This is a genomic window from Rhodoferax sp. GW821-FHT02C08, assembly GCF_059421805.1.
Genome location: NZ_JBWKVR010000026.1, coordinates 1 through 56,879 on the forward strand (window position 1 = coordinate 1; position 56,879 = coordinate 56,879).

The following is a 56,879-nucleotide window of genomic DNA, read 5'->3' on the forward strand; positions in this document are numbered from 1 at the left end:
ACTGGATGAAACACCAGTATGGCGCATCTGAACCAAAATTCAAGTCTGTCTGAGGCAGGTAGCTAATCAGGAAAAACCGCTGCTGCCGCATATATTTCCTGCGGTAGCAGCTGCATTTTTCGTAGCAACTTTTCCCCTGATCAGGCCGCCAGCATCATGGCGAAGTAGCCAAACACCGTCAACAAGATGCCAGACACCGCGTAGGCCACCGGAAAGCCTATCCACGGCACGCTGCTGCCGATCTCCTTGGCGGCCTCGCGGGCCGGGCCGGAGTGGCTGCGCGCACCGGCCACGCCGCCCATCAGCACGGCAGGGTTGATCTTGAAGACGTGGAAACCAATCGCCCAGACGATGAACGGCGGAATGGTGCAGGCCACAAAGCCCAGGGCGAATATCTTCAGCGCAACCATGCCGTTGAGCTGTGACAGCAGATTGGCCCCAGCGTTCACGCCCACGATGGCTACAAAGAAAATCAGGCCCATGTCTTCCAGAATGTTGCGCGCAGCGTTCGGCGTGTTGCCGAAAAAACGCACCCGCGACACCAGCGACGACACGATGATGCCCGACACCAGCAGGCCACCCGCATTGCCCAGGCCGACCGACGCACCGAAGGCGGGCACCTGTATCTGGCCAATCAGCAGACCCAGAATCATGCCCAGCGACAGGGTCAGCAAATCGGTCGCGGTGCTGGGCCGCGCCACTTTGCCGATCAGCGCCGCCGCCTGGTCTATCGCGCTGCGCAAGCCCACCAGGTGCAGCACATCCATGCGCTGCAAACGCGTCTCCAGACCGATGGGCAGGGGCGCGCCGCCGCGCTCCAGGCCCACCAGCTGCACCTGCCCGGCAATCGGTGAACGGCTGAACTCCTTCAGCGCCTTGCCCACGACGTCGCGGTGCGTGACCAGAATCTCGGCCTGGTCCAGCGGGATGTTGAGCGCCCGGGCGTCGGGCACCTCGGGGCCGATCAGGCCCATGTGATCGGTCAGCGCGCCCAGGCTGCCGCCCAGCGCGATCACATCGCCCAGCTGCAACACCAGCGCCGGGTCGGCCCCCAGCAGGTCTTTGCCGCGTTCCACGTTCTCGATCTGGTACTGGGCATAGCGTGTACGGAACTGCGCGATGCTCTGGCCGTTCAGCGCGGGGTTGACCAGCCGGTAGGCACGCAGGTCGAACGGGCGGTAGCCGCTGAGGCCAGCGTCGTCCACGTTCGGCACGCCATGCTCCACCTCGTAGGTCTTGGCGGCGCTGTGCGCGTCCACACCCCACCAGCGCGGCAGGTATTTGCAAATCAGGATGATGCCCACCGTACCCCAGATGTAGGTGATGCCGTAAGACAGGGCAATCATCGCCGTCGCGGCCGCCGCCGTGGTACCCGGCGGCAGCGGCACCACGCCGGAGGTGATGGCTTGCTCGGCCGAGCCTATGGCGGCCGACATGGTTTGCGAGCCCGCCAGAATGCCGCCCGCCGCGCCCACCGGCAAAGACAGCCAGCGCGTGCCCAACACCACGATGCCCAGGCCCAGGAAGGAGGATAGAACGGCCAGCACGGTGAACTTCAGCCCGTCCCCCTTCAGGCTGTTGATGAACGACGGCCCCACACGCAGGCCCACGCCGTACATGAACAGGTAATAAAACAGGCTCTTGGTGAAGTTGTCCAGCTCAAAGCGCACGCCATACGCCGCGCCCCAGGTCGCCACACCGCAGCCGATCACAATGGCCGCCGCCACCGCGCCCAGGCCATAGCCCTTGATGGTGCCGCGCCCCACCCAGACAGACAGCCCCACCACCAGAAACAGCAGGATGTAGGGGTTCTTCTGCAGAAAGGTCAGAAATGCGACCATCACGCTGCGGCCAACACGCGCAGTTCCGGCTCAGCGAGCGCGCCGTGGCTGAAGCTGGGGCCCGCATCGGAACGCAGCACCGGGTTGTTCTGCAAAAAGTCGATGGCCTTGCGTAAGTCGTCCAGCAGCAGGGCGATCAGGTCGCGGCTCACGCCGTGGCGCACCAGCACGCGTTGCACCACCACGGTTTGCCGGTCCGACGGCAGCGGGTACGAGGCAATCTGCCAGCCACGCATGCGTACGCGCTCGGACAGGTCGTACAGCGTGAAGCCATGGTCCACGCCGTCCTTCAGCTTGTAGCAGACCGCAGGCAGGCCGTCCTTACCGTCGTACACCAGCTCCAGCGGGCTGAACTTGGCGATCTCTTGCGCCAGCCACTGCGCGGTGTCGGAGCAGGCCTGCTGGATGCGGGTGTAGCCGTCGCGCCCCAGGCGCAGAAAGTTGTAGTACTGGGCAATGATTTCGCCGCCAGGCCGGCTGAAGTTCAGCGCGAAGGTCGGCATATTGCCGCCCAGGTAGTCCACGTTGAAGATCAGCTCCTGCGGCAAGTCGGCCTTGGCGCGCCATACCACCCAGCCCACACCCAGCGGCGCCAGGCCGTATTTGTGGCCCGACGCGTTGATGGACTTGACCCGGCTAACGCAGAAGTCCCACTCCAGCTCGCGCTGGATGAAGGGCGCCACAAAGCCACCGCTGGCCGCATCCACGTGGATGGGAATGTCCAGCCCCAGGTCGCGCTGCAGTGCGTCCAGCTCGGCCGCCAGCGCCGCCACGGGTTCATAGACACCGGTGAAGGTCACGCCCAGCGTGGCCACCACGCCAATGGTGTTCTCGTCGCAGTATTCACGCAGGTCGGCCGGCTGCAGGCCCAGGGCGTCACCACGCAGCGGTACTTCGCGCATCTCCACGTCGAAGTAGCGGGCAAACTTCTTCCAGCAGATCTGCACCGGGCCGCAGACAAAGTTGGGTTTGTCCGTTGGGAGTCCGGCCGCTTCGCGGCGCTTCTTCCAGGCCCACTTCAAGGCCAGGCCGCCGAGCATGGCGGCTTCGCTGGAACCGGTGGTCGAGCAGCCTATGGTGTCCCAGGATTTGGGCGCATGCCAGAGGTCGGCAATGATGTGCACGCAGCGGTTTTCGATCTCGGCCGTCTGGGGGTATTCGTCCTTGTCGATCATGTTCTTGTCGAGCGCGTCGGCCATCAGCTTTTGCACCTCGGGCTCGACCCAGGTGGTGCAGAACGTGGCCAGGTTCTGCCGCGAATTGCCGTCCAGCAGCAGCTCGTCGCGCACCAGGTTGTAGGCCGCGGAGGGCGCAGTGGAGTGGTCGGGCAGGCGGTACTTGGGCAGGCGCCGCTCGGAGGCTCCGCTGGAATACACATCCTCGATGGAAAGGTCGTGGGACTCGGCAGTCTGGTACAGGGCCATGGGGGTTACTCGGTAAGGGAGATCAAGAAAAAGTTGCGCGCAAGGCAACAGGGCGCCTTGGCGTTCGGAGAAAGCGTGGGGAGGTGCGGAGCTTTAGGCAGGCCCGGCGCGCAAGGCGGGCATGCCGGCAGGTTGAAAAACCGATGGGCTAGTAGGGCACCGCCATGCAGGGCGTCGCCAGGCACCGGCTTAATGTGTTCCTCAACACCGGGCAATGCAAGGTTTGGGCGGGCCTGCGAGCCAATTTGGCGCTTGTCCGACAGCACGGCGGTGCGCAGTCCTACGTTCGAAGTGTGTCAGCTAGAAAGTGCCAACAGTGCAGGCAATACCTGCACTAGCAGCTATTACTTTAAGAGCAATCTGTCATCCTGCCGGCGCTGACGGCACGACCCCAGCCATGCAGGATTTGTTGGGCGGCCAGGTGGACTTCATATTCGACCCCTGCATCGGCCTAAACCAGATGCGCTCCGAAAAACTGAAACTGTTGGCCGTCGGCAGCCCACAGCGCTCGCTCCTTTTCCTCGATGTGCCAACGCTAAACGAAGTCGGCCTAAAAGGCATGGACGCCGACACCATGTTCGGCTTCTACGCCCCCGCCAGCCTACCCGTCGATATTCTGGCGCGGCGGAACACCGAGATCAACAAGTTCCTAAGCACGCAAGCGGTGAAGGACAGGATCGATGAACTGGACGGGCAAAGTGGCGCCGATGACGCCCGCAGCCTTTGGGGTGAAGGCGCATGAGGACACGACGCTGTTTAGGAAGCTGATGAAGGTGAAGGATCGGCGGATTGTGGAGAATTGATTGGGGTGGGAATCGCTGTCTAGAGTGGTGACGAAGTATTGAGAGCAATACCAGTTTTATTTTTATTTTTTTGAAGCAAATTATCGAAATGAAGTCTGCGTCAATGTTAGTTTTAACAGTTAAAGTCGTCAGAGTATGAGGCGACTCTTCGCTTTGCTGGAGCCATGATGACAGTAGAACAGAAGTCCTTATCCCCCGATTCAGAACCAACATATCATCTAGGCCGAGCTGCTCCGATAACTCAAACAACAGCTAAGTGCTCAGCAATGTGCTCGCTAATGTTTAAATCATTACTACACTAACATGAAGATATTCAAAGAATTCACCAGTTTTCCTATGGAATGCAATAAGGAGGGAGAATGAGTTGCTTGGCTATAACGGGCGCGAGTGGATTTATAGGACGCACCTTGGTTCGTAGATGTATTGAGCTTGGATATGACGTAATCGCACTAAGCCGTCGCCCAACAAATGAAGGGCATTGGGTAAATTGGCAACTAGGTGAACCATTACCTGCCGAATGCGCTTCTGTTGACGCTGTAATTCATTTAGCCAGCGCAACACTTGTAGCGCGAGATAAAACCAATGAGGCTGTTGATCTTGATGTTTTAGGTACCCGTTTGCTATCCGAGAACGCTTGGTCAATCCACTCAAAGGATCGGCCTGTTCGCTTCATTTTTTTGTCGAGCCAATCAGCCAGTGCTATGGCTAAAAATCAGTATGGTCAAAGTAAACACGCCATAGAACGCTCGTTAGTACATGAGAATGAAGTAATCGTCAGACCCGGTCTCGTATATGGCGATAAAGGACAAAGCGTTTTCGGCATGTTTCAGAAGCTTTCTCGAATGCCTTTGGTGCCAGTTATCTCCGGATTACCCAATATTCAACCTATACATGTCAATGAGTTAATAGAGTGTATTGTCCGAATAATTGAAACTCCACGACCTCAAAGGCTGTATTGCTTGGGCGCTAGCACTCCATTGACTTTTGCAGAGGCTATCGTCGCAACTTCGGTTCGTGATGGTCGGCGTGCCCCATTAAAGATTCAGCTTCCTTTGGCATTCGTTAAGGCGGTTGCTTGGGTGGTTGATAAGTGTTTGCATATGTCACCCTCAATAAGTGAGCGCATTGATGGTCTCTTAGCTTTGCAGCCGATGCAGACAGAAAACTCAATAAGAGAGTTGGGCGTTAGCATTTGCAGTTTTATTTCTACAAATGCTCAGCAAAAATAGCGAAGGGGATTATTTTGACGTACCGCGAGTTTGATTATGTCATCATTGGAGCAGGACCGAGTGCAATCGCTGCATTGTTGGCATTAGACGGAGCCGCTTCTATTGCAGTTATCTCTGGGGCAAGTAATGAACTGCTTTCTAGAGAAAAAGTACACCCTAAGATTCAGGCGGTTTCTGTTGCCAATAGGGAACGTCCAGGTGTGATTTATTCCTTTCAACACGAAGGCAGTCCTTCACACCCACTATTTTCATCGGCTCTAGCTGGTGGGCTTGCTAATTATTGGGGGCAACAATTCGTCCGTTATCAACCATCAGATCCGTGGCCGAGAGATATTTTCTCAAACTATGAGTCGTACCAGAGTCACTGTTCAGAATTAGAAAGTCTATTTGTACTATCAGATGTAAACGAAGTTCAACCACGAGCCAAACTCGATTCTAGCTATAAGTTATGCATACCTCGACTTCTTCTTGGATCTGCTGAAGATCCTGATTCAGGACTAATGGCAATGCGCTTTGAATTTTATCGTCAGGTCAAACGACGTCATGCAGAAGTATACGAAGAGCGAGTACGCTCTATCATCAAGGTAGCAGACAAATGTCATGTGTTGCTCCAAAACAAAGAAACCATAGTTGCAAAAACAGTATTGCTTGCCGCTGGCGTGATAGGAACAGCGCATTTGATTTCTAAATCTTTTCCAGAGATTGAGAGTATGCAATTCTCGGATCATGCTCCGTGGATGCTGTACACAATCGGTCTACAAGACGTATACAAACTTAGGCCAAATTCTGCAATGAATCACTTCAATGCTTTGACGCTTGAGAAAACCAATAAATGTGCAAGTGAAGTGTTTGTTTCCCTTTACGACATGGGTAAAGCAGACTTTAATCTTCTCTTGGCGTCCACAATTGGACGCACATTTGATGTTTTTCGTAATATTCAAGCACCAATCGGTGCATCATTAATTAAGCCAGTTCAGATATGGACTCCGAAATCGTTTGATGACGTGACGGTTGATGTGAAGTCGGGCTTGGTCAAGGCCAATTCCAAATCACAGGTCATGGCCGAAAATGACTCTCACCTTCTTAAGACGATGAATGTATTAAGAGCCCTTGGTGCCAGATGTCTTAAAGCGTCGAGAACACTTCCCGGATATGGATTCCACTACCACAACCTCATGATCAAAGGGGCAAACCAAAACCTGTTGCCAGTATCTAAATTCTTAGAAAATAAATTTGGTAAAAGTGTGAAATGTATCGATGCTTCAGTGTTGTCTCGCATAGGACTGCGTCCGCACACGCTCACGGCTATGGCAGCTAGCCACTGTATGGCAGGGACACTTCCGTAATCCGAGAGCACCGGTAGCCACGTGCCTCACTAATGTCGAAGACGCAACCCAACCACGCTAAGTTATAGGTCACATCGGCACCTTAAATCGACCCGGGTTTGCAGGAGCACCTGCTGGTAGCGGTTGCCGCAATCGTGGTCGCGGCAGAGTTCTTTAAGGCGCCGTGGGTTCAACTCACCACTAGCGTCAGGCGACCTTTACGCCGGCCAGACTCTGCACCGACAGCCTGTGCGCCAGCCCCTGCTCACGGAACGTCTGGGTAACGAAATCGACGAAGGCACGGGTCTTGGCAGGCAGCAGTTTCTGGCTGGCAAAGTACAGCGAGATAGGGCCGACATCGCAATACCAATCGGGTAGCAGCCGCACCAGCGCACCGCTCTGCAGATGCGGCAGCGCGTGCGGTACAGACACCAAGCCGACGCCCATGCCCAGCAGCGCTGCGGGGCAGATCGCGTCCGGCCCGTTGACCAGCAGCGCGGGCTTGTGGCCTATCACCATTTCAACGCCGGCGCCATTGCGCATCACATGGGTGCGCAAGCGGCCGCTGAGGGGCGAACGCATCACGATGCTGGCCATGTCCGCCAAGCCGGCCGGGTCGGTGGGCCGGGGTTTGCCCTGCAGGAACGCTGGCGACGCCACGGTAATGCAGTGCATGCGCACCAGTTCGCGCGCCACCATGCCGGGCGGCAGGTCGAAGCCCCCGCCGAAGGCCACATCGAAGCCGCCAGCAATCAGGTCCAGCGGGCGGTTGTCGAAAGACCAGTCGGGCGTGACCGCCGGGTAGCGGGCCAGGAAGGCCGGCATCAGCGGCAGCAGGTAGTCCATGCCGAAGCCGGGCGCGGAGTTCAGCTTCAGCACACCGGCCGGTTGGCCCGCGTTGACTGTGACGTCGGCAATTGCGCCCTGGATGCTGTCCAGCCCGCCCTGCACCGATTGCAGAAAGCGCTCGCCCGCTTCGCTCAGCGTCAGGCCGCGCGTGCTGCGCTGGAACAGGCGCACGCCCAGGTTGCGCTCCAGCTGGGCAACGTTGCGGCTCACGGCCGCTGGCGTCAGCGCCAGCCGGCGCGCGGCCGACGAGAAGCTGCCAGTCTCGGCGCTGCGCACAAAGGACTCCAGATTCGCCAGGGTTTCCATGCTTCACCTTCAACAAATACTTGAAACTGATTCTACCCGATTGCAACTAGCGCTAGAAGCCCGCCCTGCCTAAAGTGCGGTCCATCACCACAACGCAGTCTCTGCACCCAAAGGAAACACCATGACGATCTCCATCATCGGCGCCGGCGCCATCGGCTCGGCCATCGCCCGCCAACTGGCCCGCAACGGCATCTCTACCAGCATCGCCAACAGCCGCGGCCCGCAATCACTGAAGGCACTGACCGACGAACTGGGGCCGCACATCACAGCCGTGACGGTGCAAGAAGCCGCCCAGGCCGACCTGGTGTTTTTGGCGGTCAACTGGACCCGGGTCTCCGACGCGCTGAAGGACCTGGGGCCGTGGAACGGCCGCATCCTGGTGGATGCCAACAACGCGGTGCAAGTACCGTCGTACCAGCCGGTCGACCTGGGCGGCCTGGCCTCCAGCGAGGCCGTAGCGCAGTGGGCGCCAGGTGCCCGCGTGGTCAAGGCCTTTAACCACCTGATCGCCGCCGCGCTGGGTGCAGATCCGAAAGTCGATGGTGGCCGCCGCGTGCTGTTTCTGTCCGGCCCCGATGCCGATGCGAAGCAGACCGTCAGCGCTCTGATCGCGCGTCTGGGCTACGCGCCGGTGGACCTGGGCGGCACGGAACAAGGCCGGCTGGTGCAGTTCCCCGGCGGCCCGCTGGCGCTGCTGAACCTGGTGAAGTTGGACTGATCGCCTACCTAAGCCGCGTGCGCCAACCGCAAACAGTCCTGCAGCGTACGCGTGGCGCGTGAGGGCTCGGGCGTGCGCCGCACGATGCCCAGGAAGCGGCAGTCATAGCGGAACAGCGCGGGCTGCACGGCACGCATCTGGCCTTTTTGCACAAAGCCCTCGGCATAGTGGTCGGGCAAAAAGCCCAGGTAGTGGCCGCTCAGGATCAGCGTGGCGATGGACTCCTGGTCGAAGCCCGTGGCCTTGCGCGGCAGGCGCTCGCGCTGGCTGATTTCCATATTCGGCGAGTGCTGGCCCAGGCCGGCAAACGGGTAGCGGCGCAGGTCGTCCCAGCCCATGGCCTGCATGTCTTGCCCAAACAGCACATGCTGCGCGCCGCAGTACAGCAGCATGGTTTCGCCAAACAGCGCGTCGTAGGCCAGGCTGTCGGCGTTGCGGTGGCCGGGGATGATGCCCAGCTGGAACTGGCCGTCCAGCACGCCGCGCTCGATGGCGTGGATGGTGGCCACGTGCAGGCACAGGCGCACATCCGGGGCCTGCTGCGCAAACTGGGCTATGGCCGCATGGATGCGCGCTTGCGGGTTGCTGGCGGTCTTGTCGAACACCGCCAGGTGCAGCTCGCCGCCCATGCGCTGGTGCAGCGCGTCCACGCTGGCGCGGAAGGCCTCGGCGCCGGCCAGCAGGCGCAGCGTCTCGGTGTAGATCTGCTGGCCCTCGGGCGTCAAAGCAAAGCCGCTGCGGCCGCGCCGGCACAGCGTCAAGCCCAGCCGGGTTTCCAGGTCTTTGACATGGCGGCTGACGGTGGAGGTGCCGATGTTCAGCTCCAGCTCGGCCGCCGCCATGCCGCCGCATTCGACCACGCTCTTGAACACCCGCAGCAGGCGGATGTCCATATCGGTCAGCTGGCCCAGCACGGCGCGATTTTTTACTTGCATATATTGCTAACTGAATATGGATATTTAATTCTTTATAAGAGTAACAGACACCGCAAGAATGCGTGATCCACCTTTTACTGGAGCATCCATGGACATGACCGACAGCCAGCAACTCAGCCCCCGCCCCCGTACCGACGCCGCCTGGCTGGACGCGCACTGGATGCCTTACTCGGGCAACCGCAACTTCAAGGCCGACCCGCGCATCATCACCGGCGCCAAGGGCAGCTACTACACCGATATCGACGGCCGCCAGATCCTCGACGGCCTCTCCGGCCTGTGGTGCTGTGGCCTGGGCCATGGCCGCACTGAGATCACGGCAGCCGCCACCCGCCAGCTGGCCACGCTGGACTATTCGCCGGCCTTCCAGTTCGCCCACCCGCTGTCGTTCGAACTGGCCAACAAGCTCAAAGAACTGACGCCCGACGGCCTGGACCACGTGTTCTTCACCGGCTCCGGCTCGGAAGCCGCCGACACCTCGCTGAAGATGGCGCGCGCCTACTGGCGCACCAAGGGCCAAGCCAGCAAGACCCGTCTGATCGGCCGCGAAAAGGGCTACCACGGCGTGAATTTCGGCGGCATCTCGGTGGGCGGCATCGGCGCCAACCGCAAGATGTTTGGTGAAGCCCTGCAGGCCGACCACCTGCCGCACACCCAGCTCAAAAGCAACGCCTTCTCGCGCGGCATGCCGAAGACCGGCGCCGAGCTGGCCGACGGGCTGCTGGACCTGATTGCGCTGCACGACGCGAGCAACATCGCCGCCGTGATCGTCGAGCCCATGTCCGGCTCGGCCGGCGTGGTGGTGCCACCGGTGGGCTACTTGCAGCGCCTGCGCGAGATCTGCACCGCGCACAACATCCTGCTGATTTTTGACGAAGTGATCACCGGCTTTGGCCGCATGGGCGCAATGACCGGCGCTGAAGCCTTTGGCGTCACGCCCGACATCATGAACGTAGCCAAGCAGATCACCAACGGCGCCCAGCCCATGGGTGCGGTGCTGGTCAAGAAAGACATTTACGACACCTTCATGGCGGCTGGCGGCCCCGACTACATGCTGGAGTTTGCCCACGGCTACACCTACTCGGCCCACCCCGTGGCCTGCGCAGTCGGCCTGGCTACGCTGGACATCCTGGTGCAGGAAAACATGGTGCAGCGCGTGCAAGCCATTGCCCCGCATTTCGAGAACGCGGTGCACAGCCTGAAGGGCGCCAAGCATGTCACCGACATCCGCAACTACGGCCTGGCCGCCGGCATCACCATCGCCGCCGTACCTGGCGAGCCGGCCCGCCGCCCGTACGAGATCGCCATGGCGATGTGGAAGAAGGGCTTTTACGTGCGCTACGGCGGCGACACCATCCAGATGGCGCCGCCCTTTGTCATCACGCCCGCCGAGATCGACAGCATGGTGAACGCCCTGGGCGAAACGTTGAACGCCCAGGCCTGAGTGGGATGAGCGGAACAAGCGCCGCGCAGCGCCCTTCGGCGGTACCCACGGTGCAGATCGACAACGATCGCGTCAAGGTCACCGAATGGCGCTTTCCACCCGGCGCCCATACCGGCTGGCACCGCCACGGCATGGACTATGTGGTGGTGCCCATGACCAGCGGCACCCTGCTGCTCGAGACCCCGGACGGCGAGGTGCACAGCAGCTTGACCGCCGGCCAGTCCTACACCCGGCTGACCGGCGTGGAGCACAACGTGGTGAATGCCAACACGCACGAATTCGTGTTTGTCGAAATCGAACTCAAATAGCCTGAAAATTTAAAGATTTCAGGCCGCCAGCGCAGATATTGCTTGCGCTGGCAGCTATAAATAATGCAGCAGGCAGAACCGCTGGCAAGTCCTGTTTACAGGGGCTTACGGCTGCAGTAAGGTGGGGGAACAACCCACAAGGGCCGTTCCGGGAGCGGCGCGCTGAGGGCGCAGCCCCCTTGCAAGAAATGGCATGCCCACATCCACGCACCGAGGCCCTGACACCACAGGCCCACCCACCGCCAACAGCGCGCAAGCCTTGCAGCAGCAGCTGCGCCAGCTGAGCCGTGGCATAGGTGTTGCAGCCTGCCTGTGGCTGGTACTTGTAGCCGGCCTGACGCTAATGGTGTCGGACAGCATCGTCGCCGCGCGCATCAGCGCCGAGGCCACCACTGCCGGCCGCGAGACCAGCACCACGGCCCACATCATCGACCGCACCTTCGTGGAAGTGGCCAGCGTGGCCCGCCTGCTGGGGCGCCAGACCGAAGTGCACACGGTGCTCGCCCAGTACAACCCGCAGGCAGTCACCCTGCTCTACTTTCCCGATGGTGAGCGGCGCCGGCGCCTGCTGCACAACCTGGATGTGCGCGAGCTGGGCGACGGCCTGGCCGGGCTGGCCAAAAATCTGGGCTACGAGCGCATCTTCATCGTCAACGTAGCCGGCCTGGTGGTGGCGTCCAGCGACTGGCAGCTGGCCGACGGCATGGTCGGCAAGTCCTACAAAAGCCGCAGCGACTTCAACGACGCGATGGCCAACGGCCAGGGCCAGCTGTTCACCGCCGTCCACACCACCAGCCAGCCGGGCTTCTTCTTCTCGCTGCGCATAGACCAGGACGAGGTGCCCATGGGGGTGGCCGTCATCAACCACAACGCCAGCACGCTGGCGCCGCTGCTGTCCAGCAACCAGATCGCCCTGGTGCTGGACAGCAGCGGCACCGTGGTGAGCGCCTCGCGCGCCGAATACATGCTGCGCCATGTGGGCCCGCTGAGCCAGGGCAAGCCGCCCAGCGGCGCCGTGGCCAGCATCCCCATCGAGCGCCCGCCTCACTTGCGCCATGCCGACCACTGGCTGGTGGATGGCAACTCCTATCTGCTGACGCGCAGCCCCCTGTCCGAGCCCGGCTACGAGCTGCTGGCGCTCAGCCAGCTGGACACGCTGGACCCCATGGTGCGCTGGCACTACGGGCAGGGCGCGCTGGTGGCTGCCATGGGCCTGGCCGTGCTGTTACTGCTGGGCCGCGTGCTGCGCCAGGTGCTGCGCCAGCGCCATGCCGCGCTACAGCTGACGCAGGAGCAGAGCGACTTTCTGCAGGCCATGATCGACTGCATCCCGATACCCATCCTGTACCGCGATGCGCAGGCGCTCTACCGAGGCAGCAACAAGGCCTATAACGAGGCCTTTGGCTACAGCCCCGAAGAGCTGGTGGGCACCACCGTGATGGCACTGGAGACCGTGCCACTGGCCATACGCCAATCGCTGATGCGGGAGCAAACCCAGTTGCTGACCACCGGCGGCCGCTTCAGCCGCATCGGCGTGTTCACCTATACCGACGGCAAGCCGCACACCACGCTGTACTCCAACACCACCTTCCGCAACGCCGACGGCAGCGTGGCCGGCCTGGTGGGCGTGCTGGTGGACATCACCGAGCTGACCCAGGCGCAAGAGCAGCTGCGCCTGGCCAAGGAAGTGGCCGAGGAAGCCACCCAGGCCAAGTCCATGTTCCTGGCGAACATGAGCCACGAAATACGCACCCCGATGAACGCGGTGATAGGCCTGTCGCACCTGGCGCTGAAGACCCACCTGGACCCGCGCCAACGCGACTACATCGGCAAGATCCACCGCGCCGGGCAGAACCTGCTGGGCATCATCAACGACATCCTAGACTTCTCCAAGATCGAAGCCGGCAAACTGGAGGTGGAGCACACCCCATTCCGGCTGGACGAGGTGCTGAACCACGCATCCGCCATGGTGGCCGACCGCGCCGACGCCAAAGAGCTGGCCCTGGTATTCGACGTGGCGTCGGAGGTTCCCTCCACCCTGGTCGGCGACCCGCTGCGCCTGGGCCAGGTGCTGACCAATCTGCTGGGCAATGCCGTGAAGTTCACCGACGTCGGCTACGTCAGCGTGGTGGTACGCGTGGTGGACAAGCGGCCCGGCGACGTGCAGCTGCACATCGCCGTGACCGATACCGGCATCGGCATGAGCGAGGCGCAGTCGGCCCGGCTGTTCCAGGCCTTCGCCCAGGCCGATGGCTCGGTGACTCGCAAATACGGTGGCACCGGCCTGGGCCTGGCCATCAGCCGCGGACTGGTAGAAGGCATGGGCGGGCAGATCGCGGTGCAGTCCACGCCCGGCAGCGGCAGCTGCTTCAGCTTTGACATCTGGCTGGGCCTGGCCGACCCGGCCAGCCTGGTGCCGCCCCCGGAATACGATGGCCCCCGGCTGGACGGCCTACGCCTGCTGCTGGCCGAAGACAACGACATCAACCAGCAGATCGCCACCGAACTGCTGCACAGCGCAGGCGCCGTGGTGGACCTGGCAGACAACGGCCGCCAGGCCCTGGACATGCTGCACGCCGCAGCACCCACGCACTACCATGCCGTGCTGCTGGACCTGCAAATGCCCGTCATGGGCGGGCTGGAGGCGGCCCAGCACATTCACACCGATGCCCGCTACCAGGGCCTGCCCGTCATCGCCATGACCGCCCACGCCCTGCAGGAGGAACGCGAACGCTGCCTGGCCGCCGGCATGCTGGACCACATCACCAAGCCGCTGGACCCGGTGGGCCTGCTGCAATGCGTGCAGCGCTGGGCCCGGCCCGCAGCACCGCACAGCGCGCCGCCCAGCATGCAGGCGGCGCACGCCTCCCGGCTGGCGCCCCAGCCCGGGCTGGACACCCAGGCCGGCCTGCGCCGCGTGGCCGGCAACGAAGCCCTGTACCTGCGCCTGCTGGGCCAGTTCACCGACAGCCATGCGCAAGCCCCCACCAAAGCCCAGATCGCGCTCCAGCAGGGCGACCTGGAAGGCGCCCAACGCATGCTGCACACCATCCGCGGCGTGGCCGGCAATATCGGCCTGACCGACCTGGCCGCAGCCGCCCAGGTGGTGGAAGACCGGCTGAAACAAGATGGCCCGGCCAGCGCCGCCGAAAGCGTCGCCGTAAGTGCCGCCATGGAGCAGCTGCAGCAGCAAACCCGCCGCGCCGTCGAAGCCCTGCGTGCCTTGCTGGAAACCGCCACGCCCGATGCGGCTGACACCCCGCCGGCCCCACCCGACCTGGTCGCCCAGGCCCGTGGCCGCCATCTGGCCCAGCTGCTGGCCGACAGCGATGGCGACTGCGTGGACTATCTGCAAGCCCATGCTGCCAGCCTCCGCAGCCTGTTTGCCCCCGGCGGCTTCAACGCCATGCACAACGCCATGCAACGCTTCGACTTCGAGCTGGCGCATAGCCTGCTGACAGACGCGCTGCTACAGGCGGCGCGGACCTAGTGCTATTGTTTTAGGAGCCATCAGCGCAGGTACTACCTGCGCTACAGGGCTTTTTCACTCAAGGCGCCACGACCAGCTCTTTCACCCGCTCCTGGCGTATCAGGTACAGGCCGCTGGCGATGATGATGGCACCACCCAGCAGGGTGCGGGCCTGCGGCAGGGTCTGCCACAGCAAGCCATCCAGCAAGATGCCCCAGGCCAGCGCGGTGTACTCGAACGGCGCCACCACCGAGGCCTGGCCTGAGCGGAAGGCCTGGGTGATCGCCAGCTGGCCGATGAAGCCGCTGATGCCTATCACCACCAGCTGCGGAATATGCGCGGACTGCACCGCCACCCAGTCTGGCCAGGCCAGCGCACCTCCGGCCACGGCCAGCCCGCTGGTGCCCCAAAACACCAGGCTGGCGCTGGAATCGGTACGGCTCAAAATGCGCCCGGTGATGGCCGATACGGCGTAGCAGCTGGCCGACACCAGCACGGCCAGCGCACCCCATGACAAAAAGGCCCCCTGGCTGGGCCGCAGCGCCACCAGCACCCCGCAAAACCCACCCGCAATCGCCAGCCAGTGGCTGGGCCGCACCCGCTCCTTCAGCACCGGGATGGACAGCATGGTGATCAGCATCGGTGCCACAAAGAAAATGGCGTAGGCCTCGGCCAGCCCCAGCGTCCGCAGCCCGTAGACGAACGCCGACAGCATGGTCACACCCACCACCGTGCGCAGCACATGCAGCGGCCAGCGCACCTTCAGCAAACCGCCCCACTCCCTGCGCCACAGCACATACAGGCAGACCAGGGGCATGGCCGCCAAGCCGCGCAGGCACGCCACCTGCAGCGGCGGGTAGCTGCTGGTCAGCGATTTCATGGACGCATCCATCAGGGAAAAGGCCCCCACGGCAATCACCATGGCGACGATGCCGCGCAGATTCGCGGCAGCAGAAGAAACAGGGGAGGAGGACACAGGCAGAACTCGGTAAGTCGGGGCAGCGCAAAAGACAAACCGCTACCATCGCAGACGACTATAGCCAAGGCCAGCATCTGGCCGCTACCGCAGGGACATCACCATGCCAATCTGGAAACAAGCCGTCACCGTCGAATCGCTCAGCGCCGCAGGCCTGGGCACCGCCATCGCCCATCTGGGCATAGAGTTCCTGGAGGTGGGCGACGACTTCCTGCGCGCCCGCGTGCCGGTGGATTCGCGCACCCGCCAGCCCTACGGCCTGCTGCACGGCGGCGTCAGCGTGGTACTGGCCGAAACCCTGGGCTCCTGCGGCGCCATGTTCGCCGCGCCACCCGGCCACCGCGCCGTGGGCCTGGACATCAACGCCAACCACCTGCGCGGCGTGACCAGCGGCTGGGTCACCGGCACCGCACGCCCGGTGCACATAGGCCGCACCACCCAGGTGTGGCAGATCGACATGGTGGACGACGCGGGCAAGCCCACCTGCGTGTCGCGCATCACCATGGCTGTGTTGGAGCCCAAATAAGGCTGCAACGCACGATTTATCTGCGCAAGCAGCTACACAAATAATAGCAATCAGCTCGCCTCACCCGAGCCACGCGCCAGCCGCTCGCTCTTCCAGTACACGTCATCCCCGCCGTCCACGCGGTTCAGCACCCGCGCCAGTACGAACAGCAGATCGCTGAGCCGGTTCAGGTAGTGGCGAGGCGTATCTTTCAGCGCGTCTTGCTGCTCCAGCGCCACGACGGTGCGTTCGGCGCGGCGGGCCACGGTGCGGCACACATGGGCTTGGGACGCGGCACGGGTACCGGCGGGCAGGATGAATTCGGCCAGGCGCGGCAGCGTGGCATTGTGTTCGGCCAGGGCCTGGTCCAGCGCCAGCACGGCATCCGGTTTGAGCAACTCAAAACCCGGTATGGACAGCTCGCCGCCCAGGTTGAAAAGCTGGTGTTGCACCTCCACCAGCAATGCGCGCACGCCCTCGGGCATGGGTTCGCACAGCAGCAGGCCGATATGGCTGTTCAGCTCGTCCACGTCGCCCATGGCGTGCACGCGCAGGCTGTTCTTGGACACGCGGGTGTTGTCGCCCAGGCCGGTGGTGCCGTTGTCGCCGGTACGGGTGGCGATTTGCGTGAGGCGGTTGGCCATGGCGCTGCTCCTTCAGAATAAGGGGAGAATTGTGCGCGATCTATAGCGAACCGGAGACAGCCCATGAACGCCCCCACCGCCTCCCAGCACCTGCTGCCCACCCTGGCCATCCGCGAAGTGCCGCCCGCCCTGGTTGAGGCCCTGCAAGCCCGCTTTGGCGCGCAGTTCAGCACCGCACTGGCCGTGCGCGAGTACCATGGGCGCGATGAGTCGGCCTTTGCCGTGCCGCCGCCGGCCGCCGTGGTGTTTGCAGAAAGCACGACCGATGTGGCCGACGCGGTGCGGCTGGCCGCGGCCCATGCCACGCCCATCATCCCGTTCGGCGTGGGCTCCTCGCTCGAAGGCCATTTGCTGGCGGTACAAGGCGGCATCAGCCTGGATGTCAGCCGCATGAACGCCATCCTCAGCGTCAACGCCGAAGACCTGACAGTGACTGTGCAGCCCGGCGTAACGCGCAAGCAGCTGAACGAGGCGATCAAGGACACCGGCCTGTTCTTCCCCATCGACCCCGGCGCCGACGCATCGATTGGCGGCATGTGCGCCACCCGCGCCAGCGGCACCAACGCCGTGCGCTACGGCACCATGCGCGAAAACGTGCTGGCGCTGGAAGTGGTCACCGCCAGCGGCGAAACCATCCACACCGGCACGCGCGCCAAGAAGTCCAGCGCGGGCTACGACCTGACGCGGCTGATGGTCGGCAGCGAGGGCACGCTGGGCGTGATCACCTCGGTCACGCTGAAGATCTACCCGCTACCCGAGGCGATATCGGCGGCCATCTGCTCCTTCCCCAGCATCGAGGCCGCCGTGCGCAGCACCATCCAGGTGATACAGCTGGGCGTGCCGATTGCGCGGGTGGAGCTGATTGACGCGAATACCGTGCGCATGGTCAACGCCCATTCCAAACTCGGCCTGCGCGAAGAACCCATGCTGCTGATGGAGTTCCACGGCTCGCCCACTGGCGTGAAGGAGCAGGCCGAACTGGTGCAGGAGATTGCCTCCGACCACGGCGGCCAGGCCTTTGAATGGGCCAGCACGCCCGAGGAGCGCACCCGCCTGTGGACGGCGCGGCACAACGCCTACTTCGCCGCCGTGCAGTCACGCCCCGGCTGCAAAGCCATCTCCACCGATACCTGCGTACCCATCTCGCGGCTCGCGGATTGCCTGCTGGATTCGGTGACCGAAGCCGACGCCTCCGGCATCCCCTACTTCCTGGTCGGCCACGTAGGCGACGGCAACTTCCACTTCGGCTACCTGATCGACCCCGACAGCGCCGAGGAGCGTGAGAAGGCCGAGCAGCTCAACCACGCGCTGGTGAACCGTGCGCTGGCGCTGGACGGCACCTGCACCGGAGAACACGGCGTGGGCCTGCACAAGATGGACTTCCTGGTGAGTGAGGCCGGCGCCGGTGCCGTCGCCATGATGCGCGCCATCAAGCAAGCGCTGGACCCGCTGAATATCCTGAACCCGGGCAAGATATTTCGCCTATAGGCTGCTTTTCAAAGATTGCTTGCCAGCGCTACTTCGGCCATGTCGGTGTAGCCCTGCAGCACTTTCTCAATGCCATCCTGGGCCAAGGTATGCATGCCCGCCGCCTGCGCCGCTTGGCGGATATCGGACGCCGGGGCCTGGCGGCGGATATGCCGGCGAATGCCTTCATCACTCACCATCAGCTCATGGATGCCCATGCGCCCGTGGTAACCGGTATGTTCGCACTGGCTGCAGCCTCGGCGCCGCCATAATTTCACCTCGCCCGTCCCCGCCCCGTACTGGGCGCGCCAGCGCTGCACCAATGCCTCATGCGCACTGGAAGTTACGCCACTACCGTCGTCGCAGCCCAAATACTGCGTGGCCAGGGACTGCAGCGCATCGCCCGTGGCCGCATACGGCTCGCGGCAAGCGGTACATAGTCTACGGACCAGACGCTGCGCCAAGATGGCCAGCAGCGAATCGGAAAAATTGAAGGGATTCAAGCCCATTTCCAATAAGCGGGCAATGCTTTCCGGCGCCGAGTTGGTATGCAGGGTCGAGAGCACCAGGTGGCCGGTTAATGATGCATCCACGGCCACCCTGGCGGTTTCTTCATCGCGCATTTCACCGATCATGATTACGTCGGGGTCGGCACGCAAAAAGGTCCGCATGGCCGCGGCAAACGTCCAGCCAATGCGCGGGTTCACTTGCACCTGCCGCAGCCCGCTTTGGGTGATTTCGATGGGGTCCTCGGCCGTCCATATCTTGCGGCCATCCGTATTGATATCCCGTATGACCGAATGCAGCGTGGTGGTTTTCCCACTGCCCGTGGGACCACAGACCAATATCAGGCCATAGCTTTTTTGCACCACGGCGCGCAAGGCAGCAAGGTTGGCGGCGCTCAGGCCAATGGCCTCCAACGGCAGGGGCTTGGCACCTTCCAGCAGACGCAGCACAACGTCTTCCAGGCCGTGCGCGGTCGGAACGGTGACCACACGCAACTCCACTGCCGGGCCACCAAAACGGGAGAAGTCGATCTTTCCATCCTGGGGCTTGCGGTGCTCAGAAATATCCAGACCCGCCATGATCTTGATGCGCGCAACAATCGAGAAACGAAAGCGGCCCGGCACTTCCAGATACGGCTTCATGGCACCGTCCACACGCAACCGTATCCGCACATTCGCGGGAGCGGGTTCGGTCTCGATATGAATGTCCGAAGCGCGGTGGGCAATAGCCTCGTCAATGATGGAGTTGATCAGTCGTACCAAGGTGTTATCCGACTCGCTGACCGTATCCGATGGCTCGGCATCCACATCGCGTGCGCTGCGACCCAGGTCGCCCGCCAGTTCCAGGGCAGTAGCACGCGGAACAGCTACGGGTGCTCCCGTTGCTTGCGTGACTGGCATGGCGGCTGCCCGGTGGCTACGATAAGCCTGCTGGATGGCGGGCAGCAATGTACCTGGGGCGCCTTGTACGGTGACCAGACGCCGCTGCGTCAAGAAGCGCAATTCATCCATCAGCGTCCGGCCCAAAGGGCTGGCCACCAACAGCACCAGGGCATCTTCACGCACCATCAGCGGTAGCACGGACTCCCGTTCGGCTACCGCTTGCGGCACCAGAGCCAAGGCCTGCGGGTCGGCACTCAAACCTCCTGGATCCACCATGTAAGTGCCCAGCCAGCTATCGATCGCATGCTGCAGCTGCTCCCGGGTCAGATCGCCTTGCTCGACCAAAATCTGGCCAAGCTGGCGATGGTGCCCGCTCCCCCGCTCCTCCTGCTGGATCTTCATGCAAGCCGCCATGGTCTGCGGGCTGACCAAACCCGCCTGCACGATGGCTTCTCCCAGATGGCGTGCCGTACCCACCACGGGATGCGGTGAAGTCACCAAGTCCCACAAAGCATCGGCATTCTGCGGCCGAAAACACTGGGCTGTTGACCGCTCCCCCGCCAATGGCACGGACGCCATGGGCGAACGCAGGTTGGTATCGACGCACAAAGGACTGGTGTCTGGAAAGTTACGCATCACTGGAGCTCTCGGTACTTGTTCGCCGCCGCTTTGGCATCGCAGCGGCATACGATCTGAAAGAGCTCATTGTAATAAAATGATTTAAACGATATTAATGATTTAATCAATTCGTCTAAATTGAGTGGATATTTGATAATTTTTCACAAAATCCACCTGCTTACGCATTCCGTATCCAAAATGACCACGAGACGGAGAAACGGAATGAGGCAGCTCGCGATGCCGCCGGCCTCAATCCAGCGGGTCCAGAAACACACCTATGACGCCCCAGTCGAAGGAAGGCATGGACCGCTACCGGTACACCCTGTTTTCGTAGCGCTACGGCGGCGCTGTGAACAACCAGAACGTTGAACCGCAAGACGCCAGGGTTTTGCGCACGCGACAAATGATGCCCACTTGCTCAATATCCATGATCGAAGTCACTATATTTTTAATAGCTGCTACCGCAGTAGATATCTGCGCTAGGGCCATATTTTCTATAAATCCGCGAACTACGGACCGGCATTACTCGCTGATGAAATAGCTTCGCTTGATCGCGTACTCCGAGCCCTTGCGGAACTGGCCCGGCACCCACTTTTTCCAATCTTCAAACAGGTCTTGCGGCTTCCAGGTGTCGGCGGCGGCGGAGCCGTATTGATCGATGTGGCGCTTTACGGACTCGCGGAAACGGTGGTGGGCAAACACGCGCATGAACTCGCCGAAATAGATGTCGGCCACGCGGGTGTTGCCACGGATCAACACCATATTTTCGTCGTTGGTGTCCACGCTGGCTTCGCTGAAGTTGGCCGAACCCGCCAGAACGGCCGGCTGGCTGCCCAGCGGGTCGATCAGCATGAACTTGGTATGCACCCAGTTCACGTTGACGCCGATGCCGCCGCTCTCCTGGTGCCAGCCGTCGATCCAGTCCACAAAGATGCTGCTGCCCAGGGCCATGCCGATGTTCGGAAAGCGGCGTATGCGCTCGATATCGGCAATGGCGGCGGCGCGCGAGGCGGCGTTGCCACCGTTCACATATTTGTCCAGCAAGGCAAAGCGCAGCACACCGTCGTTTTTGTCGAACACCGGGCGAAAGTCTTTCACGATGCCGAAGGGGAAGGTCATGAACAAAGGCTTGGGGTCGTCGGCCAGCGCAATCCACCAATCGAACACGCCACGGCCACGGTGCGGCGAGAAGATGGGCGTCAGCGCGTCCGCCGTGGTGGCGGGCGGCAGGGCATTGCTGGTCTCTGTCCAGTCCTTGATGGCGTCAGGCGCCGGGTCGCCCTTGAGCTCATTCCAATAGCCCAGGTAACGCTGGGCCAGCGCTGCATCATGGATGGCGTGGCCCACGTTCAGCTGGCCGTACAAGGCGTTACGGCTGATATTGGTGGAGCCGGTCCACACCGACACCGGCTTGCCGTTCTGGCTGAGCACGATGAACTTGTTGTGCATCAGCTTGGTGTGGCTGCGCGGAAAGCTGATGCCCTTGATCTTGGCTTTGGCGATGGCCTGGGCATTGGTCTTGCCGGTGTCGTCGTCCAGGCCGTGGTAGATCAGCTTGACGTCCGCTCCGGCCTGGTGCGCCGACTTGAAGGCCTGCAGCACGTCGGGCCAGGGCTGCTTTTCCGGCAGATGCAACTCGTAAATGGCCGCATGCAGGCTGTAGCTACGGTCCTTGGCCCGGGCGATGAAGGCCAGCAGGCCGGGCACCAGGTCGCGCCCCAGCCATTCGTAGGCGGGTGCGCCGGCCTGGTCCAGCGTCTGCCCCGGAAAGCGTTTGGTGAAGGCCTGGGAGGCAATGGCGCCCCGGTTGAAATGCACTTCATGCAAGGCATCGGCCAGCGGCTCGCTGGCGATGGTGACCGTGGTGGCGGCCTTCTCGGTCAGCGCGCCCGGCTGGCCGTACATGGGAATAACGCGGTACTGGTAGCTGTAGCCCGGCTTGACCGTGTAGTCCGCCCATTGGAAGGACTGGAAAGGGTGCTCATGGCTGTTGGCGTCTTCAAAGCCGGTGGGCGGGCGGATGCTGGGAAAGGTCTTGTTGCCGCGCAGCCACATGGTTTCGTCTTCCACCAGATCGGTACGCTGGATGGCAAAACCCATCAGGCCTTTGGCGTCCGCCTCCTGCATGTCGAAGGCCAGAAAGACGACATAGGTTCCGCTGATGGCCCGCACCTTGACGAGCCCTGACACCGTGGTTCGCATACGCATCCTCCATCGATAACGCTCTAACGGGGAACGATAAAAAAAGGGGCTGTACCTGCGCACAACCCCTTTTTTGCTACTGTCCGGGCGGGCCCGGCTTACTTGCCCAATTCCTGCATGGTGGCAGCATCCAGGCGGCCCGTCTGGCTGATGTTGCGGTCTTTCTGGAAAGTACGCAAGGCATTCACCGTCTTACGGCCCATGGAGCCATCGGCCACGCCAGCGTCATAGCCCAGCTGGTTCAGCTTGTCCTGGGCTGCTTTCATGGACATGCTGGCCGACGCCGCGCCAGGTGCCGAGGTTTGCGATGGAGCCGTGCCGCCATCCACGCCCAGCTTGCCGCCACCGCCCAGGCCTTGGCCCTGCACGGTTTGCGCCTTGTAGTTGCGCAGCGAGCGGACCATGTTGTTGTAAGCGTCCATGAAGGCCGCGGCAATCACCTTGCCCTGGGGCGTGCTGTTGTACATGCCCGCAGCACCGCCACCGGAGCCGCCAAACAGCGCGCCCATGCCACCCCAGTCGGTCTTGGAGGCGCTGCCTTCCGACACCGCCACCTGCACGCTGGAGCGGTTGTCGATCATGGTCAGCATCACGCTGGCTTCACGCGTGGCGGTCTGGCCGGCCACGGCACCCAGCAGTCTGCCCGTGCCGCCAAACAAACCACCCACCGCAGCGCCTGCGCCACCGGTGTTCTGGTTGAACATGACTTCAGGCGATAGGCCGTAGTCGGACGACACCATCTGGCCCTTGCCGAAGTTGCTGCCCTGGCGCATTTCACCGGAGTTTTGCAGCTGGCGCTCGCGGCTCATGGCGTTCATGCCGGTCTGGCTGCGCTCCACCACGATGAAGCAGTTGGACTGCTGGATCATCAGGCGCAGCAGGCTGGCCGTGGGCGGCAGGCGGTATTGATTACGCAAGATGGTGTACCAGCCGGCTTGCTCGTTTTCAATCAAAGACACCGTACCCAGGGACGACGCGCATTTTTCCAGCTGCGAGTTTTCATTCGCGCTGCTGGCGCCGCCGGCACTGCCCGTGGCCACGGTTTTGGCCTCAGGGTTGCCCATTTTCATGTCGGTGGTTTCACAACCGGCCAAAAGGGCGACCGCACACGCTGCCACGAGGGATATCTTGATTTTTTGCATGCTGATGTTAGTAAAAGAAAAATGCGTCACAGTGTACGAAACGATCATTTCGCCGCAACCCATCCATCGGCAAAAACGTCCTGCTTATGGCGTAAGCGGCACGCGGTAGAGCCACACGGGCCGCCCGTCCGGCGCCTGCAGGCGGCCGGTGGCGCGCACACCCGGTACCTCAAATTCCAGGCTGACCATCCAGCTGCCGGGCTGCTGCTGCGCACGGGCCTTGTCCCAGGCGCGGGCCATGCTCTCGGGGCGCTGGAACAGATACACCATGGCGTACGGCGCCCAGTCGGCACGCCAGATGTCGCCGCGGCGCACGCGCGCCCAGGGGCAGCGCAGGGCACACAGAGCGCGCAGCGGCCAGCTCCACTCCAGACCCTGCAAGCGCGCCTGCGGGTAGGCCAGGCGCAGCGCCTGCAAGCCGTGGCCCAGGCCGCAGCCGGCGTCCAGCACCAGCGCACCCTCGGGCAGGGGCACGACCTCGGCCAGGCCTTGCAAGGCCCGCGCAGGTGTGGGAAACAGGGGCGCGTCGCGCCAGGCATTCAGCGGGTAGACCAGCAGCAGCAAGGCCAGGGGCAGCAACCAGGCCCAGGCTGGCAGGGCCAGCGTGCCCGACAAGGCCAATGACAAGGGAAAGCCCGCCGCAATCAGGCCACGCCGCCACCAGCTACGGCCTAACAGGCTGCAGGCCGCGCCGCCCGCTGTTGCCAGGGCCAGCGCCCCGAGAACCGGCAAGCCCAGCCACAGCAACACGGTAAAAACCGCCCAGGCACCGCCCCAGGCCAGCAGCGCAGGCAAGGGCCAGGGCAGGCGTGGCAAGGGCGCAGTACCGGCTTAGCGGGCAGCGCCGCGCGACAGCTTGTCGATCAGGCCGTTGAGCTCGTCGAGTGAGCCGAACTGCACCACGATCTCGCCCATTTCCTCGATCTTGCCGTGGCGTTTGACGCGCTTCTTGATCTGGATTTCCACCTCGGCCATGAGCAGGTCGGAGAGTTCTTCTTCCACCCGCTTCAAGTCGCGCGACTTCTCTTTCTTGGCCTTGGGCGAGGCGGTCAGCGAGAACTCGGCGCTGAGCTTCTTGACCAGGCCCTCGGCCTCGCGCACCGACATCTTCTTGGCGGCGATCTGGCTGGCCGCAGTAATTTGTGTGGCCCGGTCCAGCGACAGTAGGGCGCGTGCATGGCCCATGTCCAGGTCGCCGGCCATCAGCATGGTCTGCACCGGGTCGGCCAGATTCAGCAGGCGCAGCAGGTTGCTGGCGGCGCTGCGCGAGCGGCCGACGGCCTGGGCCGCCAGCTCGTGCGTCAGGCCGAATTCCTTCACCAGGCGCTGCAGACCTTGGGCCTCTTCCAGAGGGTTCAGGTCTTCGCGCTGGATGTTTTCGATCAGCGCCATGGCGGCGGCGGATTCATCGGGCACATCGCGCACCAGCACCGGCACGCGGTCCAGCCCGGCCAGGCGGGCCGCACGGAAGCGGCGTTCACCGGCAATGATTTCGTACTTGCCGGCGTTGTCGCCGCTGGTCAGGCGCCGCACCAGGATCGGCTGCATGATGCCCTGTACCTTGATGCTCTCGGCCAGCTCGTACAGCGCGCCCTCGTCCATGCGGGTGCGCGGCTGGTACTGGCCGGCGACCAGCTCGGTCAGCAGCAGCTCGGTCGGCAGGCCGGGCTCTTGCGGCACCGGGTCTTGCACCTTGGGGCCGAGCAGAGCGTCCAGGCCCATGCCCAGGCCTTTGCGTTTGGGGGTTGCCATATCTATGTGCTTTCTATTTTTGATTCAGTAACAGCGCCCTGCCCTGCGGCCAGTCGCCCAGGCCGGATTCGGCATTCACATGGCCGCGCGCGCCTATGTTGTGCAGCGAAGCGCCCCAGTGCCCGGCCAACTGTGCGGCCGCCTCAAAGCTGCAATACGGGTCGTCGATGGACGCCACCAGCGCCGCCGAAAACGGCAAAGACTGCAGTACCGGCTGCGCCCAGCGGTGCAGCTGGGGCGGAAAATCCGACTGGGTCGTATCAGGCGGAGCCACCAGCAATGCGCCCTGCACTTTCGCGGTGCTGCCCGACACCGCCGCCCAGGCCGCCACCAGATGGCAGCCCAGGCTGTGCGCCGCCAGCAGCACCGGGCCGTCCTGCTGCTGCACCACCTCTTCTAGGCGGGTGATCCAGTCGCCGCGCAGAGGCTGCAACCAGTCGTGCTGCTCGACCCGCAGGTCAGCGAACTGGGTTTCCCACAGGGTTTGCCAATGGCCGGGGCCGGAGTTTTGCCAGCCGGGCAAGAGTAAAACGCGTGCTGATGTCATATGCTATTAATTTAGTAGCTGCTGGCGCAGGTATTTACTGCGCCAGCAGCCCATTTATTACATGGTCTTGATGCGGGTCACCATTTCTTCGGCGAACTCAACATAAGCCTGGCTACCCTTGGCGGACGGGTCGAACACCACGCCCGGCAGGCCGTAGCTGGGCGCTTCGGCCAGGCGCACATTGCGCGGGATCACGGTGTTGAACACCTTGTCGGCAAAGTGCGCCTTCAGCTGGTCGCTGACCTGCTGCTGCAAGGTGATGCGCGGGTCGAACATCACGCGCAGCAGGCCGATGATCTGCAAGTCCTTATTCAGGTTGGCGTGCACCTGCTTGATGGTGTTGACCAGATCGGTCAGGCCTTCGAGCGCAAAGTATTCGCACTGCATGGGCACGATGACGCCGTTGGCGGCGCACAGACCGTTCAGTGTCAGCATCGACAGGCTGGGCGGGCAGTCGATCAGCACAAAGTCGTAGTCGGCGGCCACCGCCTCGACGGCAGCGCGCAGCCGCTTTTCGCGCCGCTCCATGGCCACCAACTCGACCTCGGCACCGCTGAGTTCGCGGCTGGAGCCGAGCACGTCATAGCCACATTTCTCGGACTTGACCCGCGCCTCGGCAATCGTGGCCGACTCCAGCAGCACGTCATACACCGTCAGCTCCAGCGTGCGCTTGTCCACGCCCGAGCCCATGGTGGCATTGCCCTGCGGGTCCAGGTCGATCATCAGCACCCGCTGGCCGACCTTGGCCAGGCCGGCAGCCAGATTCACCGTGGTGGTGGTCTTGCCGACACCGCCCTTTTGGTTCGCAACACAAAAAACTTTAGCCATGGAAACCTTCAGCGCTTACTTAACTTATTTCGACAGGGCCAGCTTGACGCCAAAGCCAATCAGGAAAACACCCGCCAGCTTGTTCAGCGCGCGGGACACGACCGGGTTCGCACGCATGCGTTCGGCCAGAAAATGGGTCAACAGGGTGGCGATCAGACCGTACACAAAGGTCAGCGCGGCAATCGTCAATGCCATCACCGCAAAGGTCAGCAGGCCCTGGTGGTGCACCGGGTCCACAAACAGCGGAAAGAAAGCCATATAGAACACGATGGCCTTGGGGTTTAGCAAGGTGATCATCAAGGCCTGGCGCAGGAAGTGTGATGGGCGGATGTTCAGAATCGGTGCGTCGCCGGGTTTGGCCAGCAGCATCTTGGCACCCAGGTAGGCCAGGTAGGCAGCGCCCAGCCACTGCACCGCCGCAAACGCCACCGGATAGCTGGCCAGCAAAGCCGCCACGCCGGCCACGGCCGTCCACATCAGCACCTGGTCACCCAGGATCACACCCAAGGTGGCCGCCAGGCCGCCACGGATGCCGCCCTTGCTGGTGGAGGTGATCAAAGCCAGATTGCCCGGGCCGGGAATCAGCAGGAAAACGATGATGGCAGCGACAAATGCGCCGTAGTTTGCAATGCCAAACATGGTGGAAATCCTCGGAGTGAACGCCGAGTTTAAGCGAGGGCTATTTCCGCTTCATCCAAACAATGCAACGCTCGGCGTCGAGACCAGGCACCGACAGCAGTTCCACGTGAAACACATCCACCGTCGCGGGCAACGCGGCCAGCTCGGCATCGGGGTGTTTGCCCTTCATGGCCAGCCACACGCCCTGCTCGGCCAGCGCTGCTTGCGACCAGGTGGTGAAGTCCAAGAGCGAGGCAAATGCGCGCGAGCTCACTACCTCGTAGGTGTCGGTCAGGCTCTCTACCCGCGCATGCACACCGCGCAGATTGCGCAGCTTCAGCTCCAGCGCCACCTGTTGCACAAAGGCCGCTTTCTTGCCCACCGTGTCGACGCAGCTCACATGCAAGTCCGGGCAGCAAATGGCAAACACTACACCGGGCAAGCCGCCGCCCGAGCCCACGTCCAGCAGCCGTGCGCCCGGCGCCAGAGTCGCCAGATGCTTTTGCAGCGGCGGCACTGCAGCCAGGCTGTCGATCAAGTGGTGGGTCAGCGCCTCGTCCGGGTCGCGCACCGCCGTCAGGTTGTAGACCTTGTTCCATTTCAGGATCAGGTCCAGGTAGCGCAGCAGGGTCTGCAGCTGCTCGGTCGATAAAGCCAGGCCGAGTTGTTCGGCGGCATGGGTCAGGGTTTGCAGACGGTCGCTCACAGAACGGCCTCTTCTACCGTGGGACGGTCCTTCCAGCCCATTTTCTTCAAATGCACCAGCAGCAGCGAGATCGCCGCCGGTGTCACGCCGGTCATGCGCGAAGCCAGGCCCAGAGTTTCCGGGCGGTGCTTGTTCAGAGTCTGGCGCACTTCATAGCTGAGTGCGGTGACGGCCAGGTAGTCCAGGTCGGCCGGAATCTTCAGGTGTTCGTAGTGTGCGGCGCGGTCGATCTCGGACTTCTGGCGCTCGATGTAGCCTGAGTATTTGGCGTTGATGTCTACCTGCTCCAACACCGCGGCAACGAAATCGGCCTCGGCTGTTTCACGTGGAACAGCGGCAGAAAACTCTTCCACCGCAAACTTGCCATCGGCCAAGGTCATCAGCTGGCCGTAGCTCACATCGGGCCGGCGCAGCAATTCGGCCAGGCTGTATTCATGCTCGATGGCCTTGCCCAGCACCCGCTCGGACTCGGTTGCCGCCAGGTTCTTCGGGCTGATCCAGAGGCCACGCAGGCGTTCTGTTTCACGTGAAACAGCATCGCGCTTGCGGTTGAACGACTCCCAGCGCGCATCGTCCACCAGGCCCATTTGGCGGCCGGCTTCGGTCAGGCGCATGTCGGCGTTGTCCTCGCGCAGCTGCAGGCGGAACTCGGCGCGGCTGGTGAACATGCGGTAGGGCTCGGTCACACCCTTGGTGATCAGGTCGTCTACCAGCACGCCCAGGTAGGCCTGGTCGCGGCCCGGCAGCCAGGATGCTTCACCCCGGCACTGCAGCGCAGCATTGATGCCGGCGAACAGGCCTTGGGCCGCCGCCTCTTCGTAGCCGGTGGTGCCATTGATCTGGCCGGCGAAGAACAGGCCGCCGATCTGCCGTGTCTCGAAACTGCTTTTCAAGCTGCGCGGGTCAAAGTAGTCGTATTCGATCGCGTAGCCGGGGCGCAGGATATGGGCGTTTTCCAGGCCCACCATGGAGCGCACCAGGTCGTACTGCACGTCGAACGGCAGGCTGGTGGAGATGCCGTTGGGGTAGACCTCGTGCGTGGTCAAGCCTTCGGGCTCCAGGAAAATCTGGTGGCTTTCCTTGTCCGCAAAGCGGTTGATCTTGTCTTCCACGCTCGGGCAGTAACGCGGGCCCACGCCCTCGATCTTGCCGGTGAACATGGGGCTGCGGTCAAAACCCGAGCGGATGATCTCGTGGGTGCGCGCATTCGTATGGGTGATCCAGCACGGCATTTGCGCCGGGTGCATGGAGCGTTTGCCCATGAAGCTGAACACCGGAATCTGGTCCCCCACCCCGCCCGGCATGCCGTCGCCAGGCTGTTCGGCGAGTTTGCTGTAGTCGATGCTGCGGCCGTCGATACGCGGCGGCGTGCCGGTTTTCAGCCGGGCTTGCGGCAGCTTGAGTTCCTTGAGTCGTGCGCTCAGGCTGACCGCCGGCGGATCACCGGCACGGCCGGCGGCGTAATTGTTCAGGCCCACATGGATCTTGCCGTCCAGGAAGGTGCCGGCCGTCAGCACCACGGTGCGGCTGCGGAACTGGATGCCAACCTGGGTGACGGCGCCGACCACGCGGTCGCCTTCGATCATCAGGTCGTCTACCGCCTGCTGGAACAGCCACAGGTTCGGCTGGTTTTCCAGCATGCGGCGGATCGCGGCCTTGTACAGCACGCGGTCGGCCTGGGCGCGGGTGGCGCGCACGGCCGGGCCCTTGCTGGAATTGAGGATGCGGAACTGGATGCCGCCTTCGTCGGTGGCCAAGGCCATCGCACCACCCAGCGCGTCCACCTCCTTCACCAAATGGCCCTTGCCGATGCCGCCGATGGACGGGTTGCAGCTCATCTGGCCCAGGGTCTCGATGTTGTGCGTCAGCAGCAGCGTCTTGCTGCCCATGCGCGCAGCAGCCAGCGCGGCCTCGGTGCCGGCATGGCCGCCGCCAACCACGATCACATCAAATTCCTGGGGGTACAACATACACATTCCTCTATCGGTTCAAGCGCCCTACTCGGATTGCACGGACGCGTCGGCGCAGAATGCCCCGAAAGGGACGGCGTGCAGGGTTCAAGCTGGGGGTTGTATATTTTAGTGGGCCGGACCGTTTCTGGCCCCCGGCGCCCGATTCCCCGTTCCCCCTCTGGTCCCATGCACATCCTCGCCCTGTCCGGCAGCCTACGCGCTGCTTCCATCAACAGCGCCCTGCTGCGCGCCGCCGCCCGCCTGGCTGAACCGGATGTGCAGGTCCACGTCAGCCATTGTGTAGGCCAGCTGCCGCTGTTCAACCCCGATCTGGACCCGGCCCAGCAGCCCGCTGTCTGTGCCCTGTACGCCGAGGTCCAAGCCGCCGATGCGCTGCTGCTCGCCAGCCCGGAATATGCGCACGGCATCAGCGGCGCGATGAAAAATGCGCTGGACTGGCTGGTCAGCTTCGAGCCCTTTGTGGGCAAACCAGTGGCCGTATTCAACGCCTCGCCGCGCGCCCACATCGCCGACGCCGCCCTGCGCGAAGTGCTGAAGACCATGTCCGCCACCATCGTCGAAGCAGCCTCCATCAGCATCCCACTGCTGGGCGCGCACCTGTCCGAAGACGCCATGGTGGCCGACCCGGTGGTGTCACACAGCATTCGGCAGGCTCTGGCGGCGCTGCAGCAGGCAGCCACACCCGGCCCCGCCGGACAAGACCCCGCATTCCCACTCAACACTTTCTAAGCCCACACACCATGCCCATCGACATCCCCAAAGCCGCCCGCACCCAAGCCATTGCCTCCATCGAGCGCTACTTCCAGGAAAACATGGAAGAGAAGATCGGCAACATCGCCGCGGGCGCCCTGTTGGGCTTCTTCCTCGAAGAAATCGGGCCGCTGGTCTACAACCAGGGCGTGAGCGATGTGCAGGAGCGGCTGCAGGCGCGGGTGATGGAAGTAGACATCGAGGTGCATGAAGACGCCTTCACCTACTGGAACAAGTACGACCGCGCCACCAAGGGCCGCACCAAGTAAGCCCTACGTGACCCAAGGCAATTTGCTACTTATTTAATAGCTGCCTGCACAGATAATTCCTGCGCGAGCGGCCCTTTTCCTTTAAATTCTCCGCCACACCCCGGTAGCCAACGCGCAGCCCCGGCGACAATCTGGCGCAACTCCTTACCTGAAAAGACCCTGCCCCATGGCCTCTAGCCTGTTTGTGTTGATTGACGATATTGCCTCCATCCTGGACGACGTGGCCCTGCTGACCAAGGTCGCGGCCAAGAAGACCACCGGCGTGCTGGGCGATGACCTGGCGCTGAACGCGCAGCAGGTGGCGGGCGTCAAGGCCGAACGCGAGCTGCCGGTGGTGTGGGCGGTGTTCAAGGGCTCGCTACGCAACAAGCTGATCCTGGTGCCGGCGGCGCTGGCCATCAGCGCCTTCGCGCCCTGGGCCGTCACACCATTGCTGATGGTCGGCGGCGCCTACCTGTGCTTTGAGGGCTTTGAGAAGCTGGCGCACAAATACCTGCACAGCCCGGACGAAGACGCCGCCCAGCACCAGGCTCTGGCGGCCGCCGTGGCCAACCCGGCGGTGGACCTGGTGGCGCTGGAGAAGGACAAGATCCAGGGCGCGGTGCGCACCGACTTCATCCTTTCCGCCGAGATCATCGCCATCACCCTGGGCACGGTACAGACCAGCGGCTTCAGCACCCAGCTGACGGTGCTGAGCACCATCGCCATCGTGATGACCATAGGCGTGTATGGCCTGGTGGCCGGCATCGTCAAACTGGACGACGGCGGCCTCTACCTTACCCAGCAAGCCAACGCCTGGAAGCAGCGCCTGGGCCGGGGCATTCTGGTGTTCGCACCGTGGATGATGAAGGCTTTGTCCGTAGTGGGCACGGCTGCCATGTTTCTGGTGGGCGGCGGCATTCTGACGCACGGCCTGCCCGTGCTGCACCACGGAGTCGAGGCCGCTACCCAACAACTCGCCGCCGTACCCGGTGCCGCCACCCTGCTGCCCTTGCTGGCCGACGGCATCACCGGCATCGTGGCGGGTGCCCTGGTGCTGGCCGGTGTGACGCTGGTGCAGCGCCTGCGACCTGCCAAGGCAACGCACTGATACGCTACTGAATTTATAGCTTCCAGCGCAGGTGCTATCTGCGCTGGAGCCTCATTTCTCTATAAACGCCCGGGGCGGGCTTGTCACGGTACTGTCACAGCCCAGAAAGACACTTGCGGGACTTCCCCCCACAAGGCTCTTTCCATGAACACCGCAAGCTCGGCAGCCGCGCCCTTCAAGCCGGCACACCCCCAACCCACCTCGCGGCCGCAACTGGACCGTAAAAGCGGGCCCATGACGGCCATCATCTTCATCGGTCTGCTGGCCGTAGGCCTGCTGTTCAGCGGCTACAGCCTGGTCAGCGATGTGCAGGATGCTGGCGCTGTGGCCACCACCTGGCTGCCCTACCTGCTGCTGGGCGTGGCCCTGCTGATCGCGCTGGGCTTCGAGTTCGTCAACGGCTTCCACGACACGGCCAACGCCGTGGCCACGGTGATCTACACCCATTCCCTGCCGCCGAATGTGGCGGTGATGTGGTCGGGCTTCTTCAACTTCCTGGGCGTGCTGCTGTCCAGCGGCGCGGTGGCCTTTGGCATCATCTCGCTGCTGCCAGTGGAGCTGATACTGCATGTGGGCTCCAGCGCTGGCTTTGCCATGGTGTTCGCCCTGCTGATCGCCGCCATTCTGTGGAACCTGGGCACCTGGTGGCTGGGGCTGCCGGCATCCAGCTCGCACACGCTGATCGGCTCCATCCTGGGCGTGGGCATTGCCAACGCGCTGATGCACGGCCGTGACGGCACCAGCGGCGTGGACTGGGCCCAGGCTACCAAGATCGGTTATTCGCTGCTGCTGTCGCCCCTGGTGGGCTTTGGCTGCGCCGCCCTGCTGCTGCTGGCCCTGCGCGCCCTGGTAAAGAACAAAGAGCTGTACGCCGAGCCCAAAGGCAACAAGCCACCCCCATGGTGGATCCGCAGCCTGCTGGTGCTGACCTGCACCGGCGTGTCCTTTGCCCACGGCTCCAACGACGGCCAAAAAGGCATGGGCCTGATCATGCTGATCCTGGTGGGCACCGTGCCCATGGCCTACGCGCTGAACCGCGCCATGCCCGCCGACCAGGTGGTGCAATTCGCCGCCATGGCCCAGGTTACACAGCAGTCACTGCGCACCACCAGCAGCGTGGTGGCACCGGCTGATCCACGTGAAACATTGACCACCTACCTGCGCACCAAGGAGTTCACGTCCGAGGTAGTGCCCGCACTGAGCGCGGTGGTGGGCGACATCGGCACGCAGGTGAAGGAACACGGCACGCTGGCCAAGGTGCCCGCTGCCGCCGTGGGCAATATGCGCAACGATATGTACCTGGCGTCCGAAGCCATCCGCTTCCTGGACAAGGCCGAAGATGCGCACCTGGGTGCTGAAGCCAAGACCAATCTGAAAGCCTTCAAAGGCCGCATCGACGACGCCACCAAGTTCATCCCGCTGTGGGTCAAGGTGGCCGTGGCCATTGCACTCGGCCTGGGCACCATGGTGGGCTGGAAGCGCATCGTGGTCACCGTAGGTGAAAAGATCGGCAAGACCCACCTCACCTACGCCCAGGGCGCATCGGCCGAACTGGTCGCCATGCTGACGATTGGCGCAGCCGATATGTACGGCCTGCCGGTGTCCACCACCCATGTGCTGTCGTCCGGCGTGGCCGGCACCATGGCGGCCAATAAATCAGGCCTGCAGATGTCCACCATCCGTAACCTGCTAATGGCCTGGGTGCTGACCCTGCCCGCCTCCATCCTGCTGTCCGGCTCGCTGTACTGGCTGTTCGCGCATATTTTTTAATCGGTTGCATGCAAACTGGCACCTACGGTTCCGATAAAAACGGCCTGGTCTGCGGATACCTTTTTGAAAACGGCGGCCCCGGCGCCGCCATCCAGTTGCCCGACGCGGTGGCCTGGCTGCAAAACGAGCAGCCCAAGGCCCCGGGCGACTTCCTCTGGCTGCACTTCAACCTGGCCGACGCAGCCGCCGAGGCCTGGATCAAAAACCACCTGGACGTGGTGCCCGAGTTCTTCGAGGCGCTGCACGAGGGCTCGCGCTCCACCCGGCTGGAAGACGCGCACGACACGCTGATCGCCGTCATCAACGACGTGGCCTACGAGTTCGCCTTCGACCCCGCCGAGATCGCCAGCCTATGGCTGAACGTGGGCCCGCACCTGGCCATCAGCGCCCGCTCGCACCCGCTGCGCTCCATCGACCGCATGCGCGCCAATGTGAAGAACGGCGGGCAGATCGCCTCCTCCGTGGCCTTTTTAAACACCCTGCTGCACGAGCAAGGCGATGTGCTGGTGCGCATCGTGCGCGACGCCACCGTGCAGGTGGATGTGATCGAAGACAAGTTCCTGGTCGGCCGGCTGCAAGACCGGCGTGCCGACCTGGGTCGCCTGCGCCGCGTGCTGGTACGGCTGCAGCGGCTGCTGGCGCCCGAACCGGGCGCGCTGTTCCGCCTGCTGCGCCTGCCGCCGCCCTGGATCAGCGAACACGACCTGGAAGAGCTGCGCCAGGCCACCGAAGAGTTCTCGCTGACCATCCGCGACATGTCGGAGCTGAAGGAACGCATCAAGCTGCTGCAGGAAGAAATCGCCGCCCAGGTGAGCGAGCAGACGAACCAAAGCGTCTTCACCCTGACCATGGTCACCGTGCTGGCCTTGCCCATCAACATCGTCGCCGGCCTGCTGGGCATGAACGTGGGCGGCATCCCGCTGGCCCAGCACCCGGACGGCTTCTGGGTGGTGGTGGCCATCATCGTGGCGTTTACGGTGTTTGCCGCCTGGTACGTGTACAAGCAGAAGAAGTAAGGCTTATTGCTACGGTTTTAGTAGCTGCTAGCGCAGGTACTGCGTGCGCTGGCGGCACATAGGACGTCAACCCTTGAAGAATGCATGGCATACGGGCTATGCTGGCAGGCCGGGCCGTTGCTGCCCAGGAGCAGGCCGTGGTCGCCACAAGTGGCCCCCACGCTGCAGACATTTCAACCACCACTGGAGTTTTTCATGTCCCTTCGCATCAACGACACCGCCCCCAACTTCACCGCGCAGACCACGCAAGGCGTTATCGACTTCCATAGCTGGATCGGTGACGGCTGGGCCTGCCTGTTCTCGCACCCCAAGGACTTCACCCCGGTGTGCACCACCGAGCTGGGCTATATGGCAAAGATCGAGCCCGAGTTCACCAAACGCAACTGCAAGATCATCGGCCTGTCGGTAGACCCGGTGGAAAACCACAGCAAATGGGTGGCCGATATCGAGGAAACCCAGGGCGCCAAGGTCACCTACCCCATGATCGGCGACACCAACCTGACCGTGGCCAAGCTCTACAACATGCTGCCCGCCGAGGAGCCCGGCACGTCGGATGGCCGCACCGCCGCCACCAACGCCACCGTGCGCTCGGTATTCATCATCGGCCCGGACAAGAAGATCAAGCTGATGCTGACCTACCCCATGACCACCGGCCGCAACTTCGACGAAATCCTGCGCGTGCTCGAATCCATGCAGCTCACCGCCAAGTACAAGGTGGCCACGCCGGTGAACTGGAAAAACGGCGACGACGTGATCATCACCACCGCCGTGTCCAACGAAGACGCCGAAAAGGCCTTCCCCGGCTACAAGACCATCAAACCCTACCTGCGCGTGACCAAGCAACCGGGCTGAACGCCCTCCGTCAGCGCACCAGCCGGAAGAACGTCAAGTCCATACCCTGCTGGGTGCGCCGCACCACGCCTTGCGGATCGAAGTAAACCCAGAACCACATGTCCTGCACCTCGCGCCAGCGGTAGGCCCAGATGTCGCCGGTCCAGGACATCACATGGTCTATCTGGGCGGGCGGGCCGAAGGCCCAGAGGATGTCGTCGCGGGTGGTGCTGCCAGACAGGTCGATTGCAGAAAACGCGTTGAGGTTCATCACCTCGCGCACCTGCTGCACCCTGCCGCTGGCATCCATGTCCACCATCAACACCGACTGGCCCATGGGCTGGGTGGAATACTGCAGGCGGTGCACGCCTGCGCGGTCCCGTTCGGCCGTGGGCTTGCCGCGTGCCGACAGCACTTCATCCCGCGTCATGCCGGGCGTCACGGCGCAGCCCGCAAGGGCCACGAGTAGAGAGGAAAAAACAGCCAAAGCAAGAGCGCGCATCGCAGTCATCCTTTCAAAACCGTCACACCATGGTTTGCAGCACGGCCACAGCCAGCGCGTGGTCTTCGGCCTGGGGCAGGCCGGACACGGTGAGCACACCGAACATGCCGGCACCGCGTATGCGCAGTGGGAACGCGCCGCCATGGGCCGCGTATTCGCGCGGGTCCAGGCCGGAGTCGGCTTCAAAGTCCTTGCCCTTGCTGCGGTACAGCGCGCCCATGTAGAACGAACTATGGGCAAAGCGACGCACCACGTTGACCTTGCGCCGCACCCAGTCGGCGTTGTCGGGCGTCGTGCCCTCCATGGCGTGCTGGAACAGCTGCAAGTCGCCCCAACGTATGTCCACCATCACCAGCTGGCCCACGCGCTGCGCCGCGTTGACAACGGCCAGGCCCAGGTCCAGCGCCGTGGCATGCGAAAAGCTGCTGAACTGCAGCGCATCTTCCTGGCGCAGCAGCTCGGGCAGCAGGTCTTTATCGGCTTGCGACATCCAAGTCTTCCTTCATGTTGCTATATTTACTATAGCTGCCAGCACAGTTATTCCCTACGCTAGCGGCATGTTTCTTATAAATCTAGAGGGTAGCCATGTCGATCACGAAGCGGTACTTCACATCGCTTTTGAGCATGCGGGCGTAGGCGGCTTCGATCTGGTCCATGGCGATGGTTTCGATATCGGCGGTGATGCCGTGCTGGGCGCAAAAGTCCAGCATCTCCTGCGTCTCGCGGATACCGCCGATCAGCGAACCGGCAATACGGCGTCGCCGCATGATCAGGCCAAACACATTGGGCGAGGGGTGGGCGTGCTCGGGCGCACCCACTAGCGTCATGGTGCCGTCGCGCTTGAGCAGGCCAATGAAATCATCCAGATTGTGCGAAGCCGCCACGGTGTTCAGAATGAAGTCGAAGCTGTTGGCGTGCGCGGCCATTTCGTCGGCGTTCTTGGACACCACGACCTCCTTGGCGCCCAGGCGCAGTGCGTCTTCGCGCTTGCTGGCCGAGGTGGTGAACAGCACCACGTGCGCGCCCATGGCGGCGGCGATCTTCACACCCATATGGCCTAGCCCGCCCAGGCCGACGATGCCCACCTTCTGGCCCGGCCCCACCTTCCACTGGCGCAGCGGCGAATAGGTGGTGATACCGGCGCACAGCAGCGGCGCCACGGCGGCCAGGTCGGCCTCGGCGTGGCTGATCTTCAGCACAAAGGATTCGCGCACCACCATGTGGCTGGAGTAGCCACCGTAGGTGTTGGTACCGTTGGGGAACAACGGGCCGTTGTAAGTACCGGTAAAGCCGTTGTCGCAATACTGCTCCAGGTCTTCGGCACAGGCGCTGCAGTGCTGGCAGCTGTCCACCATGCAGCCCACGCCGACGATGTCGCCTACCTTGTATTTGGACACCAGCTCGCCCACGGCGGTAACGCGGCCGACGATCTCATGGCCGGGCACAGAAGGATAGATGGCGTTCTGCCATTCATTGCGTACGGTGTGCAGATCGGAATGGCAGACACCGCAGTACAGCACGTCCAGCGCCACGTCCTGCGCGCCAGGGCTGCGGCGTTCGATATCAAGAGGCGCCAGGGCGGCGGTGGGGGATGTGGCGGCGTAGGCTTTGGCGATGCTCATGGGGCTCTCCGTGAAAGGGAAAGCGGGCATGGTAGGCCTAAGCTGCACCGCGCGCAGCACAGGGTTATTCAGGCACCCGACTGCAGGCTCTTACGGTAGGCCGCCAGGCCGAAATCATAGGCACCGCCCGTGCTGCTGCCCTGGCTGGTGCCGCTGTACAGCCCCAAGGACGCCAACATGCCTTGCTGGCTTTTCAGAATGCTGGCGCGCTGGGCCAGGGAGGACAGATACAGGCCCAGATGGCCGTCCATCGCCAGCTCCTGCGTGCTGGCAGCTGACACCTGCTGGCCCAGCGCCCCCAGGCCTTGGGCCACGGCGATCGGGTCGGCTTTTTGCGCGGCTTCAAAAGCGTTTGCATCCAACACCAGCTTGCCATTCGCACCCAGGTCCAAACCGAGTTGGCCCAACACGCTCTGGCTGCCGTTCGTGGCGTTCACCGCATGCAGCAGGTCCTTGATGGTGCGCAGCGCACTTTGCGTGGCCGCACCATCACCGGTGACCGAGGCGGCAGCCTTGGCGCTGTCGATCGCGGTGTTGTAGGCCGCCACGAACTGGCCGAGTGCGGCTTTCTGCGCGGCCGGCTTGCTACTGCTGCTGCCGGACACCGCAGCCAGGGCTTGGCCCACGGTCTGCACATCCGACAGCGCAGACTTGAGCTTGCCAAACGAGGACAGCTGGGCCGTGGCCACGTCCACCTGCGCCTGTATGCGCTTTTCAGCCTTTTGGAAGCCGGGCTGTGCCGCCAGTCCGGTTTTGCCAGCGTTTCCCGTCTGCTGGCTCGCGTTCGTCCCCAGGTAGAGGGCTACCGCGTTGGCCTTGACGAAGTCGTTGATATTCATGGTGCAGCCGGGCAGCGTAAAAAACCGTGGCCCAGTGAACCAGTCTAGTCCTTATCTGCGCAGATAGCCAATCCACGCCTACAGCCGGCGGAAAGCCACCTTCTGGCTGGCCCAATAACGGGTGTCCAGCGGGTCCAGCCGCACTTCGCCACCACTCGATGGCGCATGCACGAAACGGCCTTCACCCACGTAAATGCCGGCATGCGTGCCCCGGCCAAACACCACCAGGTCACCGGTGCGCAACTGGTCCCGCGGCACGGCCTGGCCTTCGCCTTGGAGCTGGGCTACGGTGCGCGGCAAACGCAGGCCGGCGCGGCTTTGGTAGACGTAGCCAATCAAGCCGCTGCAGTCAAAGCCACCGGCCGGCGTGTTACCGCCATAGCGGTAGGGCGTGCCCACCAGGCTCAGCGCATAGAGGGTGACATCGTTCGCCTGGTCTACCGACAGGCGTGAAGGAATATCGACCGGGTTGATGGCGCTGCTGACTTCCGGTGCCCGGGGTGGGCTGGCGCAGCCACTTAGCACCAGCAGCGCGGCGGCCAACGGAAAAATACAAAAACTTTGACGGATATGCATAACGGCCCCACTGTACTAGCAGCTGGGATGCGTAGCGGCACTGTTCAGTTCCACTTCCACACCACCCAGGCACTCATCACGGCACCGACCAGCCACAGCGCGAGCGTCTGTGACACGGCATAGGGATACAGCATCAAGGCCAGGCCCACGCAAATATGGTCCTTACGCTCGGCCTTGCGGCCATGGCGAAAAGCGATATAGCCAACAATGCTGAACAGCAACACGCCCACCAGATAGGCCGGACTGGGCAAGCTCAGTCCCATGGACTGCAAGGTATCCAAATCATTCATGCGCGGCATGGTAAACCGCGCACCGCCTGGCTAGCCAATCTTTACCGGTGCCCCCGTGCGCGCACTCTCGTACAGCGCATCCAGAATCTCCATCACCACCAGGCCCTGGTCGCCCCCCGCGGGATGCGGCTGGTCGCTGAGTATGGCCTCGGCATAGTCGTGCATGGCCGACTTGGCCAACGCCGTGGGCGGACACATATGCATGTCCACCGGCGCGCCGTTGACCTCGGTGAACACATGGGCGTCGAAGGTGTAGCCCTCATGCAGGTTCTTCTGTAGCAAACCAGCCTTGGTGCCCAGCAGCCGGGTTTCCATCAACTCGGCCTCCTGGATGTTGGCAGCCCAGGAGGCCTCCAGCGCCAGCGTGGCGCCGTTTTCAAAGCGGATGAAGCCGGCGGCCAGGTCTTCCACGTCAAAGGTCTTGCCGGCCTTTGTAGCAATCTCACTGGCGATGGGGTTGTAGGTGCTGCCCATCACCCAGGTCGGCTGCGGGTAGCCCATCAGCCATAAAGCCAGGTCCAGGCGATGCACGCCCAGGTCGATCAGCGGGCCGCCGCCGGCCAGGGCCTTGGTGCCAAACCAGCCGCCAAAGCCCGGCATGCCGCGTCGGCGGTGCCAGATGCTGCGGCCAAAGTAGAAGTCGCCAAACAGGCCCGCATCCACCTGCGTCTTCAGCGCACGTGAAGCAGCCGAGAAGCGGTACGAGAAATTGATCATCAACCGCTTGCCCGCTGTATTCGCAGCGTCCAGCATTTCGCGGCCCTCTTGCGCGTTCATCGCCATCGGTTTTTCGCACAGCACATGGCAGCCCGCAGCCAGTGCGGCCAGGGTCAGCTCCTTGTGGAATTTATTCGGCGTGCAGACGCTGACTACGTCCAGCTGGGCGTTGTCCAGCAGAGCCGCCGCACTGGCGTAGCGCTTGGCAATACCAAACTCATCACCCACCAATGCCAGCCGCTCTGCGTCCGGGTCAGCAATCGCAACCACCTCGACCAGGGGGTGTTCCTGCCAGCCCTTGATGTGGTGCCGGCCTATGCCCAGGCCGATGACGCCTACACGTAGTTTTTTGTCAGTGCTCATACGAGGTCTGCCTTGGTTTGGGTGATGCCAACATTGGTGAAACCGGGCTTGTGGCTGATGGGCTCCAGCGGCGCAGCATTCGGGCACACGTCCACGATGTTCACGCGCGGCACGGCCCATTGCACGGCGTTGGCGATCACACGCTGCACGTTCTTGTCGTGGTAGGTCGGGTAGGCCTCGTGGCCGGGGCGGAAGTAAAAGATGCGGCCATGACCACGCTCCCAGCAGCAGCCGGAGCGGAACACCTCGCCACCCTCGAACCACGAGATGAACACCGTGCTGTCCGGCTGCGGAATGTCAAAGCGTTCGCCGTACATCTCTTCATTCGGCAGCTCGAAATATTCGCCCAGGCCGGCAGCGATGGGGTGCGATGGCTCGACCACCCACAGGCGTTCTTTCTCGTGCGCCTCACGCCATTTCAATGAGCAGTTGGTGCCCATCATGCGGCGGAAGATCTTGGAGAAATGGCCGGAGTGCAACACGATCAGGCCCATGCCTTCCAGCACACGCTTTTGCACACGGTCGACGATGGCGTCTTCCACCAGGTTGTGCACCTTGTGGCCCCACCAGACCAGCACATCGCAATTCGCCAGACGCTCTTCGCTCAGGCCGTGCTCGGGCTCGTCCAGCGTGGCGGTGGTCACATCCAGTGCCAGCGTGCCGGGGCTGCGCTGCAGCGCCTGGGCGATGGTGGTGTGCAGGCCCTCGGGGTAGATGGCGGCAACCGCCTCATTTTCGCGTTCATGGCGAAATTCGTTCCACACAATAACAGAAATACGGGTTTTCACGGGTTCACTCCTGGGTTAAGAATTTATGCCGGTTTTCCCAGCTAAGTGGCCTAGACTGTAGGCTTGCGATCGGCTTGCCTCAAGCGCGATTGCTGCCAAAAAACCGCAATGAATAGCAAAAATCATGGACCGCAGACTTGAAGCCAGCTCCTGCCTGCAGGCCAGCCCCGACGCGCCAGCCAACGGGCCAGACGCCCATGCCATGCGCCAGCACCTGGGTGATTTCGTACAGCGCGCCATGGCCGGCCAGCTGCGGGTGCACCTGCCGCACAGCGCGCAGGTCACGCGCGGCGAAGGGCATTTCCATATCGGTCCCGAGCTGTTCCTGCAGACCAGTGGCTGGACCCGCTTCAGCTTTCCCTACGGCCAGCTGACCCTGGGTCCGGGTGAGGCACTGCTAATGCCCCCGCAGCTGCTGCACCACGAACAGGTGGGCGCAAACGGCCCGCAAGCCTTTGCCAACCTGGTGGTCTACGCCGAAGCCCATGCGCTGACCTGCCATCTGGCGCAGGAAATCCACCCCGGCCAACCCGGCATACGCCATCTGGAAATGCGCCAGCACCCGCAGGCCCGGCCCATCCATGACTGGCTGGCCGATGCCGCCCGCCTGGGCCAGGGTGACGATGTAGCCTGGGTGCGCACGCAGATACAGGCCCTGGTCGCCGCTGCAACTTCCGGCGTACTGCGCGCGCTGGACACGCTGGACCCACAGGCCACGCCCGAATCCACCTGGGTCACCAAGGTGCGCGTGCTGGTGCAAAACCAGCTGGGCGACCAGGATTTAAGCGTGCGCGGCCTGGCCCAACAATGCGGCTGCACGGCAGACTACCTGTCGCACCTGTTTCGCCAGCAAACCGGAGAAGCCCTGGTGGCCTATATCAACCGCATGCGCATCAACCGTGCGGCCCGGCTGCTGACCGACAGCGCGCTGGCGGTAAAAGAAGTCGCCTGGGCCTGCGGTTTTGCCAACCCCAGCTACTTCATCCACACCTTCCGCGCGCAGCATGGGCAAACACCCAAAAGCTACCGGCAAACCCGGGCTGTGGTGAAATCTGCGGCATGAAAACCCTCATCTTCGCGGGCAGCACCCGCCAACAGTCGTACAACCGCAAACTGGCTGCGGCCACCACCCTGTTGGCCACGGCTGCCGGGGCCGAGGTAACGCACATCGAGCTGGCCGACTTCAACATCCCCATGTACAACGCCGACCTGGAGGCCGAAGGCACGCCGGCCGACGTGATGCGCCTGAAGCAGCTGATGTTCGAGCACCCGGCCTGGATCATCTGTGCGCCCGAGTACAACGGCAGCTACCCCGCCCTGCTGAAGAACACGCTGGACTGGGCCTCCAGCCCGGTCAAGACCGACCCGGTGTGGAAGGACGGCATGCGCTCCTTCAGCGGCAAGGTGGTGGGCCTGCTGAGCGCCTCACCCGGCGGCCTGGGCGGCCTGCGTTCGCTGTCGCACCTGGCGCCGCTGATGCTGAACCTGCAGTGCTGGGTCAGCCCCAAGCAGTTCGCTCTCAGCCGCGCCTTTGAAGCCTTTGCCGAAGACGGCAGCTTGAAGCAAGACGCGCACCGCGCCGGCGTGCAAACCGTCATCGACCAGGTACTGTGGGCTGCCCGCAAGTTCCATGCTTGATTGGCCTCTGGCGCAGGTAATACGTGCGCTGGTCACTACATAATTTATAGCAATCCAAAGTTCATGAGCAAAACTGTCCCTTCCAATGAACCCAGGGAACCGGCTTTGCCGGGCCCTAGGGTTCGCCCCCTGCAAGGGGGTTGGAGGCCACCTGCGTTCTCGGTCCAACGGGCCGATTCCGGGGCAGTGGGCAAGCCTGGGGGTGAGTGTCGTCTCGGCTGCGGCGCGTGTTGCATCGCGCCCAGCATCAGCTCGCCCATTCCGGGCATGCCGGTCATCAACGGCATCAGCAAGCCGGCTGGCGTGCGTTGCGTGCAGCTGGACGAGGCCAACCTGTGCCGCATCTTCGGCCAGCCGGAGCGCCCGGCGATCTGTGGCCAGCTGCAGCCTGCAGCAGACATGTGCGGCAGCAGCCAGGTCCACGCCATGCACTTCCTGGCACAACTGGAAATCGCCACCCGGCCTAACACAGCGCCGGTTTAAGCGCATCCCACAAGGCTTTTTGTTTGGGTTTACCCTGCGCTTTTTGCAAGACAGGAACCCGCATGACTTCATTGTTCGACCCGGTACAGGCCGGTAGCCTGCAACTGGCCAACCGCATCGTGATGGCCCCGCTGACGCGCAACCGTTCGCCCAACGCCATCCCCACGCCGCTGGTGGCCGAGTACTACGCCCAACGCGCCAGCGCCGGCCTGCTGATCACCGAAGCCACCGCCATCAGCCAGCAAGGCCAGGGCTATGCCGACGTACCCGGCCTGTACGGCACCGAGCAGCTGGACGGCTGGAAGCGCGTCACTGACGCTGTCCACGCCCAGGGCGGCAAGATCGTGGTGCAGATGTGGCACGTAGGCCGCGTCTCGCATGTGGACCTGCAGCCCGACGGCCAGGCGCCGGTGGCGCCTTCGGCCATTGCTGCCAAGACCAAGACCTATCTGATCAAGGACGGCCAGGGCCAGTTTGCCGAAACCTCGGTACCGCGTGCGCTGGACGCCGAAGAGCTGCCCGGCATCGTGCACAACTACCGCCACGCGGCACGCAATGCCATCCAGGCCGGTTTTGACGGTGTGGAAGTACATGCGGCCAACGGCTACCTGCTGGACCAGTTCCTGAAACGCGGCGCCAACCAGCGCACCGACGACTATGGCGGCAGTATTGAAAACCGCGCCCGCCTGCTGCTGGAAGTGATGCGCGCCGTGGCCGAAGAAATTGGCGGCGGCCGCACCGCGCTGCGCATTTCGCCAGTGACCCCAGCCAACGACATCCACGACCCCGATCCGCAGCCCCTGTTCGACTACGTGGTGCGCGCATTGGCGCCGCTGGGCCTGGCTTATGTGCATGTGGTGGAAGGCGCCACCGGCGGCCCGCGCGAGCTGCCCGAGCGGCCGTTTGACTACGCTGCCCTGAAGACCGCCTACCGCCAGGCCGGTGGCAAAGCCGCCTGGATGGTGAACAACGGCTTCACCAAGGCCCTGGCCGAGCAAGCCCTGCGCAATGGAGACGACCTAGTGGCCTTTGGCAAGCCTTTCATCAGCAACCCGGACCTGGTACGCCGCCTGCGTGAAAACGCGCCCCTGAACCCGCCTGACCAGGCGACTTTCTACGGCGGCGGCGCCAAGGGCTATACCGACTACCCGATGCTGGTGGTTTAAACCGCTCGGCAACCCGTCTAAAGCCTCCACGGCGTGCCTTTGGCCGCTGTGGAGGCTTTTTTTATGGTTTTCAACAAAATCGTGGCTGTAGCGCAGGTATTACCTGCGCATGCAGCTATAAATTAAATAGCAAATACGATTTCAAAAAATTTTTGACCGCTGCTGGCACCCGACCAGAAATCCACGGATCGCATGCGGACTTTGGTGTTGGCTATTCTTCTAAATCTTTTATTAATACATAGTAGTAGTAGTAAGCATTGGCACTGTCTGTGGGTAAGCCAGTTTTTGGCTTTGCAATCAACAGCTTAGGCCGTGTACCTGGATGTGCGTGACCCTGACTTTTTGGTGTCACGCAAATATGAACAACTTTTGAAACCCATGATCTCCTGTGGATAACTGGTGTGTTGTGCCAGAACTATCCACAGGCTTTTAAACACAGGACTTGTATGGCTACCTCTTTGAAGATTGATTTCGTCTCCGATGTCTCCTGCCCCTGGTGCGTGGTGGGTCTGAAGTCGCTGGAACAGGCGCTGGACCGCGTGGGCGACAGCATCCAGACGGAGCTGCATTTCCAGCCCTTCGAGCTGAATCCGCAAATGGCGCCCGAGGGTGAAGACACCACCGAACACCTGGCCCGCAAATACGGCTCCACCCCGGAGCAGGCCGCCGCCAACCGCGAAAACATCCGCGCCCGGGGTGCCGAGCTGGGTTTTACTTTCCGCATGGACAAGCGCCACCGCATCTACAACACCTTCGATGCGCACCGCCTGCTGCATTGGGCCGAGCTGGAAGGCAAGCAGCGCGCGCTGAAGCAGGCTTTGTTCGACGTGTATTTCACCGAGGGCGAAGACCCCAGCTCGCACGCCTTGCTGGTGCGCGTGGCTGGTCAGGTGGGCCTGGATACTGAGCAGGCTAAAGCGATTTTGGAATCGGGCACCTATGCCGACGAGGTGCGTGAGCGCGAACGCTTTTATACCGACAACGGCATCCATTCGGTGCCCGCCATCATCATCAACGATAGGCATCTGATTTCCGGCGGCCAGCCACCCGAGGTGTTTGAGCGCGCTTTACGTCAAATTGCGGCTGATTCTTAGCTCACCCCCAGGCTCCAGTGCTTCGCACTTTCCGCCAACCCCCATGCAGGGGGCAACAGCAGCAGCCTGGCAAAGCCAGTTCTGCGCTGTTTCTGGAAGGCACGTTTTCTATCTGTGCGTGGAGCCGATACGCACCAAGCCAGCGCTGCTAGCCGAATTGCGCCTCACTTTGTGCACATAGGTGGTGCACTTTGTACACAATCTGCTCTTTGTATTGAGCACATAAGTTGGCACGGCCTATGCATAGGGCATCCCTATGCAAGCCTCCACCCCCACTTCTTCGCCCTCGGCCATCGAAATCATCGCGCTGACCAAGCGCTATGGATCGGGCAAGCCAGCGGTAGACAGCATCAATCTGCGCATCGCCAGCGGTAGCTACTGCTGCCTGCTGGGTCCGTCGGGCTGCGGCAAGAGCACCACGCTGCGCATGGTGGCGGGACACGAGTCGGTCAGCAGCGGCGACATCCTGCTGGAAAACCGCAACATCACCGACCTGCCTGCGGCCGATCGGGGTACGGCGATGATGTTCCAGAGCTTTGCGCTGTTCCCCCATCTGTCCGCGCTGGACAACGTGGCCTTCAGCCTGAAGATGAAAGGCGTGGACAAGGCCCAGCGCCATGCCAAAGCCAAGGATTTGTTGGACCGCGTGGCCATGGGCCACTTGGCCGATCGCAAGCCGGGTGAACTGTCGGGTGGCCAGCAGCAGCGCGTGGCCCTGGCCCGTGCGCTAATCACCCAGCCCAAGGTGCTGTTGCTGGACGAGCCTTTGTCCGCGCTGGACCCGTTCCTGCGCATCCAGATGCGTGCCGAGCTGCGCCGCTGGCAAAAAGAACTCGGCCTGACCTTCATCCACGTGACCCACTCGCAGGAAGAGGCCATGGCCCTGGCCGACACCATGGTGGTGATGAACCACGGCTTGATCGAGCAAGTGGGTTCGCCGCACGAGGTCTACAACCGCCCGGCCAGCGAATTCGTGGCGCGCTTCATGGGCGGCCACAACGTGCTGGATACAGCCGCCGGCAAGATTGGCGTGCGTACCGACCACATGCAGATCATTCCCGCCGAAGCGGCCCAGCCAGACGGCCCGCACAACATGCGCGCCGTGGTCAGCGATGTGGAGTACCAGGGCACCTATGTGCTGCTGGGTCTGCAAAAACCCGGTGTGGCGCAAACCGCCAACAGCACCGCCGAATTTTCCGTGATGGTGTCCGAGGCGCAATTCGCGGCCCGGCCCTACAGCGTCGCTGAAAAAGTCCAGCTGGCATGGGCCCCGGAGGCCGCCCATTCCTTGAGCCAAGCATCTGCCCCCGTTTCCGTTCCCGCCACGGCGTAAGTCGTTTTCTACTGCAACCCCCAGGAGTTTTCACCATGTCTGACGTACTACCCAAACCCACCAACGCTCTCGCAGCCACCATGCAGCGCCGTTCCCTGCTCAAGGGCACCGCAGGTATTTTGGCCACCGGCATTTTCCCGGCCGTGCATGCGGCAGACCCGATTGTTCTGCGCTACCTGGGCACTGCGGTGAACCAGGACAAGGAAATCGCCGACAAGTTCGAAAAAGACACCGGCATCAAGATCCAGTACGTGGCCGTGACCACCGACGACGTGACCAAGCGCGCCGTTACCGCACCCAACAGCTTTGACCTGATCGACTCCGAATACTTCTCGCTGAAGAACATCGTGCCGACCGGCAACCTGAAGGGCATCGACACCAAGCGTATCAAGAATGCCGACAAGATCACCACGCTGTTCACCAAGGGTGAAGTCGGCGGCAAGAAGGTCGGCGACCAAGGCACCGCGCCCAAGAAGGTGATCTACCTGGAAGGCGAAAAGAGCAAGAAGTTCTCCGCCACGCCCACCCAATTCATGAGCCTGATCCCCACCGTGTACAACGCCGACACGCTGGGCATCCGCCCTGACCTGATCAAGCGCCCCATCTCCTCCTGGGCCGAGTTGCTGAACCCTGAATTCAAGGGCAAGGCTGCGATTCTGAACATTCCCTCCATCGGCATCATGGATGCTGCGATGGTGGTGGAAGCCATGGGCATCTACAAGTACCCCGACAAGGGCAACATGACGAAGAAGGAAATTGATCTGACGATCAAGACCCTGATCGAAGCCAAGAAGCAAGGCCAGTTCCGCAGCCTGTGGAAGGACTTCAACGAGTCCGTCAACCTGATGGCTTCCGGCGAAGTGGTGATCCAATCCATGTGGTCGCCTGCCGTGACCGCCGTGCGCACCAAAGGCATTGCCTGCAACTTCCAGCCGCTAAAGGAAGGGTATCGCGCCTGGGCTTCCGGCTTCGGTTTGCCCGCCACCCTGTCTGGCAAGAAGTTGGACGGTGCTTATGAGTTCATCAACTGGTTCCTGGACGGCTGGGCCGGTGCCTACCTGAACCGCCAAGGCTATTACAGCGCCGTGCTGGACACTGCCAAAGCCAAGATGGAAGCCTACGAATGGGCTTATTGGATGGAAGGCAAGCCTGCTTCGCAAGACATCAAGAGCCCGCACGGCGATCTGCTGGCCAAGAAGGGCGAAACCCGCGACGGCGGCAGCTACGAAGACCGCATGGGCGGCATCGCCTGCTGGAACGCCGTGATGGACGAGAACGCTTACATGGTTCAGAAGTGGAATGAGTTCGTAGCAGCATAAGCTCACCCCCAGGCTTGCCCACTTCGTGTGGCCTCCTCCCCCCTTGCAGGGGGCACAACCAGCGGCCTGGCAAAGCCAGTTCCGCGGTTGTTCACGAAGGGGCTTCGCTGCGCTTGCCTTGGGGGCATTCGTTTCACCTCCCGCACTCCGTTGGTGGTGAAACGAATGCGGAATGCATTTGAATGGAATCGGCCTGTAGCGCAGGTACTACCTGCGCAAGCAGCTACGATTTTGATAGTAACGTGGACACACACCGATGAGCACACCTAGCGCACCACTTCCTTCGCCTACGGCTGCGCCGGGCCGCAGCATCGCGGCCTGGTGGCAGGCTTTGCCTTTGACCACGGTGTTTTTTCTGTTCTTTCTGGTACCGCTGGCGCTGGTGTTGATGGTCAGCTTCTGGGACTACAACCAGTACGAGCTGTTGCCGGACATCACGATCAAAAACTATCTGGCGGTGTTTGAAGGCTGCTTGTCGCCCGGCGATATGTGCGTCACCTTCAAGACCTATCTGTCCACCTTCAAATTTTGCTTGCTGGTCTGGCTGATCACGCTGGTGATTGGTTTCACCGTGTCGTATTTTCTCGCCTTCCACATCAAGTCCAGTGGCGTGCAGGTGGTGCTGTTCGTGCTGTGCACGATTCCGTTCTGGACCTCGAATGTGATCCGCATGATCGCCTGGGTGCCGCTGCTGGGGCGCAACGGGCTGGTGAATGAAGTGCTGCTGACCACGGGCATGGTCGATAAGCCGGTGGAGTGGCTGCTGTTCTCCAGCTTCTCGGTGGTGCTGGCTTTTGTGCACCTGTTCACTACTTTCATGATCGTGCCGATTTTCAACAGCATGATGCGTATCGACCGCAGTCTGATCGAGGCCGCCAACGACAGCGGTGCCTCGGGCTGGCAAACGCTGTGGAATGTGATCGTGCCGCTGTGCCGCTCCGGCATCATCATCGGCTCCATCTTCGTCATCACCATCGTGATGGGCGACTTCGTCACCATCGGTGTGATGGGCGGCCAGCAAATTGCCTCGGTGGGCAAGATCATCCAGGTGCAGACCTCGTACCTGCAGTTCCCACTAGCCGCGGCCAACGCCATGATTCTGCTGGCCCTGGTCTTGATGATCATCTGGGCACTGACCCGCATGGTCGACATTCGCAAGGAGCTGTGAGATGAACCTGAACAAAAAGCCCGCCGCCTTCTGGGTGCTGGCGCTGATTTTTGTAGCCTATGTGCTGTTCCTGTACGGCCCCATGCTGGTCATCGTGGTGCTCAGCTTCCAGGGCCCCGATGGTGGGCTGACATTCCCGATGCGGGGCGTGTCGCTGCACTGGTTTCGTGAGCTTTTCAAAGGGCTGGGCGTGGTGGACATCGGCGCCGCGCTGACGCGTTCGCTGGGTCTGGGGCTGACGGTGATGGCGTTCACCGTGGTGCTCTCGGTGCTGGCTGGCCTGGCGTTTCGCAAGAAGCTCAGCGGCGGCAGCGTGCTGTTCTTCATCGTGGTGGCCAGCCTGATCATGCCGTCCATCATCGTGTCCCTGGGCATTGGCCTGGAGTTCCGCCTGCTCGACAGCGGCATCAAGAAGGTGCTGGAAACCCTGGGTTGGCAGGACACGCTGGACAGCTACGGCACGGCCCTGGGTATTTACACCTCGGCCCTGGGCGCGCACCTGACCTGGACGCTGCCCTTTGGCCTGCTGATCATGTTCGCCATCTTCAACCGCTTCAACCCGTCCTATGAAGAAGCCGCCCGCGACCTGGGCGCCACGCCCTGGCAGACCTTCAAGCATGTGGTGCTGCCGCTGATTGCGCCGTCGGTGGTTGGTATCGCCATGTTCGGCTTCACCCTTTCGTGGGATGAAATTGCCCGCACCTCGCAGGCGATTGGCGATGTCAACACCCTGCCGCTGGAGCTGCAGGGCCTGACCACCACTGTCACCACGCCCTCTATCTACGCCATCGGCACGGTGACCACGGTGGTCTCGTTCATCGTGATGGGCCTCACGCTGATGCTGGTATGGTTGTTGAAACCCGGTAAAAAAATAAACCCATAGTGCATGCCTGGCCCGATGGCCAGGACGCCAACACAAAGGCCGTTGACAGTGACCCCATCCCCCGCCCCCGCGCTCAGCGACAACGATATTTACGAGCGCATCGTCTCCGCCATCCTGGACCACCGGCTGCAGCCTGGCACCAAGCTGGTGGAAGACAAGCTGGGCGCAGCCTTTGGCGTGTCGCGCACACGCATACGTCCGGTACTGGTGCGTCTGGCGAACGAGCAGATCGTCACCATCACGCCCAACCGCGGCGCCTGCGTGGCCCAGCCCACCGAGCAGGAAGCCCGCGAAGTTTTCGAAGCCCGCCGCCTGGTGGAGCCGCCGCTGCTGGAGCGCTTCATGCAAAACGCCACGGACGCAGACATCGCCGAGCTGGCACGCTTTATTTCTGAAGAAGAGGCCGCGCGTGAAAGCGGCGACCTGCGCCACGCCATCCGCATGTCGGGCGACTTTCATTTATTGATTGCCGAGCGCGCGGGCCAGCAAACCCTGGGCCGCATCCTGCGCGAGCTGGTATCGCGCACCTCGCTGATCCTGATGACCTGGGGCCCGGTGGCACTCTCGCCCAGCAGCGCGCGGGCTGGTGCCTGTGGCTGCCTGGAGCACCGCGCCGTGCTGGACGCCATCCGCCTGCGCGACGTGAAAGAGGCAACCCGCTTGATGCGCGAACACCTGAGCCACCTGGAAGACCAGCTGCAGTTCGAACCCGTTTCGGTAGCCCCTCCCGATCTGGTCGAGCTTTTTGGCCACGCCGCCTGATATGCGCCATTTACTGGTCATTAACCCCAACACCAGCGACAGCGTGACCGGGTTGCTGCGTACCCATGTGCTGGCCGCCAGCGCACCCGATGTGGCCGTGCATACCGTTACCGCCCGCTTTGGCGCGCGCTACATATCGTCGGAAGTCAGTTATGCCGTGGCAGGCCATGCCACCCTGGATGCCTGGGCCAACTGGCTGGCCCAAGGCGGGCCGGTGCCAGATGCCGTGTTGATAGGCTGTTTTGGCGACCCCGGCCTGCTGGCCTTGCGCGAGTGCAGCGCCGCACCCGTCATCGGTCTGGCCGAGGCGGCTTTCATGGAAGCCGCGCAGCATGGCCGCTTTGCCGTAGTCACTGGCGGAGCCGCCTGGAAACCCATGTTGCAGCGTTTGGCCTACAGCCTGGGCTATGGCGACAGCCTGGTCCACATCCATACCGTGGAAGCTACCGGTGCCGAGCTGGCAGCCGACCCAGAAGCTGCCTGTGCCCTGCTGGCAAAAGCCTGCAGCGAGGTTGCCCAAGCCACCGACGTGCAGGCCGTCATCCTTGGCGGCGCCGGTCTGGCCGGCATGGCGGCCCAGGTACAGACTGCGGTGGGTGTGCCAGTGATAGACAGCGTGTTGGCCGGCGCACGCCAGGCCTTGCTGGCCCCGGCCAGCGCAGTTACGCGCTCGGCCCTGCCAGGCTTGTGGATGGGTCTGTCGCCGGAGCTGATGGCTTTGGCCGGGGATGCCTGAAGGTCACCTGCAGATCGCCTGAGCCCACCCTCGGCCCAGCGCGCATCTTTGCGCCTTGCACATGCAGGCGGCGGATAGCGCCTAGCGCACAAAGTATGGCGTCTTCAAATTTGATGAATTCATGGAAATTGATGCGTCATCATCAAAAAATGATAAACACATCGTGATGAATAAGGAAAATTTCGTTAATTTTTCATATTAACGATAAAAACGATTAATTTACACTCGTGTTTGTTTGATTTGTATCAAGTTGAGTACTGCCTGCAACGTCCACCATTGCAGCAGCGGTCAAGTTATCGGACGGAATTACCCGCAATTGCCTCTGATTCAGTGCTGACCGCATTTAGCAGTTATCAAACAGGAGATACACCCATGACTGTTCCCGCCTCCAACCATCCATGCTGGCAACGTCTTGCCAGCGGCGGCATCGCCCGCCTGAAAACCCAACATCTGGGAACTCAGTTGATGACGAAACGCATCGAGCGCAGCACGGATTCACTTGCTGTCAAAGCCAGTGAACTGCATGCTTACTTCGCCAAATGGGAAAGAGCACTCCCAGCCGAAGTATCTCAACTTGCCTCTTTTTAATTGGAGTCCTCCATGAACGAACTCATTTCCGTAGCCGCGGCGGCTGAACTCATCCGTAAAGGTGCTGCATTGAGCCTGGCTGGTCCCGAATCCGCCTTGGATCAATTGCCCGCAGGCAATTGGATTGGCGGCACCATCCCGTATTTCATGGTGGCCGGAGGTGGTACCGTGGTGACCGAAGGCAAGGTGTTTGTGACCGATCTATCCAAGCTGGGTCACATCAGCATCGCCAGCTATGGACCTGCGGAACTCGCGGGTATTGTGGGACATGCGCCAGAAAATGGCTTTTCCCTGACCATCATTCCGGCCGGGAGCCAATCCCATCAGCGCTTTGCTGCCGAAGCCTCCAGCAATCCAGATGCTTTCCTGAAGCCTACGGTGGGCTGGATCTCGGGTGTGCATCTTTCGGACCTGGGCCGCGTAAGCCCCAAGGTCTACGACGGCCGCACCGCCAGCAAACACGAAGACCGGGCCGTCGTGGCGTATGTCAGTCTGCCTGCAGACAAGCTTGCATCGGTGGAAATCGTCAACCTGTTTGAACCCGATGCTGGTGATGTACTGCACTTCTCGGACACCTCTTTCCAGGTAGGCGAATGCCTGGTGAACGGCAAGAAAGTCGATTTCGCGCAGTACCTGCGCAGCAACGGCCTGGATGGCGGCAAGTTGCCCCTGGTTGGCGACTTTGCGGGTGCACACATCAACGTTTCTGTACAAAACATTGATGATGTCAAAGGCGTGGTAAATCTGTATGCGCCGGTGTTTCCGGGTGTGGACTACCACTTTGCCAAGCCGGTGCCAGACTATGCAAACGCCTTCCGTGCACGCTTGGCCAAGGTGGATGCCCAGGGTGTGGTGATGGGCTGCAATTGCATCCTGAACTTCTTGTATGGAGAGCTGGAAGGCAAGGCAATCGGTGGTGTGCAGGGGCCGGTAACCTTTGGTGAAATCGCCTACCAATTGCTGAATCAGACCATGGTGATGATCCGTATTTCCTGACACGGGCAAGGCTGAACCCAGTTCAGCAGCATAGTAAACGCTATGAAAATAAGAGCTGCTAGCGTACATCCGAATTGCGCTAGCAGCTCTTTTCGTTTCCAAGAGTAAATCTGTTTCAGTTTGTTAGTTGGGTCATACGTCACAAAAAAGTACCACCCAACCTCGCCCATAATTTTGGCTCGCCTGCCTGGTGCGGCCCCAAGGGTCCGGCGCCATCCCAGCCCCTTTCCACGGGAACCGCATGACCAGCCTTTCAGACCTTACCGCCGTCTTCGGCAATGGCCTCAGCCAGCACGCCCGCCTCATCACCATCCAGGCCTCCGAAGCCAGTGGACTCCATGCCGCCTTGTCGGTAGAGCGCTTCACCGGCACAGAGGCGGTCAACGCGTTGTTCTGCTTCGATGTGGATGCCCTGTCGCTGTCCACCGACCTGCCACTGGAATCCCTTCTTGGCGAAGAACTCACGTTGCGCCTGCTGCAGGCCGACGGCAGCCAGCGTGCCTGGCACGGCTACTGCACCGATGCTGCCTGGCTGGGCACCGACGGCGGCCTGGCCCGCTACCGGCTGCGGCTGGAGCCCTTTCTCGCGTTCCTGCGCCTGCGCCGCGACAGCTACATCTTCCAGGATCAGACCGCCCAGCAAATCGTCGCCGAGCTGCTGGCCGACTATCCGCAGGCCAGCCTGCAATGGCAAGCCACGCAAACGCTATTGCCGCGCCCGATCTGCACCCAGTACCGTGAAACCGACCTGGACTTCTTCACCCGCCTGCTCGCGTCCGAAGGCCTGAGCTGGTACTTCACCCACAGCCAGGAAGATGCTGCCGGCGACGGTGAGGGCAACGCCGATAGCAGCCTGCGCGCTCGCCACCAGCTGGTGGTGGTGGACGCTGCCGCCGAGGCCCCGCCTCTGCCCGGCGGTTTTGAGCGCATTCGCTTCCACCGCATGGACGCCACTGAAGAGCAGGACGCCATCACCGCATTCCGTGCCAGCCAGGCCGTGCGCCCCAACGCCGTGGTGCGCGCCAGTTGGCACCCGCAACAGCTGCTGGCGCACGCCGCTAACGCCAGCAAACCACCGGCTGCCGAGGCCGTGCCCACCCTGGAGGTTTTTGACGGCAGCGGCGAACGTCAATTGCAGGATGCCGACCACGCGAATCGCCAGGCCCGCTGGATGCAGCAGGCTTTGGCATTGGACAGCGTTGCCTTCCACGGTGAAGGCGCGGTACGCCAGCTGCAGCCAGGGTTCAGCTTCCAGCTCACCCAGCACGACGGTTATGCCGAAGACGGCAGCAGCAACGCCTTCAAGGTCTTGCGCGTCACCCATGCCGCGGTGAACAACCTGGATATCGGCATTGGCAATGCGGGAGGCCCATCGCTGCGATCTTTCGGTCTGCTGGCAAACATGCCTGCGGGTACAGAAAGCGGAACGTACAGCAACCACTTCAGCTGCGTGCAGACCACGGTACCCATCGTCCCTCTGGCAGCCGCCCGGCCCATGCGCGCCACGGCACTAGGCCCACAAACCGCCATTGTTGTGGGTTTGCCAGATACCGCGGTGACCACCGACCGCGACCACCGTGTGAAGGTCCAATTCCCCTGGCAGCGCGGCACCCGCCCCCTGCCCGGCGGCCTGTTCGACACCGGCAACAGCATTGACACAGAAGGCAATGCCCCCGGCGACGACAGCAGCGGCACCTGGGTGCGCGTAGCCGAAGCCCTGGCCGGCCCCAACTGGGGCAGCCAGTTCACCCCGCGCATCGGCACCGAAGTGCTGGTCAACTTCGCGGACGGTGATATGGACCGCCCCGTGGTGCTGGGCCAGTTGTACAACGGCTCGGACCTGCCTCCGTTCAGCGCTGGCATGGACTCTGGCATCAACCATGCCGGCGTCATCAGCGGCATGCACAGCCAGGGCCTGGATGGCCAGGGCTACAACCAATGGGTGGTGGACGACAGCACGGGCCAGCTGCGCATGCGCTTAGGCAGCAGCACAGCCGCCAGCCAGCTCAACCTGGGCTACCTGGTCAGCCAGGCCCCCAACAGCGCGCAGCGTGGCAGCTACCGGGGCAGCGGCTTCGAGCTGCGCACCGACGCCTGGGGCGTTGTGCGCGGCGGCGAAGGCGTGCTGCTCAGCACCCATGCCCGACCCCAGCAAGGCACCAGCGTGGCATCCACCCAGATGGACGCCACGGAGAGCCTGGCCCAGCTCAAAAGCGCCCAGCAACTCACCCAGGCCCTGGCCGATGCGGCCACCCACCAGACCGCAGGCAATAGCAGCCAAGCCATTCAGGCCCACAGCGACTTCGTCACAGCCATCGACCCACAGCAAAGCGGCAAACACCCCGGCAGCGTCAACGGCCAGCAAGCCTTCAAAGCCACAGCCACAGGAACAGGCAGCCATGAACTGGATACCGGCGCACCGGTAGAAAAGTTCGCTACCCCGCTGGTGCTGCTGGAAACCCCGGCCAGCACCCATTGGGCTAGCCCGGCCAGCACCGCTGTATTCGCCGGCAACCAGCTGCAATGGACCACCCAGAGCGACACCCACTGGGCCGCCGGTGCCACGCTGTCCAGCGTCTCTGGCGAAGCCACCAGCCTGTTCAGCCACGCAGGCGGTATCCAGGCCTATGCCGGCAACGGAGCGCTATCCCTGCAAGCCCATACCGACGCCCTGGAGATCCTGGCCGACCAGGCCGTCACGGTGGTCAGCGTCAACGGCGACATCCAGATCCTGGCCAAAGACAAGGTCACCTTGCAGGCCGGGCAATCGTCGGTGGTGCTGGATGGCGGCAACATCACTTTCACCTGCCCGGGCACGTTCACCGTCAAGGGCGGGGCGCATCCGTTTGAGGGGCCGGGGAATGATGCGGCGGAGATGGCTAAGTTGCCGGATACGCGGGTGAAGTTGTTTGATGAGGCGTTTATTTTGGAAGACAGGGACACGGGCGCACCATTGGCCAATTACCGCTATCGTATTCAGCGCCCAGACGGCAGCTACGAAGAGGGCACTACCGATGTATTAGGACGAACCCATTTACTTGCCTCTGCAGATTTGGAAAATCTCACTATTGAAGTGGCAAAAGCGTAAACCATGGCACCTAAATTTAAAAAAGTGGGGTCATCGGTGATGTCGCCCACAGACAACAAAAACCGTAAGAAGATTCAAATCAAAGTTCCTCAAACAGAGAACATAATCTTTGTTGGCTCAGAAATGCACTATGACAGTTTCTGGCTAAAAATGATGTTTGTTGCTGCTGCCTACGCGAAAATAAAAGA

At 62.3% G+C, this 56,879-nt stretch carries 54 protein-coding genes (1 of these 54 running past the window's edge); 30 read left to right on the forward strand and 24 right to left on the reverse strand.

Annotated features, from left to right (window positions below; all coding sequences use genetic code 11):
* Window positions 1-140: 140 nt before the first annotated feature.
* Together AC07VY_RS22685 and gad are read right to left on the reverse strand one after the other, a co-directional pair.
* Entirely contained in the window at window positions 141-1,841 is a 1,701-nt protein-coding gene (locus AC07VY_RS22685) for an aspartate:alanine exchanger family transporter (protein ID WP_495099516.1), read from the reverse strand.
* Entirely contained in the window at window positions 1,841-3,265 is a 1,425-nt protein-coding gene (gene gad / locus AC07VY_RS22690; protein WP_495099515.1) for a glutamate decarboxylase, read from the reverse strand. Before gad ends, AC07VY_RS22685 begins: the two co-directional genes overlap by 1 nt.
* A gap of 397 nt (window positions 3,266-3,662) precedes the next feature.
* Here gad and AC07VY_RS22695 point away from each other — a divergent pair, with 397 nt between their 5' ends.
* The 3 genes from AC07VY_RS22695 to AC07VY_RS22705 all read left to right on the forward strand — a co-directional run bounded on the left by AC07VY_RS22695 (window position 3,663) and on the right by AC07VY_RS22705 (window position 6,643).
* The gene (locus tag AC07VY_RS22695) at window positions 3,663-4,007 is read left to right on the forward strand and encodes a tripartite tricarboxylate transporter substrate-binding protein (protein ID WP_495099514.1); all 345 of its coding nucleotides are present in this window, start codon (window positions 3,663-3,665) and stop codon (window positions 4,005-4,007) included.
* A gap of 420 nt (window positions 4,008-4,427) precedes the next feature.
* Window positions 4,428-5,297 carry an NAD-dependent epimerase/dehydratase family protein gene (locus tag AC07VY_RS22700; RefSeq protein ID WP_495099513.1) on the forward strand — a complete coding sequence of 290 codons (870 nt, stop codon included), beginning with the start codon at window positions 4,428-4,430 and terminating at the stop codon, window positions 5,295-5,297.
* Complete coding sequence (locus tag AC07VY_RS22705) at window positions 5,261-6,643, forward strand: hypothetical protein (RefSeq protein WP_495099512.1); 1,383 nt, start codon at window positions 5,261-5,263, stop codon at window positions 6,641-6,643. Before AC07VY_RS22700 ends, AC07VY_RS22705 begins: the two co-directional genes overlap by 37 nt.
* Before the next feature lie 186 nt (window positions 6,644-6,829).
* Here AC07VY_RS22705 and AC07VY_RS22710 read toward each other — a convergent pair whose 3' ends face one another.
* Window positions 6,830-7,777, reverse strand: coding sequence for a LysR family transcriptional regulator (locus tag AC07VY_RS22710; protein ID WP_495099511.1), 948 nt, complete (start codon window positions 7,775-7,777; stop codon window positions 6,830-6,832).
* Between the two features lie 121 nt (window positions 7,778-7,898).
* Here AC07VY_RS22710 and AC07VY_RS22715 point away from each other — a divergent pair, with 121 nt between their 5' ends.
* A complete protein-coding gene (locus AC07VY_RS22715; RefSeq protein WP_495099510.1) occupies window positions 7,899-8,495 on the forward strand; it encodes an NADPH-dependent F420 reductase in 597 nt (198 codons plus the stop codon).
* Window positions 8,496-8,503: 8 nt separating this feature from the next.
* Here the strand turns inward: AC07VY_RS22715 and AC07VY_RS22720 are convergent, their stop codons facing one another.
* The gene (locus AC07VY_RS22720; RefSeq protein WP_495099509.1) at window positions 8,504-9,430 is read right to left on the reverse strand and encodes a LysR family transcriptional regulator; all 927 of its coding nucleotides are present in this window, start codon (window positions 9,428-9,430) and stop codon (window positions 8,504-8,506) included.
* Window positions 9,431-9,518: 88 nt separating this feature from the next.
* Here AC07VY_RS22720 and aptA point away from each other — a divergent pair, with 88 nt between their 5' ends.
* The 3 genes from aptA (at window position 9,519) to AC07VY_RS22735 (ending at window position 14,669) form a co-directional block, all read left to right on the forward strand.
* The gene (aptA, locus tag AC07VY_RS22725; protein WP_495099508.1) at window positions 9,519-10,871 is read left to right on the forward strand and encodes an omega-aminotransferase AptA; all 1,353 of its coding nucleotides are present in this window, start codon (window positions 9,519-9,521) and stop codon (window positions 10,869-10,871) included.
* A 5-nt stretch (window positions 10,872-10,876) separates the two neighbouring features.
* A complete protein-coding gene (locus AC07VY_RS22730; protein ID WP_495099507.1) occupies window positions 10,877-11,179 on the forward strand; it encodes a cupin domain-containing protein in 303 nt (100 codons plus the stop codon).
* A gap of 193 nt (window positions 11,180-11,372) precedes the next feature.
* On the forward strand, window positions 11,373-14,669 hold the full coding sequence (locus AC07VY_RS22735; protein ID WP_495099506.1) for an ATP-binding protein: 3,297 nt from the start codon (window positions 11,373-11,375) through the stop codon (window positions 14,667-14,669).
* 58 nt (window positions 14,670-14,727) lie between these two features.
* On the opposite strand, the gene AC07VY_RS22740 is transcribed toward AC07VY_RS22735, so the two are convergent.
* Entirely contained in the window at window positions 14,728-15,630 is a 903-nt protein-coding gene (locus tag AC07VY_RS22740) for a DMT family transporter (protein WP_495099517.1), read from the reverse strand.
* 97 nt (window positions 15,631-15,727) lie between these two features.
* Between AC07VY_RS22740 and AC07VY_RS22745 the strand changes: the two genes are divergently transcribed.
* Entirely contained in the window at window positions 15,728-16,150 is a 423-nt protein-coding gene (locus AC07VY_RS22745; protein ID WP_495099505.1) for a hotdog fold thioesterase, read from the forward strand.
* 50 nt (window positions 16,151-16,200) lie between these two features.
* On the opposite strand, the gene AC07VY_RS22750 is transcribed toward AC07VY_RS22745, so the two are convergent.
* Window positions 16,201-16,773: a cob(I)yrinic acid a,c-diamide adenosyltransferase gene (locus tag AC07VY_RS22750; RefSeq protein WP_495099504.1), complete on the reverse strand. Its 573-nt coding sequence runs from the start codon at window positions 16,771-16,773 to the stop codon at window positions 16,201-16,203.
* Window positions 16,774-16,836: 63 nt separating this feature from the next.
* On the opposite strand from AC07VY_RS22750, the gene AC07VY_RS22755 reads away from it, so the two are divergent.
* Window positions 16,837-18,261 (forward strand): FAD-binding oxidoreductase, encoded by a 1,425-nt coding sequence (locus tag AC07VY_RS22755; protein WP_495099503.1) that lies wholly within the window; start codon window positions 16,837-16,839, stop codon window positions 18,259-18,261.
* Between the two features lie 8 nt (window positions 18,262-18,269).
* On the opposite strand, the gene AC07VY_RS22760 is transcribed toward AC07VY_RS22755, so the two are convergent.
* The 10 genes from AC07VY_RS22760 to mnmG all read right to left on the reverse strand — a co-directional run bounded on the left by AC07VY_RS22760 (window position 18,270) and on the right by mnmG (window position 30,011).
* A complete protein-coding gene (locus tag AC07VY_RS22760) occupies window positions 18,270-20,264 on the reverse strand; it encodes a GspE/PulE family protein (protein ID WP_495099502.1) in 1,995 nt (664 codons plus the stop codon).
* Between the two features lie 504 nt (window positions 20,265-20,768).
* Complete coding sequence (locus tag AC07VY_RS22765) at window positions 20,769-22,448, reverse strand: phospholipase D-like domain-containing protein (RefSeq protein ID WP_495099501.1); 1,680 nt, start codon at window positions 22,446-22,448, stop codon at window positions 20,769-20,771.
* Window positions 22,449-22,546: 98 nt separating this feature from the next.
* A complete protein-coding gene (locus tag AC07VY_RS22770; protein ID WP_495099500.1) occupies window positions 22,547-23,590 on the reverse strand; it encodes a peptidoglycan-binding protein in 1,044 nt (347 codons plus the stop codon).
* An 84-nt stretch (window positions 23,591-23,674) separates the two neighbouring features.
* A complete protein-coding gene (locus AC07VY_RS22775; protein ID WP_495099499.1) occupies window positions 23,675-24,406 on the reverse strand; it encodes a class I SAM-dependent methyltransferase in 732 nt (243 codons plus the stop codon).
* Between the two features lie 15 nt (window positions 24,407-24,421).
* Entirely contained in the window at window positions 24,422-25,342 is a 921-nt protein-coding gene (locus AC07VY_RS22780; protein ID WP_495099498.1) for a ParB/RepB/Spo0J family partition protein, read from the reverse strand.
* Between the two features lie 13 nt (window positions 25,343-25,355).
* Entirely contained in the window at window positions 25,356-25,889 is a 534-nt protein-coding gene (locus tag AC07VY_RS22785; RefSeq protein WP_495099497.1) for an RBBP9/YdeN family alpha/beta hydrolase, read from the reverse strand.
* Between the two features lie 57 nt (window positions 25,890-25,946).
* Window positions 25,947-26,717, reverse strand: a complete 771-nt coding sequence (locus AC07VY_RS22790; RefSeq protein ID WP_495099496.1) for a ParA family protein — start codon at window positions 26,715-26,717, stop codon at window positions 25,947-25,949.
* Window positions 26,718-26,741: 24 nt separating this feature from the next.
* Window positions 26,742-27,356 carry a LysE family transporter gene (locus AC07VY_RS22795; protein WP_490591722.1) on the reverse strand — a complete coding sequence of 205 codons (615 nt, stop codon included), beginning with the start codon at window positions 27,354-27,356 and terminating at the stop codon, window positions 26,742-26,744.
* A gap of 40 nt (window positions 27,357-27,396) precedes the next feature.
* On the reverse strand, window positions 27,397-28,041 hold the full coding sequence (gene rsmG / locus AC07VY_RS22800; protein ID WP_495099495.1) for a 16S rRNA (guanine(527)-N(7))-methyltransferase RsmG: 645 nt from the start codon (window positions 28,039-28,041) through the stop codon (window positions 27,397-27,399).
* Window positions 28,038-30,011, reverse strand: a complete 1,974-nt coding sequence (mnmG, locus tag AC07VY_RS22805; protein ID WP_495099494.1) for a tRNA uridine-5-carboxymethylaminomethyl(34) synthesis enzyme MnmG — start codon at window positions 30,009-30,011, stop codon at window positions 28,038-28,040. The genes rsmG and mnmG overlap by 4 nt, the downstream gene beginning before the upstream one ends.
* Window positions 30,012-30,179: 168 nt before the next feature.
* Between mnmG and AC07VY_RS22810 the strand changes: the two genes are divergently transcribed.
* The 6 genes from AC07VY_RS22810 (at window position 30,180) to AC07VY_RS22835 (ending at window position 35,761) form a co-directional block, all read left to right on the forward strand.
* The gene (locus AC07VY_RS22810; protein ID WP_495099493.1) at window positions 30,180-30,743 is read left to right on the forward strand and encodes an NADPH-dependent FMN reductase; all 564 of its coding nucleotides are present in this window, start codon (window positions 30,180-30,182) and stop codon (window positions 30,741-30,743) included.
* Window positions 30,744-30,754: 11 nt separating this feature from the next.
* Window positions 30,755-31,033: a DUF2164 domain-containing protein gene (locus tag AC07VY_RS22815; RefSeq protein ID WP_495099492.1), complete on the forward strand. Its 279-nt coding sequence runs from the start codon at window positions 30,755-30,757 to the stop codon at window positions 31,031-31,033.
* A gap of 166 nt (window positions 31,034-31,199) precedes the next feature.
* Window positions 31,200-32,123: a DUF808 domain-containing protein gene (locus tag AC07VY_RS22820; protein ID WP_495099491.1), complete on the forward strand. Its 924-nt coding sequence runs from the start codon at window positions 31,200-31,202 to the stop codon at window positions 32,121-32,123.
* 144 nt (window positions 32,124-32,267) lie between these two features.
* On the forward strand, window positions 32,268-33,893 hold the full coding sequence (locus AC07VY_RS22825) for an inorganic phosphate transporter (RefSeq protein WP_495099490.1): 1,626 nt from the start codon (window positions 32,268-32,270) through the stop codon (window positions 33,891-33,893).
* An 8-nt stretch (window positions 33,894-33,901) separates the two neighbouring features.
* Window positions 33,902-34,909: a transporter gene (locus AC07VY_RS22830; protein ID WP_495077000.1), complete on the forward strand. Its 1,008-nt coding sequence runs from the start codon at window positions 33,902-33,904 to the stop codon at window positions 34,907-34,909.
* A gap of 195 nt (window positions 34,910-35,104) precedes the next feature.
* On the forward strand, window positions 35,105-35,761 hold the full coding sequence (locus tag AC07VY_RS22835) for a peroxiredoxin (protein ID WP_495099489.1): 657 nt from the start codon (window positions 35,105-35,107) through the stop codon (window positions 35,759-35,761).
* A 10-nt stretch (window positions 35,762-35,771) separates the two neighbouring features.
* Here the strand turns inward: AC07VY_RS22835 and AC07VY_RS22840 are convergent, their stop codons facing one another.
* The 8 genes from AC07VY_RS22840 to AC07VY_RS22875 form a co-directional block, all read right to left on the reverse strand.
* Window positions 35,772-36,242, reverse strand: a complete 471-nt coding sequence (locus tag AC07VY_RS22840; protein WP_495099488.1) for a hypothetical protein — start codon at window positions 36,240-36,242, stop codon at window positions 35,772-35,774.
* Between the two features lie 22 nt (window positions 36,243-36,264).
* The gene (locus tag AC07VY_RS22845) at window positions 36,265-36,732 is read right to left on the reverse strand and encodes a heme-degrading domain-containing protein (protein WP_495099487.1); all 468 of its coding nucleotides are present in this window, start codon (window positions 36,730-36,732) and stop codon (window positions 36,265-36,267) included.
* Window positions 36,733-36,814: 82 nt separating this feature from the next.
* Window positions 36,815-37,864 (reverse strand): NAD(P)-dependent alcohol dehydrogenase, encoded by a 1,050-nt coding sequence (locus tag AC07VY_RS22850; RefSeq protein ID WP_495099486.1) that lies wholly within the window; start codon window positions 37,862-37,864, stop codon window positions 36,815-36,817.
* Between the two features lie 68 nt (window positions 37,865-37,932).
* Window positions 37,933-38,703: a flagellar filament capping protein FliD gene (gene fliD, locus AC07VY_RS22855; RefSeq protein WP_495099485.1), complete on the reverse strand. Its 771-nt coding sequence runs from the start codon at window positions 38,701-38,703 to the stop codon at window positions 37,933-37,935.
* A gap of 78 nt (window positions 38,704-38,781) precedes the next feature.
* Entirely contained in the window at window positions 38,782-39,279 is a 498-nt protein-coding gene (locus AC07VY_RS22860) for a C40 family peptidase (protein ID WP_495099484.1), read from the reverse strand.
* Between the two features lie 44 nt (window positions 39,280-39,323).
* Window positions 39,324-39,569 carry a hypothetical protein gene (locus AC07VY_RS22865; RefSeq protein WP_495076993.1) on the reverse strand — a complete coding sequence of 82 codons (246 nt, stop codon included), beginning with the start codon at window positions 39,567-39,569 and terminating at the stop codon, window positions 39,324-39,326.
* 30 nt (window positions 39,570-39,599) lie between these two features.
* Window positions 39,600-40,649, reverse strand: a complete 1,050-nt coding sequence (locus AC07VY_RS22870; protein WP_495099483.1) for a Gfo/Idh/MocA family protein — start codon at window positions 40,647-40,649, stop codon at window positions 39,600-39,602.
* Window positions 40,646-41,437: a ThuA domain-containing protein gene (locus tag AC07VY_RS22875; protein WP_495099482.1), complete on the reverse strand. Its 792-nt coding sequence runs from the start codon at window positions 41,435-41,437 to the stop codon at window positions 40,646-40,648. The genes AC07VY_RS22870 and AC07VY_RS22875 overlap by 4 nt, the downstream gene beginning before the upstream one ends.
* A gap of 124 nt (window positions 41,438-41,561) precedes the next feature.
* Between AC07VY_RS22875 and AC07VY_RS22880 the strand changes: the two genes are divergently transcribed.
* The 15 genes from AC07VY_RS22880 to AC07VY_RS22950 form a co-directional block, all read left to right on the forward strand.
* Entirely contained in the window at window positions 41,562-42,500 is a 939-nt protein-coding gene (locus tag AC07VY_RS22880; RefSeq protein WP_495099481.1) for a helix-turn-helix domain-containing protein, read from the forward strand.
* The gene (locus tag AC07VY_RS22885; protein ID WP_495099480.1) at window positions 42,497-43,075 is read left to right on the forward strand and encodes an NADPH-dependent FMN reductase; all 579 of its coding nucleotides are present in this window, start codon (window positions 42,497-42,499) and stop codon (window positions 43,073-43,075) included. Before AC07VY_RS22880 ends, AC07VY_RS22885 begins: the two co-directional genes overlap by 4 nt.
* Window positions 43,076-43,261: 186 nt before the next feature.
* Entirely contained in the window at window positions 43,262-43,558 is a 297-nt protein-coding gene (locus AC07VY_RS22890; protein WP_495099479.1) for a YkgJ family cysteine cluster protein, read from the forward strand.
* Between the two features lie 62 nt (window positions 43,559-43,620).
* Window positions 43,621-44,724 (forward strand): alkene reductase, encoded by a 1,104-nt coding sequence (locus tag AC07VY_RS22895; protein ID WP_495076987.1) that lies wholly within the window; start codon window positions 43,621-43,623, stop codon window positions 44,722-44,724.
* Between the two features lie 446 nt (window positions 44,725-45,170).
* Entirely contained in the window at window positions 45,171-45,818 is a 648-nt protein-coding gene (locus AC07VY_RS22900) for a DsbA family oxidoreductase (protein WP_495099478.1), read from the forward strand.
* A 256-nt stretch (window positions 45,819-46,074) separates the two neighbouring features.
* Window positions 46,075-47,151: an ABC transporter ATP-binding protein gene (locus AC07VY_RS22905; protein WP_495099477.1), complete on the forward strand. Its 1,077-nt coding sequence runs from the start codon at window positions 46,075-46,077 to the stop codon at window positions 47,149-47,151.
* 35 nt (window positions 47,152-47,186) lie between these two features.
* Window positions 47,187-48,470: an ABC transporter substrate-binding protein gene (locus tag AC07VY_RS22910; RefSeq protein ID WP_495099476.1), complete on the forward strand. Its 1,284-nt coding sequence runs from the start codon at window positions 47,187-47,189 to the stop codon at window positions 48,468-48,470.
* Window positions 48,471-48,726: 256 nt separating this feature from the next.
* Window positions 48,727-49,638 carry an ABC transporter permease gene (locus AC07VY_RS22915; RefSeq protein ID WP_495099475.1) on the forward strand — a complete coding sequence of 304 codons (912 nt, stop codon included), beginning with the start codon at window positions 48,727-48,729 and terminating at the stop codon, window positions 49,636-49,638.
* Window position 49,639: 1 nt separating this feature from the next.
* Window positions 49,640-50,521 (forward strand): ABC transporter permease, encoded by an 882-nt coding sequence (locus AC07VY_RS22920; RefSeq protein ID WP_495099474.1) that lies wholly within the window; start codon window positions 49,640-49,642, stop codon window positions 50,519-50,521.
* 15 nt (window positions 50,522-50,536) lie between these two features.
* The gene (locus AC07VY_RS22925; RefSeq protein ID WP_495077059.1) at window positions 50,537-51,283 is read left to right on the forward strand and encodes a GntR family transcriptional regulator; all 747 of its coding nucleotides are present in this window, start codon (window positions 50,537-50,539) and stop codon (window positions 51,281-51,283) included.
* A 1-nt stretch (window position 51,284) separates the two neighbouring features.
* Window positions 51,285-52,019 carry an aspartate/glutamate racemase family protein gene (locus AC07VY_RS22930; RefSeq protein ID WP_495099473.1) on the forward strand — a complete coding sequence of 245 codons (735 nt, stop codon included), beginning with the start codon at window positions 51,285-51,287 and terminating at the stop codon, window positions 52,017-52,019.
* Window positions 52,020-52,391: 372 nt separating this feature from the next.
* Window positions 52,392-52,607: a hypothetical protein gene (locus AC07VY_RS22935; RefSeq protein WP_495076980.1), complete on the forward strand. Its 216-nt coding sequence runs from the start codon at window positions 52,392-52,394 to the stop codon at window positions 52,605-52,607.
* A 12-nt stretch (window positions 52,608-52,619) separates the two neighbouring features.
* Window positions 52,620-53,603, forward strand: a complete 984-nt coding sequence (locus tag AC07VY_RS22940; RefSeq protein ID WP_495099472.1) for a DUF6976 family protein — start codon at window positions 52,620-52,622, stop codon at window positions 53,601-53,603.
* Between the two features lie 241 nt (window positions 53,604-53,844).
* A complete protein-coding gene (locus tag AC07VY_RS22945) occupies window positions 53,845-56,691 on the forward strand; it encodes a type VI secretion system Vgr family protein (protein ID WP_495099471.1) in 2,847 nt (948 codons plus the stop codon).
* 3 nt (window positions 56,692-56,694) lie between these two features.
* Window positions 56,695-56,879, forward strand: partial view of a hypothetical protein gene (locus AC07VY_RS22950; RefSeq protein WP_495099470.1) — the 5' portion only. 745 nt of this gene lie beyond the right edge of the window; 185 of the gene's 930 nt are visible here — the first part of the coding sequence; its start codon is at window positions 56,695-56,697; the stop codon falls past the right edge of the window.

Excerpts from the sequence above, each read along its gene's own strand:
- AC07VY_RS22685 (WP_495099516.1), bottom strand. The coding sequence starts at position 1,841 with ATGGTCGCATTTCTGACCTTTCTGCAGAAGAACCCCTACATCCTGCTG.
- gad (WP_495099515.1), bottom strand. The coding sequence starts at position 3,265 with ATGGCCCTGTACCAGACTGCCGAGTCCCACGACCTTTCCATCGAGGAT.
- AC07VY_RS22695 (WP_495099514.1), top strand. The coding sequence starts at position 3,663 with ATGCAGGATTTGTTGGGCGGCCAGGTGGACTTCATATTCGACCCCTGC.
- AC07VY_RS22700 (WP_495099513.1), top strand. The coding sequence starts at position 4,428 with ATGAGTTGCTTGGCTATAACGGGCGCGAGTGGATTTATAGGACGCACC.
- AC07VY_RS22710 (WP_495099511.1), bottom strand. The coding sequence starts at position 7,777 with ATGGAAACCCTGGCGAATCTGGAGTCCTTTGTGCGCAGCGCCGAGACT.
- AC07VY_RS22715 (WP_495099510.1), top strand. The coding sequence starts at position 7,899 with ATGACGATCTCCATCATCGGCGCCGGCGCCATCGGCTCGGCCATCGCC.
- AC07VY_RS22720 (WP_495099509.1), bottom strand. The coding sequence starts at position 9,430 with ATGCAAGTAAAAAATCGCGCCGTGCTGGGCCAGCTGACCGATATGGAC.
- aptA (WP_495099508.1), top strand. The coding sequence starts at position 9,519 with ATGGACATGACCGACAGCCAGCAACTCAGCCCCCGCCCCCGTACCGAC.
- AC07VY_RS22730 (WP_495099507.1), top strand. The coding sequence starts at position 10,877 with ATGAGCGGAACAAGCGCCGCGCAGCGCCCTTCGGCGGTACCCACGGTG.
- AC07VY_RS22735 (WP_495099506.1), top strand. The coding sequence starts at position 11,373 with ATGCCCACATCCACGCACCGAGGCCCTGACACCACAGGCCCACCCACC.
- AC07VY_RS22745 (WP_495099505.1), top strand. The coding sequence starts at position 15,728 with ATGCCAATCTGGAAACAAGCCGTCACCGTCGAATCGCTCAGCGCCGCA.
- AC07VY_RS22750 (WP_495099504.1), bottom strand. The coding sequence starts at position 16,773 with ATGGCCAACCGCCTCACGCAAATCGCCACCCGTACCGGCGACAACGGC.
- AC07VY_RS22755 (WP_495099503.1), top strand. The coding sequence starts at position 16,837 with ATGAACGCCCCCACCGCCTCCCAGCACCTGCTGCCCACCCTGGCCATC.
- AC07VY_RS22760 (WP_495099502.1), bottom strand. The coding sequence starts at position 20,264 with ATGCGTAACTTTCCAGACACCAGTCCTTTGTGCGTCGATACCAACCTG.
- AC07VY_RS22765 (WP_495099501.1), bottom strand. The coding sequence starts at position 22,448 with ATGCGAACCACGGTGTCAGGGCTCGTCAAGGTGCGGGCCATCAGCGGA.
- AC07VY_RS22770 (WP_495099500.1), bottom strand. The coding sequence starts at position 23,590 with ATGCAAAAAATCAAGATATCCCTCGTGGCAGCGTGTGCGGTCGCCCTT.
- AC07VY_RS22780 (WP_495099498.1), bottom strand. The coding sequence starts at position 25,342 with ATGGCAACCCCCAAACGCAAAGGCCTGGGCATGGGCCTGGACGCTCTG.
- AC07VY_RS22785 (WP_495099497.1), bottom strand. The coding sequence starts at position 25,889 with ATGACATCAGCACGCGTTTTACTCTTGCCCGGCTGGCAAAACTCCGGC.
- AC07VY_RS22790 (WP_495099496.1), bottom strand. The coding sequence starts at position 26,717 with ATGGCTAAAGTTTTTTGTGTTGCGAACCAAAAGGGCGGTGTCGGCAAG.
- AC07VY_RS22795 (WP_490591722.1), bottom strand. The coding sequence starts at position 27,356 with ATGTTTGGCATTGCAAACTACGGCGCATTTGTCGCTGCCATCATCGTT.
- mnmG (WP_495099494.1), bottom strand. The coding sequence starts at position 30,011 with ATGTTGTACCCCCAGGAATTTGATGTGATCGTGGTTGGCGGCGGCCAT.
- AC07VY_RS22810 (WP_495099493.1), top strand. The coding sequence starts at position 30,180 with ATGCACATCCTCGCCCTGTCCGGCAGCCTACGCGCTGCTTCCATCAAC.
- AC07VY_RS22815 (WP_495099492.1), top strand. The coding sequence starts at position 30,755 with ATGCCCATCGACATCCCCAAAGCCGCCCGCACCCAAGCCATTGCCTCC.
- AC07VY_RS22820 (WP_495099491.1), top strand. The coding sequence starts at position 31,200 with ATGGCCTCTAGCCTGTTTGTGTTGATTGACGATATTGCCTCCATCCTG.
- AC07VY_RS22825 (WP_495099490.1), top strand. The coding sequence starts at position 32,268 with ATGAACACCGCAAGCTCGGCAGCCGCGCCCTTCAAGCCGGCACACCCC.
- AC07VY_RS22830 (WP_495077000.1), top strand. The coding sequence starts at position 33,902 with ATGCAAACTGGCACCTACGGTTCCGATAAAAACGGCCTGGTCTGCGGA.
- AC07VY_RS22835 (WP_495099489.1), top strand. The coding sequence starts at position 35,105 with ATGTCCCTTCGCATCAACGACACCGCCCCCAACTTCACCGCGCAGACC.
- AC07VY_RS22840 (WP_495099488.1), bottom strand. The coding sequence starts at position 36,242 with ATGCGCGCTCTTGCTTTGGCTGTTTTTTCCTCTCTACTCGTGGCCCTT.
- AC07VY_RS22845 (WP_495099487.1), bottom strand. The coding sequence starts at position 36,732 with ATGTCGCAAGCCGATAAAGACCTGCTGCCCGAGCTGCTGCGCCAGGAA.
- AC07VY_RS22850 (WP_495099486.1), bottom strand. The coding sequence starts at position 37,864 with ATGAGCATCGCCAAAGCCTACGCCGCCACATCCCCCACCGCCGCCCTG.
- fliD (WP_495099485.1), bottom strand. The coding sequence starts at position 38,703 with ATGAATATCAACGACTTCGTCAAGGCCAACGCGGTAGCCCTCTACCTG.
- AC07VY_RS22860 (WP_495099484.1), bottom strand. The coding sequence starts at position 39,279 with ATGCATATCCGTCAAAGTTTTTGTATTTTTCCGTTGGCCGCCGCGCTG.
- AC07VY_RS22865 (WP_495076993.1), bottom strand. The coding sequence starts at position 39,569 with ATGAATGATTTGGATACCTTGCAGTCCATGGGACTGAGCTTGCCCAGT.
- AC07VY_RS22870 (WP_495099483.1), bottom strand. The coding sequence starts at position 40,649 with ATGAGCACTGACAAAAAACTACGTGTAGGCGTCATCGGCCTGGGCATA.
- AC07VY_RS22880 (WP_495099481.1), top strand. The coding sequence starts at position 41,562 with ATGGACCGCAGACTTGAAGCCAGCTCCTGCCTGCAGGCCAGCCCCGAC.
- AC07VY_RS22885 (WP_495099480.1), top strand. The coding sequence starts at position 42,497 with ATGAAAACCCTCATCTTCGCGGGCAGCACCCGCCAACAGTCGTACAAC.
- AC07VY_RS22895 (WP_495076987.1), top strand. The coding sequence starts at position 43,621 with ATGACTTCATTGTTCGACCCGGTACAGGCCGGTAGCCTGCAACTGGCC.
- AC07VY_RS22900 (WP_495099478.1), top strand. The coding sequence starts at position 45,171 with ATGGCTACCTCTTTGAAGATTGATTTCGTCTCCGATGTCTCCTGCCCC.
- AC07VY_RS22905 (WP_495099477.1), top strand. The coding sequence starts at position 46,075 with ATGCAAGCCTCCACCCCCACTTCTTCGCCCTCGGCCATCGAAATCATC.
- AC07VY_RS22910 (WP_495099476.1), top strand. The coding sequence starts at position 47,187 with ATGTCTGACGTACTACCCAAACCCACCAACGCTCTCGCAGCCACCATG.
- AC07VY_RS22915 (WP_495099475.1), top strand. The coding sequence starts at position 48,727 with ATGAGCACACCTAGCGCACCACTTCCTTCGCCTACGGCTGCGCCGGGC.
- AC07VY_RS22920 (WP_495099474.1), top strand. The coding sequence starts at position 49,640 with ATGAACCTGAACAAAAAGCCCGCCGCCTTCTGGGTGCTGGCGCTGATT.
- AC07VY_RS22925 (WP_495077059.1), top strand. The coding sequence starts at position 50,537 with ATGGCCAGGACGCCAACACAAAGGCCGTTGACAGTGACCCCATCCCCC.
- AC07VY_RS22930 (WP_495099473.1), top strand. The coding sequence starts at position 51,285 with ATGCGCCATTTACTGGTCATTAACCCCAACACCAGCGACAGCGTGACC.
- AC07VY_RS22935 (WP_495076980.1), top strand. The coding sequence starts at position 52,392 with ATGACTGTTCCCGCCTCCAACCATCCATGCTGGCAACGTCTTGCCAGC.
- AC07VY_RS22940 (WP_495099472.1), top strand. The coding sequence starts at position 52,620 with ATGAACGAACTCATTTCCGTAGCCGCGGCGGCTGAACTCATCCGTAAA.
- AC07VY_RS22945 (WP_495099471.1), top strand. The coding sequence starts at position 53,845 with ATGACCAGCCTTTCAGACCTTACCGCCGTCTTCGGCAATGGCCTCAGC.